We start from the raw sequence: 51979 nt of genomic DNA, 5'->3' as shown, positions 1-51979 counted from the left end.
GGCATCTTGCCGCGGCCTTCCGCCAGGAACCAGATGCCGTTCAGTGAGCGCACCTCCTCGATCCAGTCCTCGCCATCGGTCATCTCTTCGGCGGAGACCTGCCAGCGACCGACGAGTTTTTGCAGAAAGGCGTGCTCGGCACGCGGCTGCGGCATGGTCATGTCCATGATCTCTCCTCCCGGTAACGTTTGTCAGGGTTTAGTGGCAGCAGCTCGCCACCTTCGGCTGGTCCTCGTATTCGTCGTGACGTTTGACGAAGTTCATCGTCGAATCCTCGTTGCGGCCCTTGGGCGCAATGTCGAGGATCATCATGGTCGCCAGCATCTCCTCGCCGCCGCGGGCGTAAGAGGAATAGGTGTGGAAGATCTGTCCGGTCTCGTCCTTGAAGAAGGCGGATTGGCCGGGCAGCTCGTCATGCGCCTGGGCGGTGGGCGTGTCGCGGAAATTGTAAAAGACGGAGCCGGAGGCAAGCTCGTCCTTTGTGAACGAGACGCCGAAATCGAAGTTGAACCGGCTGTTGAAGGACGACACCCAGGGGAACCGCCAGCCCATGCGGCGTTTGTAGGCGGCAATTTTGTCGAGCGGGGCGCGCGACACGCAGACGAGCGTCACGTCGTGATGGTTGAGATGCGGCAGCGTCCCGTCCAGATGATCGGCAAGGAAGGAGCAGCCGGAACAGCCGGCCTCCCAGTCTGGCCCGAACATGAAATGGTAGACGATCAGCTGGCTGCGCCCGTCGAACAGATCGGACAGCGACTGTTCCCCATCGGGCGTCTGGAAGCGGTAATCCTCCTCCACCTTCACCCAGGGAAGGGCGAGCCTTTCGCGGTTGATCGCGTCGCGCAGCCGCGTCATCTCTTTTTCACGCAGAAGAAGCGCCTCGCGGGCAGCAAGCCATTCCTCGCGGGAAACCACCGCATGGTTCGTCGCATCATGCGTCATCACATCCTCCCAGATGTCCTCGTTCCTCTTGACAGAAACGTTGATATCAACCTATATAAGTCATGTCAAACGAAAATCTGATTCCCTTTTCAACCACCATTCATGTGCGCGACACCTGTCTCTGCCTTCACGTGCAGCGCGCCGCCCGGGCGCTTGCCCGAAAGTTTGACCAGGCGCTGAAGCCGCTCGGGCTGACGAACGGCCAGTTTTCCCTGCTGATGTCCCTGAACCGCCCGCAGCCGGCGCCGATGGGCTCGGTCGCGGCCCTCCTCGACATGGACCGCACGACGCTGACAGCGGCGCTGAAACCCCTGCAGCGGCGCGGCCTCCTGGAGGTGGTGCCCGATCCAAAGGATGCCCGAAGCCGCCTGCTGACGCTGACGCAGGAGGGCCGCATGCTTTTGACCCGCGCCCTGCCGATCTGGACCGAGACCCACGCCGCGGTGGACGCGCTGCTCGGCGAAGGCGGCCCGAACCGCCTCAGGGCGGATCTCTCGATGATCCGGTAGGGCCCTTCAGTCGAAGCCCGTCGGGTGCCCGGTTCTTCTGGCCTGTTGGCGATTTGCCGCCGCTGGTCGAAGGTCGCAAATGCAAGAAAGGGCCGCCTGCGCGACCCTTCCCGACAGTCATATTCCGGATGCCCTCAGGCGACCGAAACCGGCACTTCCGTGGAGGTGCGCATGGCGTGGCTGTAGGGGCACACGATGTGGGCCTTGGCGACCAGGTCTTCCGCGGTGGCGCGGTCGAGGCCCGGAATGTCGACGACGAGCGAAACCTCGATGCCGAAACCGGTGCCGTCTTCACGCGGGCCGATGCCGACGGTTGCGGTGACCTTGGCGTCTTCCGGGATCTTCACCTTCGCCTTGCCGGCAACATTCTTCAGCGCGCCGAGGAAGCAGGCGGAATAACCGGCGGCAAACAGCTGCTCGGGATTGGTGCCGGTGGCGCCGTCGCCGCCGAGTTCCTTCGGAACAGTCAGAACGACGTCCAGCACGCCGTTTTCGGAATGGGCGCGGCCTGCGCGGCCGCCGGTGGCAGAAGCCTTGGTGGTGTAGAGAATGGCCATGCATCGTCTCCTTCGGTTGAACCGTCTTGCGGTCGGGGGCGGCCCGTCGGGCCGCGAAATTGATTTATGTTGCGCAATTTGATTGCGTGCAATATATCTATGCGCATTGCAGTCCGGCGTCAAGCCTGCGACAATGGAAAAAGTTAGGGCGGTCTCCGCCAAAGTCAGGACCCCGTGATGACAAAGACGATGAAAGAGACGAAAACCGAAGATGAAACCATCCGTCTGAACGAGATGTTGTGTTTTGCGCTCTATGGCGCGGCGCATGCGTTTTCGCGCGCCTACAAACCGCTTCTGGAGCCGCTTGGGCTCACCTATCCGCAATATCTGGTCATGATCAGCCTGTGGGAAAAGGATGGCCAGCCGGTCAAGGGGCTGGGTGAGGCGCTGGGGCTCGATTCCGGCACGCTCTCGCCGCTCCTGAAGCGTCTCGAACAGGCGGGCCTCGTCTCCCGCACACGCGACAGGCAGGACGAACGCCAGGTCAACATCACGCTGACGGAGAAGGGCAGGGCGCTGCAGGGCGACGCCGCCGCGATCATGCCGGCCATTGCGCAAGCAACCGGCTGCGGCCTGGACGAGGTGGTGGCCTTGCGCGACCGGCTCAAATCCCTGCAGCAGAATTTGACCGAAGCGGGCGACCGGATGGTGGCCGAGCGACGCTGACGCACGCGGCGCAACGGTGCCAGCACGCCGCCGGCTCTGCGCCAGACCCCTGGAGAGCCTTGGCCGCGTCGTGATCTCATCTCGTTTCTGAGCTCTGCCGTAAGCCCTCCAACCGGCCTTGTACCGAGCCTTGTCAGCGCCGCACTTTCGCGGTAACCGGCCGGCACCTGTCGATCCATCCCGCCCCCGGGGTCATTCTCCGCCCGCCTTTCCGGAGCCGTCCATGCTGCGCAAACTCTACACCTGGACCCTGGCGCTTGCCGCCCGCAAGGCCGCCGCCTGGTGGCTCGCCGTCATTGCCTTCGTGGAAAGCTCCTTCTTCCTGGTGCCGGCGGATGTGTTGTTCATCCCCATGGTGCTCGCCCGGCCGAAGCGCGCCTATCTCTACGCGACGATTGCGACGATCGCCTCGGTCCTCGGCGGCTTTATGGGTTGGACGATCGGCCATTACGCCTTCGAGGCGATCGCCAAACCGGTGCTGACCTTTTACGGCAAGCTTGATACTTTCGAGAGCCTCGCCTCCGCGGTCGACTGGAAGACGATGCTGCTTTTGCTCGTCACCTCCGGTCTTGCGCATCTGCCGCCGATCAAGGTGGTGACCATCCTCTCCGGTGTCGCGAATTTCAATCTCGGCCTCTTCATCGTCTCGGCCATCGTCGCCCGCGGCGCGCGTTTCTTCGCGCTCGCCTGGCTCATAAATACCTTTGGCGAAGACATGCGCCATTTCATCGAAAAGCGCCTGAAGCTGATTTCGGCGCTGGCCGCCGCCGCCCTCATCGGGGTCTACGCGGTCTATATGCTGAAGCATTGAAAGAGCACTTGACGCTGAAGCGTAGTCTCGATGTGGGGCAGGGGGCCCTGCGGGTTTCCCCTTCTCCCCGTCAAAACGGGGAGAAGGTGGCGGCAGCCGGATGAGGGGCAATCATCTAAACTCCAACCCTGCCGCTCAATCCCAGTGCGGCGGGCGCAGATGCGCCGGATCGACGATGCGGCCATCCGGTTTTGCCAGCGCGTGGATCGCCTGCATCTCGTCTGCCGAAAGCTCGAAATCGAAGATGTCGAAGTTTTCCTTGAGGCGGCTTTCGGTCGCGGTTTTTGAGAGCGCGATCACGCCCTCCTGGCTCACGGCCCAGCGCAGCACCACCTGGGCGGCCGTCTTGCCGTGTTTGGCGCCGATATCCTTCAGAACCGGATCGTTCGGCACCTTGCCGTCCGCCATCAGGTAATAGGCGGTCAGCGAAATGCCGAGCGCGCGGGCGGCATCAAGCAGTTTCGACTGGTCGAGATAAGGATGATATTCCACCTGGTTGGTGGCAATCTTTGCCTCGGAAAGCTCTGCTGCCTCTCGCATCATCTGAATGTTGAAGTTGGAAATGCCGATATGGCGCACCTTGCCGGCGGCTTTCACTGCGTTCAGGCTGCCCATGCGTTCGGCAAGCGGCACGTCGCTTTGCGGCCAGTGCAGCAGAAGCAGGTCGACATAATCCGTCTTCAGCTTCTTCAGGCTCTCGTCCACCGATGCGAGGAATGCATCGTTTGCAAACTTGTCGACCCAGACCTTGGTGGTGAGGAAAATCTCGCCGCGGGCCACGCCCGAGCGGGCAATCGCCTCGCCGACCTCTGCTTCGTTGCCATAGATCTGCGCGGTGTCGATGTGGCGGAAGCCAAGTTCGATCGCCTTCGGCAGAACACGCAGCACATCCTCTCCCGGCATGCGGAAGGTGCCGAAACCGAGGGCCGGAATGTTGGCGCCATTGGCGTTGACGTTATGCATGGTTTCTCCTTGGATTGGTCTTTTCGGGTTGGATCGGTCGGATGGGATAGCGGGCGGCGCGTGGCCGCCCGTCAAAAGGGGACCCGTTCTACATGGGTCCCGGAAGGTTCAGTTCAAGCACGGCTTTCGCAGGCGTTCGAGGCTTCTTCGATGCTGCGCCGGTCGAGAAATCCGCTGAAGATCGTCAGGCCCAGTGCTGCGGCCACAAGCGCGGCGCCGAAGAGCGGCGTGGAGCCCAGTCCGAGCGGCGTATCCACCACCAGCCCGCCGATAAAGGCACCGCCGGCAATGCCGAGATTAAACGCCGCAATGTTGAGCGCCGAAGCCACGTCCACCGCGCCCGGACGCACCTGTTTCGCCAGTTGCACCACGTAAAGCTGCAGACCCGGCACATTGGCAAAGGACAGGAAACCGAGGGCTGCCAGCGTCACGAGGGCAGCGACCGGGTAAGGGGCGGTGAAGGCAAACAGTGCCAGAACCAGCGCCTGCAGCAGAAAAAGAACGGTCAGTGCCTTCACCGGATCGCGGTCCGCGACGCGCCCGCCGAGAAGATTGCCGACGGCGATTGCAAGTCCGTAGAGCACCAGCACCAGGCTGACGCTGCCTTCGGAAAAGCCGGTGATCTGCTGTAGCATCGGGGCAAGATAGGTAAAGGTCACGAAGGTGCCGCCATAACCGAAGGCGGTCATGGCAAAGACCAGCAGCAGCCGGCCGCTCGACAGCACCCGCAGCTGTTCCATCAGCCCGGCGGGTTCCGCCTTCGAAAGCCTGGAGGGCAGCAGTGCCAGGATCGAAAGGAAGGCGATGACGCCGAGGCCGGAGACCGCGAGGAAGGTCGCGCGCCAGCCAAACGTCTGGCCGATCAGCGTGCCGAGCGGAACGCCGGTGACGATGGCGACCGTCAGCCCCATGAACATCAGCGCAATCGCCGAGGCGCGCCGGTTTTCCGGCACCAGATCGGCGGCAATCGTTGCGCCGACGGAAAAGAATACCCCGTGCGCAAAGGCGGAGAGCACGCGGCCGATGAGCAGAATGCCATAACTCGGGGCAAGCGCCGCGGTCATGTTGCCGAGGATAAAAAGCGCCATCAGGCCGAGCAGCAGCGGTTTGCGCTGCAGCCTGCCGGTGAGCGCCGTCAGCACCGGGGCGCCGAAAGTGACGCCGAGCGCATAGATGGAGACGATCAGCCCGGCCAGCGGCAGCGAGATGGCAAGATCGTTTGCCACCGTCGGCAAAAGGCCGACAATGACGAATTCGGTGGTGCCGATCGCATAGGCCGCGATCGTCAGGGCATAAAGAGCAAGAGGCATGGCATCACTCCGCAGATGGAAAAGGGTGACCGGGAGATAGACCTGCCGCACCTTGTGAACTAGACTGCCAGAAAGAACATCACTTGTGACATGAAGGAACAGATGGCGCGCTCCGACATCAACCGCTCCGGGGAGATGGAAGTGTTCGTTGCGGTGGTGGAGACCGGCGGTTTTTCCGCGGCGGCCCGAAGGCTCTCGATGACGCCGTCCGCCGTCAGCAAGCTGGTGACGCGGCTGGAAAAGCGGCTCGATGCGCGCCTTGTCAGCCGCTCGACCCGCACGCTTCGCCTGACACCGGAGGGCCGTGATTTCTTCGAGCGCGCCACCGCAATTCTCGCCAGCATCGAGGATGCGGAACGGGCGGCGGGTGCCGCGGTCAAGGCGGTCGGGCGTATCCGCTTGAACACCAGTTCCGTCTATTGCACCCATGTGCTGAACCCGCTTTTGCCGGAGTTTCTGGCGCTTTATCCGGGCGTGACACTCGATATCGCCCAGACCGACCAGGTGATCGATCTCCTGGCCGATCATACGGATGTCGCCGTGCGCGCCGGCCCACTGAAAAGCTCCAGCCTGATCGCCCGCACGCTCGGCGAAACCCGCATGGTGGTGGCGGCAAGCCCCGCCTATCTGCAACGCTGCGGCACGCCGCATACACCGCAGGATCTGTCGCGCCATAATCTGATTTCGTTTTCCTATAGCCGCAGCATCCGCGAATGGCCGTTTCGTCAGGGCGGCGAGGTTTTGTCGGTCGTGCCGTCGGGTGCGGTGCAGGTGAATGATGGGGAGGGCATGCGCCAGCTGGCGTTGGCCGGCGTCGGCATCGTGCGTATGGGGGAATTTGCGCTGGCGTCGGATCTTGCCGCCGGTCGCCTTGTTCCCCTGCTGGAGGACATGAACCCACATGACCGCGAGCCGTTTTACGCCGTCTATGTCGGGCAGGGCGGACCGCTCCCGTCCCGCGTCCGCGCACTTCTGGATTTTCTTGCCGAGCGGGGCCGGGTGGATCGCGAGGGGAAATCTTATCCTCCCGCCACCACCGTATAGACGAGATAAACCGCACTCAGCGACACCAGCCCGGCGATCACCGTCAGCAAGCCGTCGCGGGCCATCAGCGACAGGCCGAACAGCGCGATCGCTGCCATCGGCGCGGTGCTGGCAAAGGGAATGAGTTCAAGCGGTGGCACGCTGCAGCAGAGAAGGATGGTGAGCGCCGCTGCCACCTGCACCCAGGGCGCCTTGGTGAGCCAGGTCAGCCGCGGTTTCAGGAAACGGTCGATGAAACGTGCCACCGGCATCATCTTGTCCATCGCGCTTTTCAGCGTCTTGCCGTCGATCTGGCGTTTCTCGACGAATTGCGGCAGCCACAGATGTTTGCGGCCAATCAGGATCTGCACGGCAAACAGGCTGATGATCACCGCAAGCGCCGTCGGCAGGCCGGGAATGCCGCCGATCGGGCTCATTTCGATCACCGCCGGCACCAGCAGGAAGGGGCCGAAGGAGCGTTCGCCGATCGCTTCGCGAATATCATGCACACTGACCTGGCTCTGGCGATCACCGAGATCGTCGATCGTCGATAACAGCCCGGACAGCGCCTCGGTCGAGCCGTTGCCGCCATCGTTTGTCGCCTGCGCCTTGTCCCGCCGCGTATCCTGTCCCTGATGCACACTCATGCCCTGTTCCTTCGTTCGTCAGCCCTGATGTGCGGCAAACAGGCGCCGACCAAACCGGTTGCGCAGGAATTGCGAGGTCCGGTAACGGATGCCGGCCGGCCGTTCCGGATCGACAAGGTCAGATTCCGCCACCAGTTCGTCGTCCAGCCCCATCTCCCGTTCGCCGATGGCCCTGAGGCCGCGACCGTCCGCCCGGCCCAGCCTGTCGATCGTCCCGATCAGCGATCCGCCGCTCACCGCCATCGCCTCCGTAACCGCCTCGACCGAGGTGCCGAGATGTTCGGCGATCAGATCGTCGCGCCTGGCCCGGATCGCCGCTCGAAGCTCGGTGTCCTCGTCGGAGACCTCCAGAATGACGTCGCTTTCCGTGTCGTAGCCCATCGAGCGGTTGTTGAGATTGGCCGAACCGAGCTTCAGGATACGGTCGTCGACGATCATGATCTTGGCATGCACATAGATCGCGGTGCCGGCGTCATTGACCGGATAGACGATGCGAAAGCGGCCATGCGGATCGGCCTCCTGCATCCGTTTGATCATCCGGGCGCGGGCGGTATCCATCGTCTTTTCCTCCAGCCAGCCGCTGGCGGATTTCGGATTGACGATGACGATCTCCGGCCCCTCCGGTTCGGCAAGCCGCCTGGCCATGGCGTCGGCCAGCCGGCGATTGGCGAAATACTGGCTCTCGATGTAGAGGCTGCGCCTTGCGCTTGCGATCATCGCCAGCGTTGCGGTTTCGATCTCCACCACCTCGCGCCGGTCTTCGTATTTCGGTGAGGTGCGGGCAATGCCGATGCGCACATTGCGAAATTCGGGTTGAAGCGCCTCCGGCCAGGGATCGGCAGCAGAGCCGGACGTGTCGATCGGATCGATACGTTCGCCGGTCGCCATTTCCCAGCGGTCGCGCGCAAGTTCGCCGAGCGCCCGGGCAGCCGGCCCCGAGGCGCAGGTGGTGGCATCGTGCCAGGGCGGTTCGGGTTTGCCGAACGGCGACAAACGGTTCGGATTGTCCTCCAGGTGTTCGCGGGTATCCCAGCGGCCAACCGTCATGTCGATCCCGCCGCAGAAGGCCACCGCGTCATCGATGACGAGCAGTTTCATGTGATGCGCGGCGAGGGGCGGATGCGCCCGGTCGAGTTTCAGATGGATCTGCCGCGACACCATCCAGCGCAGCATATGGAAGGGCGTCTCGCCCCGGGTGATGGAGGATAAAAGCCCGTAATCCCATTTGAGGATGCGGATCTGCAGTGCTTCGTTCTGCCGGGCGAGATCTTCGAGAAACCGGCCAAGCTTGTCGGGCCTGTCTCCCTTCGGCTGGTCCGGCGTCAGGCGGATGCGCGTATCGAAATCCCAGCCGATCAGCATGATCGAGTGTTGTGCCTTCAGCATCGCTTCGCGGGCCAGGCGGAAAAAACCGCCGGCATCGACGATGACGGAAAAACGGTCCGCTTCGGCGATCCGCCAGCAGCTTTCGCCTTCGGCCAGAATGGAGGTGGTCATGTCGCTCCGCTCGTTCGCTTGGTCTCAGAGATCAGTGCCAAGACGCGAGGCCGGCGCGATTTGTTCCCTCATCTCGGCCAAAAGGCGGCGGGATCGAATTTGCGCCGCATAAACCGGCTATCGTCTTTGGTGTGAATGAGGAGAGATTGTTATGCGTAGACCCTGGTGCCTGCTGTGGCTGGCGATCCTCGTTGCCATCGTGCTGGCCATTCCGCTGATCGACCGGTCGAGCGACACGCCGCGCATCCCGCACCCGAACCAGGGGCAGGAAAGCCCGCTTCTGCCGGTGCCGGCCACACCCGACCAGACCCGCCCTTGAACCGGGCCGGTGCGTTTGAATGGTCTGACGGATCACATTTTCTGATGGGATAATGCAGGATGGTGGTGCATGCGGAACGGCCATTTCAGCGCAGGGGCCTTCTTGCGCAATTTTCTGTCGAACCTTTTGGACAGGGAAAAAAATTCTTGACCTTCCCCGGAGAGGCGCCTTCACTTCGGTGAAATTCGTTTTCCGAGGAGTAGAAAATGCCTGTCGATACCACGCCCCGCAGCACCACCTGGACATTCGTCGACGGGGATTGGGTCACCGGCAACCCGCCGCTCATCGGCCCCACCTCGCATGCCATGTGGCTGGGTTCGACCGTGTTTGACGGCGCCCGCTGGTTCGACGGCATCTCGCCGGATCTTGATCTGCATTGCCAGCGCGTCAACCGCTCCGCCACCAATATGGGCATGAAGGCCACGATGGCAGCCGAGGAGATCGAGACGCTCGCTCTGGAGGGTGTCAAGAAATTCGACGGTAAGACGGCGATCTACATCAAGCCGATGTACTGGGCCGAACACGGCATGCCGGGCTCCGTCGTCGCGGCCGATCCGGACTCGACGCGGTTTGCGCTCTGCCTGTTCGAGGCGCCGATGCACACCGCTCAGCCGTCCTCCATCACCGTCTCGCCCTTCCGCCGGCCGAACCCGGAAGTGGCCATGACCAATGCCAAGACCGGCAGCCTCTACCCGAACAGCGGCCGCGCCATCATCGAGGCCCGCGGACGCGGTTTCGACAACGCGCTGATGCGCGACATGAACGGCAATGTGGCGGAAACCGCCTCCTCCAACATTTTCCTCGCCAAGGACGGTGTGGTGATGACGCCGGTGCCGAACGGCACCTTCCTCGCCGGCATCACCCGTTCGCGCGTCATCAACCTCCTGCGGAGCGCCGGTATCGAGGTGCGGGAATGCACGCTGACGGTGGAGGATTTCAAGGGTGCCGACGAGATCTTCACCTCGGGCAACTATTCCAAGATCGTGCCGATCAACCGGCTGGACGACCAGGAATTCCAGGAAGGCCCGCTCGCCCGCAAGGCGCTGCAGCTCTACATGGACTGGGCCCGCGCAACCGTGAAGGCGGCGGCGTAAAGGTCGGCGAAGAGGCGACGATCGCTCTCGGACCCGCGTAAGGGACACCCCCCCTCTGGTTGCCGCCATCTCCCCCACAAGAGGGGAGACCGCAGGCGGCACCCGCTTTGGCTTCAACCGGCTTCGGCGGGTCGGCTGGGTTAAGCCCTCTCCCTTGTGGGGAGGGGTCTTTTTTATACGCAACGGTCCGGCCGCCAGCTCATAGAGGGGGTAGAAGCCTCGCCCCGCACTATCGCTTCTGCTCTTATCGCCCTCCCCAAACACCGTTCTACCGTCCCGGCGTGACCTTCACCTGATCGGCGGACAGTTCCGAGCCAAGCTCGACCGTCTTTTTCTGTTTGTCGTAGACGCAGATCAGCGAGATGGTCTGTTTGGCGCCCTTCGCCGTGCCGGTGACCAGCGCCAGACCGAAACGTTCGCTGCCATACGGATCGACCACCGCCTTCGCCTTGTCGATCTGGCCGGCAGCGGCCTTCACGCAGGCGCTCGAGACGGCCTTGCCGAACTCCGCCCAGGCATCGTCGGAAGAGGCGTGCACCGTGGGTGCGGTCAGGACGAGAAGGGAAAGGGCAATAACAGGGGCGCGCACGGGAAAACTCCTTCAAAAGCAGGTAAAGCGGGTCGATGTCATTCCGCGGCGGCAAGTCCGACGATCAGCCGCTGCCCCATGGCCGACAGCGCCTCCGTGAGGCTGGACATCTTGCTGCGGTGATCGGGATCAAGCAGCCGCCGCACCTCCTTCTCGTCCTTGCCGAGGCGACGGGCAAGCTCCGATTGGCTGATGCCGGCTGTGCGAAAGGTATCGATGACAGCGATTTTTGCCGCGACGTCCGGATCGGGGGTGACCAGCCTTCCGGCGACCGTTGCAACCGGCAGCGGCCGGTCGAGTTGCAGATAGGTGAGCAGGGCAACACCAAGAGCATCCGCTGCCATGGCCCGCGCTTCGCTGAGGCTATCGCCTTCGGTGATGGCTTCCGGAACATCCGCAAAGCTCACCATATAACCCTCCGATTGTTGCTTCGGTTCGAACTGGGCGGCATAGGCATAGGTCTTCATCTCGTCACCTCCAAGCGATAGGGCCTGTCACTCGAGACCCAGCGCCTTTCTGATCTTGGTCGCCGTCTTCGGATCGATTTCACGGCTCGGTATCGTCGTGAAGCGGTCACCGACAAAGACTGTTGCGTGGCTGCCCTTGCCCTTCGCCTTGTTGATCCGAAACGAGAGCCCGCGCGCTCTTGCCGCTTGTCTCAGCTCCCCGATAAAGCGATCTCGCTTGTCCATGGAACGGCTCCGGCCCACATTCGGGCATTTTTGTCCGAAGTTCAAGATCGGCTGTCAGCAAGCGTTCGCCCTTAATCCAAACAAGCCTTGCACGCGGTTGTCGGAAAATCAATCTAGGATTGAATTCAATCGATGTTTGCCGCCTTGGAGCGGTGATGTCGCCGGGCTGCTGCCGGTCATCGACAGGCTTGCATGCAATGGCTCGACGCCTTCGAATTTTCCCCCGTCGCCCGTTGCCTCTTCCGGCGTTCAAACCTATGTTCCGGCTCAACATCACTTCAGGTGTTTCGCCGAAAAGGAGTAAGATCATGGCCTTCGAACTTCCCGCACTCCCTTATGCTTACGACGCGCTCGCCCCGTTCATGTCGGCAGAGACGCTGGAATTCCACCACGACAAGCACCACAAGGCCTATGTCGACAACGGCAACAAGCTGGCTGCCGAAGCCGGTATGGCCGATCTGTCGCTGGAAGAGGTCGTGAAGAAGTCCTACGGCACCAATGCCGGCCTCTTCAACAATGCCGGCCAGCACTACAACCACATCCACTTCTGGAACTGGATGAAGAAGGATGGTGGCGGCACCAAGCTTCCTGGCAAGCTGCAGGCAGCCATTGACAGCGATCTCGGCGGTTATGACAAGTTCAAGGCCGATTTCGTCGCCGCCGGCACCACGCAGTTCGGCTCCGGCTGGGCCTGGCTTTCGGTGAAGGACGGCAAGCTCGTCATCTCGAAAACCCCGAACGGCGAAAACCCGCTGGTGCACGGCGCATCCCCGATCCTCGGCGTCGATGTCTGGGAACATTCCTACTACATCGACTACCGCAACGCCCGTCCGAAGTACCTCGAAGCCTTCGTCGACAGCCTGATCAACTGGGACTACGTCCTGGAAATGTACGAAGCCGCCACGAAGTAAGCGGATCGGCAATTCGATATCTAAGAACGCCCGGCTGGCCTCAACCCGCCGGGCGTTTTTATGTCTGGGCCGTGGCCGCGTTTTGCCAGCCGTCCGTCCAGATCTGCCGCAGCCTATCGCCTTCGCCGCGAAAATGGGCACCGGTTTCCGCGCAGCGTGTCACGCGGTCAGCCCGGAAATTGCGGATGGCCTGGCGCAATTCGCACCACGCCACGATGGTCGCGGCCTGCGAATAATAGATCAGCGCAACCGGCCGGATGACCCGCTCGCTCTCGCGTCCCTGTTCGTCGCGATAGCCGATGGCGAGTTTTTCCTCCTCGCGGATCGCCTGCCGCACCGTCGAAAGCGCGATGCTGTCCGGTTGGCGCATGGACCCGCCCCAGGCGTGCAGGGCGCGTGCCGCGAGCGGCTGCCGCAGGGGCGGCGGAACCGCATTGGCGATCTTGTCGCTGAGGCGGCTGGCCGCCGCCGTCAACTGCGGATCGCCGATGCGCTCGAGCAGAGCCAGCGCCAGCACAATCGCCTCCGTTTCCTCGATCGAGAACATCAGCGGTGGCAGGTGGAATCCGGGCCGCAGGAGATAACCGATGCCGCGCTCGCCATCGATCGGCACGCGCATGGCCTGCAGCGCGGCAATATCCCGGTAGATCGAGCGCACCGTCACCTCCAGCTTTTCGGCGATCTCGGCCGCCGTCACCGGTTTGCGGGCAAGACGCAGGATCTGGATGATCTCGAAGAGCCGTGACGCCTTGCGCATGAAACCTCCTCGCAACTGACACAACCCTGTCAGTTGCCTTTCCGTATACCACGCGCCAAGCGCTTGAAACATTGGGCAGCATGGGGCTGCGGCGCATGGCAAACGGGACTGCAACTGACATGACCTACACCGACAATCTATGGCTTTTTTTCCTGCTCGTCTCCGGCATCATCATCGTGCCGGGCATGGATATGATCTTCGTGCTGGCGAGTTCGCTCTCCGGCGGGCGCAAGGCCGGCCTGTCTGCCACCTTCGGCATCATGGCCGGCGGCGCGGTGCACACGCTCTATGCGGCGGTCGGGGTTGGCATGATCCTGCATCTGGCGCCCTCGCTCCTGACGGGACTGCTCGTCCTCGGGGCGCTTTATGTCGCCTATATCGGCTGGCAGCTCCTCAACAGTTCGATTGCCGTCGGGTCCCCCGAGGCGCTCGATCGGCGCGGGGCGTGGGTGCGCTTTCGCCAGGGCGCGCTGACAAGTCTGATGAATCCGAAGGCCTATCTTTTCATGCTGGCCGTCTACCCGCAGTTCCTGCATCCGCACTTCGGGCCGTTGTGGCGGCAGGCGCTCGTGCTGCTGCTGTTGATCTGGGTGACCCAGCTCGTCGTTTATGGCGGACTGGCCGTGCTGGCGGCCCGTGGCCGCGATGCGCTCGTCAACAATCCGTCTGCCATCCGCTTTGTCGGTCGCGCCTCCGGGGCTCTGCTGCTCCTGGTGTCGGCCCTCACGCTCTGGCGGGGGCTTGCCGGCGGTTGACCGCCGCCCGTCGGTCCACACGCCTGTCACAGCCGTGTCACGCATCCGCCGTAAGTGCGCCTTCATGACCCAGGAACCGCTTCTCCGCTTCGGCGTCATCGCCGATCCCCAATATGCCGATCTTGAGCCCAATCCGGTGCTGAACCGGCATTTCCGCCAAAGTCTGGCGAAGCTGTCGGAAGCAATTGCCACCTTCGAGGGGGAGGATCTCTCCTTCGTCATGACGCTCGGCGATCTCATCGACCGTGGCTGGCAGAATTTTGACCCGGCGCTCTCCATCTATCGCCGCTCGCGCCACGAATGCCTGTTCCTGCCCGGCAATCACGATTTCCTGGTGGAGCCGGAAAAACTCGCCTCGGTGCATGCGACGCTCGGCATGCCGGCGCCGTATTACAGTTTTACCCGCGCCGGCATCCGGTTCGTTGTCATCGATGGCTGTGAGGACAGCCTGTTTGCCACCGCCGCCGACCCTGACCGCCATGCGAAGGCGCGGGCGCGGCTGGATGGGCTGAAGGCTGCAGGCGCGGACAATGCGATGGACTGGAATGCCGGGATTTCCGAACAGCAGTTCGCCTGGATCGCCGGCCAGCTGGAAACGGCACGGGCGCGTGGCCAGAAGGTCATCGTCATGGGGCATTACCCGCTTTATCCGGCAACCGATCACTGCCTGTGGAATGCCGAGGCGCTGGCCGATCTTCTGGCGGCCTCGCCGCAGGTCGTCGCTTATCTTTGCGGCCATGATCACCGTGGCGGCCTTGCCCGTGCCGGCACCTGCTGGTTCGTCAACTTCAAGGGCATGGTCGACACGCCGAGCGAAAACGCCTTCGCGCTGGTCGATCTTTACCCGGACCGGCTGAAGATCGAGGGGTTCGGTCGCGAGGAAAGCCGCACGCTGTCGTTCGGCTGACATCCTGAGCGTCCCGTCCCGGCACAATCACATCTGTGTGTGTGACCGGAAAACGTCATGTTTTTCCGCACCCTAGCATGTAGTCTTGGCGCGTCGTACGGCGTGCCGGGAGGGTCCGGCACCGACATCCGGGAACTGACAATCAGGGGAGTTGTTTCATGAAATTCAAAATGCTGACGGCAGGCGTGATGGCGCTCTGTCTTGGGGCGGGCGCCGTTTTTGCAGCCGGTGAGCCGCAGGTGGTCCGTCAGGAACTGATGAAGAAGATCGGTGGCTCCATGGGCGCGCTTGGCGCGATTGCCAAGGGCCAGAAGCCGTATGACGCAGCAGCCGTGAAGACGGCGCTCTCGACGATTGCCGAATCGGCTGCGGATTTCCCCAACCATTTCCCGGCCGGGTCCGAAACCGGCATGGACAGCGAAGCAGCCCCCGCCATCTGGCAGAACATGGATGACTTCAAGGCCAAGGCCATGAAGCTTTCCTCTGATGCCAAGACCGTGCTTGCCTCCATGCCGGCCGATCAGGCAGGCGTTGGCCAGGCCATGCAGACGCTCGGCGCCGAATGCGGCACCTGCCACCAGAGCTATCGTCTGAAACGCTGATCCTTGTGGTGAAACGCCCGCCGTCCGGCCGTTTGCCGGGCGGCGGCTTTCGTCCGTACCGCCATGTCGTGATCGAAGGGGAAGGCCATGGCCTCGATCGTCGCCAAATTCGTGCTTGCCGGTTTGGCGGCCGCTGTTGTCGGAGCAGGGGTCGCTTATGCGCTGACGAAACCCGATCCGCATCCGGAAGCCTATTGGGCAGATCTCGGCGCGCCCGATCTCGCCCGTGGCGAAATCCTGTTCTGGGCTGGCGGCTGTGCCAGCTGCCATGCGGCCAAAGGGGCGGAAGGCGACGCGCTGAAATTGATGTCCGGCGGTCGAGACCTGCCGACTGCCTTCGGCACCTTCCACGTCCCCAACATCTCGCCCGATCCGAAGGCCGGCATCGGTGCCTGGACGGTCGCGCAGTTCGGCAATGCCATGACCCGTGGTGTGGGGCCGGATGGCGAGCATCTTTATCCCTCCTTTCCGTACGGCTCTTATGCCCGCATGACGAAGGCGGATATCAACGATCTCTTCGGTTACCTGAAAAGCCTGCCGGCCAGCAGCAATGTCGCGCCGGCGCACGAGCTGAACTTCCCCTTCAACATGCGGCTTGCCGTCGGCGGCTGGAAACTTCTCTATTTCTCCGATGCGCCGCGGGTGGACCTCGCCAATGCCTCCGAGGCCGTCAAGCGCGGCCAGTATCTGGTGGAAGGTCCCGGCCATTGCGGCGAATGCCACACGCCGCGCAACGTGCTGGGCGGTTTTCAGACCGGCCAGTGGCTGGCGGGCGGCCCGAACCCGGAAGGCGAGGGGCGCATTCCCGACATCACCCCCGGCTCCTCCTCGATCGGCAGCTGGAGCGAGGAGGAGATCGTCGCCTATCTCGAAACCGGCTTCACGCCCGATTTCGACAGTGTCGGCGGTTCCATGGTCGAGGTGCAGAAAAACATGACGCACCTGCCGAAGGAAGATCTCGCCGCGATTGCCGCCTACCTGAAGGCCATTCCGGCGCGGTAAAGGACGCAAAAGGGGCGCTGCATTGGGGGTTACAGACGCTCGCCAAGGGATGGAAAGCGCAAGCTACTTTCCGTCATCCTCGGGTCAAGCCCGAGGATGACGGCATGGTAAGCATCCCTCGGCAGGCCAATGACCCATGGCAGGCTTCCCTTGACAGTCCCCCATAACCCTGCGCACAAGAATAACGTGCACCGGTTTCCGGCGGTGAAGGCTGCCGGGATGAAAAGGGAACACGATAGGGCGGGTTGACCCGCCTCATTCGTGGCTGCCCCCGCAACTGTGAGCGGCGAGTTTTCTGATCACTCTGGCCACTGGGAAACCGGGAAGGCTGATCGGGAGACGAAGACCCGCGAGCCAGGAGACCTGCCGGCGCACCTGTCGCAACATCGATGCAACGAGGGGTATTTGCATGTCGATCCAGTCTCAGGCCGTCAAAACCACGGCCACATCCTCCGCACTGCTGCAGGCCGTGTTTGCCGCCTGCCTTGGCCTGTTCATCGTCGGTTTTGTCGGCTTTTCCCATGCGGAAGCCGTGCACAATGCCGCGCATGACACGCGCCACGCCAACGCGTTCCCCTGCCACTAAGCCAGGGGTTCAAAACATGTTCAGATCGATTGTCTTCTCCGCGGTCGTCGCGGGGATCGTGAGTGGTATTGCCGTTTCTGTGATGCAGATGGCCGGCACCACGCCGCTCATCATCGCCGCCGAGGCCTATGAAACGGCAGCACCCGCCGCCGAACCGGCCCCCGCTCCACATGCCCATGCACCGGGGACCGCGCCCCATGACCATGGGCATGATCACGCCGCCCCTGTCGCCACCAGTGCCCATTCCCATGATGCGGGCCACGACCACGGCGAGGGCTGGGCACCCGCCGATGGGTTTGAGCGCACCGCCTATACCATGGCTGCCAATGTGCTGACCGCGATCGGTTATGCGCTGGTGCTGACGGCGGCCCTTTCGATTGCCCGCCAGACGGGCGCGACAGGCGAAGGCGGCTGGCGCATGGGGCTTGCCTTCGGGCTGGCCGGTTTTGCTTCCGTGATGCTGGCACCCATGGTGGGCCTTCCGCCGGAACTGCCGGGTTCGCCCGCCGCCGAACTCGGCGCCCGCCAGACCTGGTGGATCGCGACCGCGCTTGCCACTGCCGCCGGCATCGCGCTTCTCGCCTTCCGCCGCGAGCCCTGGGCTGCCGTCCTCGCGGTCCTGCTGATCGCCGCCCCGCATGTCATCGGCACACCGCTGCCGCCGGAGGGCGAACATCCGCTGGCGCCGCTGGCCTTGGAGCGCCAGTTCATCGTCGCCGCCACCGTCACGAGTTTCCTGTTCTGGGCGCTCGTGGGAAGTTTGAGCGGCGCGCTGCTGCAGCGGTTCGAGAAGGATGCGGCACCGGCCCGCTGACGGCCGGAGAAACCACACAGGACGGAGTGCAGGCATGACCGGGCAAAAAGCCCAGCCGGGGGACGAGCCGAGTGCGGGTTCCTCTGCCGAGTGGCGGGAGGATCTCGACGCCCTGCAGTTTCCCGTGCCCGGTCATGACGCGCATTGCCTTGTCCACCGGCTGGCCTTCCGTGCCCTTGTCGGGATCCTGATGGGCGGCTCCGCCGCCCACGACACCGCCCATCTGGCTGCCCACTCGGCTGCCCATCTGGCCACCCACCTGGCCACCCACGAGGCCCTTCACGACCCCTCCGATGCAACGCCGCAAAGCCGCCCCGCGACGCCGGACCGGACCGCCTGCCTGACGCTTTTCGCCCAAACCACCGTCGCCTTCCACGCCGCCGCGCGGGCGAAGATTCTCCGCCAGGCGATCCCGGCGGGGAAAACCCTGCACCTCAACAGCCGCGATATCCGCCGCGCGCTGGAGGGAGAGGCGGGCGGCACAGCGGGCAGGGCCTGCCGCGTGCTGGGCGGCTGAGGGAAAAGCCATCCTCTCGTCCGGACACGCAAAGGGCCTGCGCAGACCGAAGACGACTGCGTCAACATGGCCGGTGTTTTCGCCCGCCCCCCTGAGGTAGGGCTCGAACCCACAAACGCACGTCACCCTCAATGACAGGATCATTCAAAATGTGGGATTGGTTCCCGATCGTCTTTTTCCCCCTCAAGCTCATCGTGCTCGGCACCGGCATGTTTTTTGCCATCAAGTGGCACCACGATCAGGCGAAGAAGAAGTAGGGGGAGGGGTAGCCGTCTGAGGGAGGTGCAGGAGGTATCGCGCGGCCTAAGGTGCTTGCAAAAAATGCTAGCAAGGCTATAATTTCCTCATGAACAACAGGCAGCGACGGATTTTGCTGGCGGTGTTTTCAGAGCCGGTGCCAGGTTCGATTGCCTGGGCCGATATTGAAAGCCTGTTGCTTGCAGTTGGTTGCCGGCGGATCGAGGGCGCGGGCTCTCGGGTCAAGTTCGAAAAGGATGGCGTGCTGGCCGCCTTTCATCGCCCGCATCCGGAAAAGGAAGCCAAGCGCTATCAGGTCCGGGACGCGCGGCGTTTCCTCCTGCAGATTGGAGTAAAGCCATGAACGCCATGACCTATAAAGGATATGCTGCGCGTATCGAATTCGATGGGGAAGACGAGATTTTTGTTGGCCGTATCGCGGGAATTCCGGATGTCATCGGTTTCCACGCCGATACCGTGAACGGCTTGAAGGAAGCATTCCACGAAGCGGTGGACGACTATCTCGACACCTGCGAAAAACTCGGCCGTTCGCCTCACAAGCCTTATTCCGGCAAGGTCATGTTCCGCATCGACCCGGATGTCCACGCCCGCGCCGCCAAGGCCGCCGAACTGTCCGGCAAAAGCCTCAACGAATGGGCCGGCGAGGTTTTGGCGAAGGCTGCGGAGAGGTAGCGGTGAAAAGAAAAACGATGCCTTGGGACAGGCCTTCGGGCAGCTTTTTTCGGAACCGACAAGGCGATCGTGCGGACGTTCCGATCTTCACTGCACTCGGACGTGCCTTGTCAGCTTGGGAAGGAGTCAACGCTGCGGTGAATAGCCTTGCCCACGCTTTGCACCGACATTTACCCGAATTTGAGGCTAAAAAGGCCATAGATCAATTCGAAAAGCTGCTGAAGACCCACGACCGAGCGGCATTCTTGCGGAATGCAGGTGAGGATTTCTTGACCGGCGACTTCCGCGGACAGCACTCCGCAGTTGCCAAATTTAAGAAGGATCTTCGCAAGGAGACAGCGGCCTATGCCGAATGGGCGGCCAGACGAAATGAACTCGCCCACGGCTATGTTACCGAAGCCCGCTGTCCCGACTATGATGACCCGGACCAGCCCCTAATCACCGTTTATGCATTGCTCCCTTCGCATGCACGTGTCGACCGCTGGTTTAATGCAGAGCCGGAATGGAACTATCTCGCTGTTGAAATCGAGCGCTTTGCACAGGGGTTTCAGGACCTAGACAATCGACTGGAGCGCTTGGCTGCAAACGCTGGAGAGCTTCAACTTGGTCGCTCACTCCAAAATGTGATCGATTCCGACTGCTGATCTTGTCGGATGTGACGACTGGCACGGAAGCGGCCCATTCCCAACCACCCCCCTACCGAACCCCCCCGCCAAAGCCCGCCATCTCCGCCTCGGCCTCCTCCGTCCACAAACCCAGCGCCTTCAGAATTTCCACTGTAAACGTGAAGGGGGAGGTGCCGGGGGCGGTGATGACGCCCTGGTCGGAGACGGCCTGGGGCTGGTCGCGGTAGAGCGCCTCGCCCTGATAGGCGGGGCTGGCCTTGTGGGCGAAAAGCGCATTGCCGGTATGGGCGACCATGTCGAGGAGGCCGGTGGCCGCCAGCGCGCTTGATGCGGCGCAGATGCCGGCGACGATTTTCTTTTCGGCGCGGAAGGCTGAGATCAGGGGCGCAAGGTCGGGCGCCGTGCCTTTTTCCCAGCTCATGCCCCCCGGAATGACCAGCGCGTCGAAATTTTCGGGCGCCAGATCGCCATAAGCGCTGTCGGGGGTCACATGCAGCCCGCCCATCGAGGTGACGGGCGCGCCGTCCGGTGAGGCGGTGACGATGTCGGCGCCGAGAAAACTGCGGGCAACGGCCGTCAAAAGGCCGATCTCCCAATCGGCATAATCGGGGGTGAGCGCAATCGCGATCCGGGCCATGGGAATGTTCTCCTTGGGGGCCGGTTCAGGCGAGCGGCTGCAGGAAACGCATGCCGGTCACCGGGCGCGGAATGAAATCCATCTGTTCGTAGAAACGGTGCGCGGCAAAATTGCCGGTGGCAGCCGAGACCGAGAGGAAATCGCAGCCTTGCGCGCGGGCGCAGTCACGGGCGCGGTTGACGAGATGCTGGCCGATGCCATGGCCGCGATGGCCGTCGCGCACGAAAAGATGGTGCAGGTCCATGCCGCGTTTGCCTTCCTGGGCGCGGTAGAGCGGCACGAGAATGGCGTAGCCCATCAGCCCGTCGCCGCCATCGGCCACCAGCGCCTGGATCCAGGGCATCGGGCCGAACAGGTCGCGTTCCAGCGCCTCCGGCGTCATCGCAGACGCATCGCCGTGATGGGCGGCCAGCTGGGCGATCATTTCGTTGAGTTCCGGCAGGTCGCGCGGTTTCGCCACGCGGATATTCACCACGGCCGGACGCATCAGGGAGATTTCGGTATCTTCGGGCATTGCGGCATCCTTTTTCTGGTTCTGTGCCGTCAGGTGCCTCTTCAAACAACAAAGCCGCCTGACGGCGGCTTGTTGACATTGTGATCTGTCGAGCCGCCCGTTACCGGTAGGCCCAAAAATACATGGCAGCGATGGGTGCGTGTACGATCATCATGGCGGCATGCATGCGCCGGATTGGCCGGAGAGTCAAGAGGCGTGTGACGCGGCGCGGCGATGATGGTAGGATGACGACATGGACAAGAGAAACACTATCGCCGATGCGAATGAACGGATTGTGCCTGAGGATTTTCCGCAGCTTCGCCTGCTTCTCTGGAGCCGAGACCCGAAGCGTGCCATCTCCGCGGCTGAGGCGTTTGCGCTTTACGAGCGCAACTGGCGCTTCATCGACAAGGCGCGTCTGACGCAGCAGGAGGCTCGGCTCATCGAGGCTTTGACGAATGCCCATGGCGGCGGTCGGCTGTTGAGCTGATCGTGCGGTCATCACGGCGGGGCAGGAGAGGGCGAGTGAAGGAATTTCAGCGAGAGGAACACCGGATCATCGCCAGACTCCTGCGTTCTCTGGATGCCGGGCGTCTTGAGGCGTGCCGGTGCTTCTTTGGCGGTGGCACAGCGATTGTTCTCACTCATGGTGAGTATCGCCGCTCGCTGGATGTTGATTTCCTTTGCTCGGATCGCGAGGGTTATCGAACCTTACGGAACCTGGTGGCGACATCCGAAGCGGCGCGACTTTTCCCCCGTGACGTCCGACTTGTGCGCGACGTCGTCGCCGATACCTATGGTGTGCGAGCGCTTCTGGAGTATCAAGGGTTGCTGTTGAAACTCGAGTTCATCCGGGAGGGGCGGGTCGAGGTTGCGGGAACAAGACATCCGGATCTCGGCGTTCCGATCCTTAGCCTGTCCGATATGGTCACGGAGAAACTGCTGGCGAACGCAGACCGTTGCTACGATCGCGCCGTTGCCTATCGGGATGCCATCGATCTCGGTCATCTTGTCCGCCAGCATGGGAGGTTTCCGCTGGGAGCCGTTGAGAAAGCCGAGGCCGCTTATGGTGACGATATTGGCCGCAAGATGGTGGGCATCCTTGGCCATCTGCAACAAGGACCGGAACTTGATCATGCCATCACCGTGCTCGACATGGATCGCTCTGTGACGCTGGCTGCCCTCGCCGCGCTGAGGCGGGAGGTTGAAAAGCTATGGTCCTGACGTGAAACCGGATCAATCCACCGGATTGCCCTGTCGGTCGGTGAGCCGTTTTTCAAAATTCACCTTGGTCAGCAGCAGATCCTTCTGGGTGAAATGCACCACCTCGTCCGGCGAGCGGGTGCCGACGACGAGATAGGTGACATCCTGGTCCGTCCGGTTTTCGAGACAATGCCCAAGTGCCACGCCCGCCTTGAACGTGGCCGCATCGCCGGGCCGCATGTCGCTTGCCGTCTCGCCTTCCAGAAGCGTCACCGTGCCCGCGAGCACATAGACGAACTCGTCCTCCCGCTCGTGCCAGTGCTGGTGCGAGGAACGTGCGCCCGGCTTCAGCGTCTCCACGAAGGCGCCGAACTGGGTCAGGCCGCCGGCATCGCTCAACAGCCGCGCCGTATAGGGGCCAAGTTCCGCATTGCGGCCTTCACCGGTCCATTCCTCCAGCGGCGCCTCGTTGTGTCGAATGATGGGCATGGGGTTGCCTGATCTTTCACGTTACGGTCTCGCCGCGTTCCGGAGCGAACGCGATCGTTCCGGGGTTGCGGCGGCTCTCTGTCGCCAACGAGTGTAGGACGGAGACGGAAAATCTGCTAGTCTTGCCAAGCCGCTGAAGGTTTTCTGGAGGCCATCATGGTCAAGACACAGAGGATCGCCATCGATCTGTCGCCGGAAGCGCTCGAGGCGATGCGTGCGCGTGTGGAAAGCGGCGAATACGCCGACGAGGGCGCCGTCGTGGAAGCAGCGGTGCGGCTGCTGGAGGGGGAAGACGTCTCGCGTCGGTTGGAACACCTGCGCCAGCGCGTCCATCAGTCTGTGACGGACGGCAAGGACCCCCTCTCAGCGGACGAGGTGGAGCGCCGCATGACGGCCTTCATGCAGCAGGTCAAGTCCGCCCGATGATCCAGAGGTTGCCGGTTACCTTCCGTATGGAAGCTCTCGCTGACCTGCAAACCATCTACCTGATCGTATTTGAACGGAGCGAGAACGAGGCGGTTGCCGGCGGTTTCGTTCAACGCATCATAGCGCGCTGCCGCAGGATCGGCGATGCGCCGACGAGGGCGCCGTCGCGATGACCTGTTTCCGGGCTTGCGCACGGTGCCGTTCGAGGGGCGCGCGGTGATCGCTTACCTGGCTCGGGAGCATCGCGTCGAAATCACGAATAACTATGGCGGGGAGGATTACGAGGCGCTCTATCGGAGATCTCCGGCGAAGCCCTAACCCTGTCAATGTTCGTGTTCGCACAAACCATGGTCCGACAGTGCGCGGATCACGTAACAATCCTCCACCGTATGCCCACCGCAATGGGAGACGATGCGTTCCAGCTCTGCCTCCAGCCGCTTCAGCTGGTCGATCTTCTGGCGCACCTCGGCCAGATGGGCGCTCGCGATGCGGTCGGCGCCATCGCACGGGGCCTGCGGGTGGTGGCTGAGTGCAATCAGCTCGCGGATGCGGTCGATCTCGAAACCGAGGTCGCGGGCGTGGCGGATGAAGGTCAGCCGCTCCACGTCGCCCCGGCTGTAGCGCCGCTGGTTGCCGTCGGACCGTTCGGAGGGAGAAATCAGCCCCATCTCTTCGTAATAACGAATGGTCGGCACCTTCACGCCGGTGCGTTTGGAAACCTCGCCGATCGAGAACATCGCGAAAAAACCTCTTGAACCTCTAGTCACTGGAGGGATTATCTGTGGTGTCACCATGAATTTGCAAGCGATAAGGTGACATCATGAGCGCGGGCTGCTGCGACCACAACGCGACCTTCGAGGGGCTTTCGCCCGCATACAAACGCCGCCTCTGGGCGGTTATCCTCATCAATGCGGCAATGTTTGCCGTGGAAATGACGGCGGGCCGTCTGGCAGGCTCCCAGGCGCTGCAGGCGGATGCGCTGGATTTTTTTGCCGATGCGGTCACCTACGGCATTTCGCTGGCCGTCATCGGCGCCTCCCTGAAGGTGCGCACGCTCGCGGCGGCGGCCAAAGGTGTCAGCCTGTTCCTGATGGGGCTCTTCGTCTTCGGCTCCACCGTCTACCGCGTTTTCGTGGCCGGTGTGCCGGAAGCGCCGATCATGGGCGTCATCGGTGTCCTGGCGCTTGCCGCCAATCTGTTGAGCGTGCTGCTGCTGATCAATTACAAGGATGGTGATGCGAATGTCCGCTCGGTCTGGCTCTGCTCGCGCAATGATGCGATCGGCAATGTCATCGTCATGATCGCCGCCCTCGGCGTCTGGGGCACGGCCACGGCCTGGCCGGATCTTGCCGTCGCGGCCGTCATGGCCGGGCTTTTCCTCACCTCATCCGTCCAGATCCTGAAACAGTCCTGGGCGGAATGGCAGGCCGGCGGCACAATCGATCCGGACCACGATCCGCATGATCACGGCAAGACGGCAGAAAACGCCACCTGCTGCACGCATGATCACGGTCCTCATGACCATGATCACCCCCATGGCCATCATGGCCATGCCCGATAAGGGTCAGGGTAGGGCGCGGCCTCAACCTCAGGCCGCGCTCGTGTCGTTTGCGGTGGCGGCAAGGTCGGTGCCGTCCATGCCCTGCAGTTCCTTGGTCGCCGCCTCGATCTGTTCGCGGATCTCGTCCTCGATCTTGGCGCGCTGATCGGCATCCATCGCCTTCAGGTCGTCTTCCGTCAGGTCGTTGTCGTCGAGATACTGCTGACGGATACGTTCGGCGAGCGTCATGCCGGACAGGCTGAGGAACTCCTCCTCCGTCGTGGTTTCGGTCGAAACCTCGTCCGTCTCATAAGCAAAGGACTGGCTGTTGATGCTGTCCTGATCCTCCTCCTCGTCCGAACTGCTGCTGGACATCAGGTCCCACAGCTGGCCGGAGAGTTTCAGCGAGGCATCGCTGCTGGTGGAGGCCTCGTCGGAGGCGGTGCTGACGCTTCCGCGCGAACTGCTGCTGCTGCCGGAGGAATTGCTGTCCTCCATCAGGTCCAGAACGCTTGTCGTCGCGCTGCCGGTCTTGCTGTTTCTGTAGAGGGAAGAGATGGAATAAACGCTGGTGCTGCTTGTGATCGTCGTCATCAGACTCACGGGCTCCGGTGGTGATGAGGAAGGATTCCAGCGGAAACCTGCGTGAACCTGTCCATAAGAGAACGCTTGCGTACCAGAAAATATGCCTCTATAGGATAGGGTACCCTCCTATGGTATAAGGCTGAGACATGGCGCACACGGTTCGGGACAGGGACAAATTGCTGACGCGGGTGCGTCGCCTGAAAGGGCAGATGGAGGCGGTCGAGCGTGCGCTTGTGGCGGAAAAACCCTGCGGCGAGGTGCTTCAGCTTCTGGCCTCCATCCGTGGCGCGCTCTCCGGGCTGACGGGGGAGGTGATGCAGGGCCACCTGCACGAACACGTCGTGCATGCGGCAAGCGAGGCGGAGCGGGAGGCGGCCGCCGAAGAACTCGCCGAAGTCCTGCGGACCTATATCCGCTGACGACAACGGAACACAAAAACAGCACGGAGGAACACCATGGCACGCCCTGATCAGACCGGCCACGATCATCACGACAGCGAACCGCATCCCCATGGCCATACGCACCCTGATGGCGGGCATACGCATGTCTTCCTCGGTGAAAACCACCGGCGCAACGAACGTAAGGTCTGGCTCGTCATCGCCCTGACGGCGGCCACCATGGCGGCGGAAATCATTGCCGGCACGGTTTACGGCTCGATGGCGCTTCTTGCCGATGGCTGGCACATGTCCACCCATGCGGGTGCCATGCTGGTCGCTGCCGGCGCCTATTGGTATGCCAGACGCGAGGCGCACAATGCACGCTTCACCTTCGGCACCGGCAAGCTTGGGGATCTGGCCGGTTTTGCCAGCGCCATCGCGCTGGCGCTGATTGCGCTGCTGATTGCGGTCGAAAGCCTGCTGCGACTTTTCTCGCCCGGAGAGATCGCCTTCGACCAGGCCATCCTGGTGGCCGGACTCGGGCTTGTCGTCAATCTCGTCAGCGCCTGGCTGCTCCAGGATACGCCACATCACCATCATGAGGGCCACCACGGCCATCGCCATGGCGCTGGGCATCACCACCATCATGATGACGAGGCACATGATCATCATCACGGGGCAGAAGAACACCACGGTCATCATGCCCATGGTCACCATCACCACGGCCATCATGCCGGGGCCGACAACAATCTGCGTGCCGCCTATCTGCATGTGCTGGCCGATGCGCTGACCTCGGTCCTCGCCATCGTTGCTTTGCTTCTGGGGCGCAGTTACGGCCTCGTCTGGCTCGATCCGGTGATGGGTATTGTCGGCGGCCTGGTGATTGCCCGCTGGTCCTTCGGCCTCATCCGCGATACCTCGCGCGTGCTTCTGGATGCCGTGCCGGGGGAAGGGCAACTCGCCCGGTCAATCCGCATGCGGCTCGAAGGCGAGGGGGAGAGGATTACCGACCTGCATGTCTGGCAGGTGGGGCCCGGCCATCACGCGGCGATCGTCTCGCTGGTGACGCAGACGCCGCAGGCGCCTCAGGTGTACAAGGAAAAAATCGCCGACCTCAAAGGTCTGTCTCATGTGACCATGGAGGTCACGCCGGCCTGACGCGACGGCGCGTCAGGGGCTGTCAGAATTCGGAATAGATATCCTCGACCTGCGCAATCGCGGAGGAGGTCGGGGTTTCGTTCACCTCCTGGCGGTCGCCTTCGACGGCCCAGAGGGCATTGGCAAGCGAGGAGGACAGAAGCGTGCTGCTGCCGGTAATGGCGCCGTCGCTGAAACGGCGTGTTTCGGTCGCAGCCGGGGCATTCTCTTCGACCTTGCGGTCCAGGATGTATGGCTTTGCGGGGTAACCGTAGCCACTCAGTCGGCTCTCAATCTGCATGGCGCTGGCTCGTGATTCTGAAGGTGTTAATCCTTCATTAACCATTGAAGCTTGCGCGAGGCTTGCCGCTTTGCGGTTTCATCGGTTTTTGGGCGTTGACAGCGCGGCCGTTATCGCGGTTGCGGCTGCTTCGCCTCCTGATCCGCGACGCGGATTGCGACGGGACCGGCTGCAGTAGGCCGGCAAATGATTAACACTCTCTTTCAGCCGTGATGCGGAAAGAGCGCGGCGTGAACCGTGGCCAGCCGGTCGCGGTCCTCGTCGAAGGAGAGGGCGGCCTGTGCGCGGGCAAGCGCCGAGCGCGCCATGCGCTCGCACACCGCCCGGTCCGCAGCCCCGGCAGCCGCAATCGCCGAAAGGGATTTCTGCAGGCGGATCGCCACCTCGACCTGGCCCGCGCCATCGCGCGAGATCGGCATGAAGGCGGCATCGATCAGGTCCTCTTCCGCAAGCGGCGCCAGATAGACGCGTCCGTGGTGCATCGGCGCCGGGTCACGCGCCGGCGCCTGGGCCAGAAGCCGGGTCAGGGTCGCCAGCACGTCGATCGCAGTACCCGGATCGTTGATGCCGGGCGACAGCGCCTTCGACCCGATCTCCGACAGCGTGATCAGCCCGAAACGCGGGTCCTGGTCGAAGGAACGCCGGTCGCCGATCGAAAACGTGGCCCGGAGGCTCGCAACCGCATCCGGCGGCAAGGTCTTGCCGTGGTCCTTCAGCACCAGATGCGCGATGGGATGTGAGGGGTCGCACTGGCTGCCGGGCCGCCGGGTCACGTAGATCTCGGCATCGAGTTCCTCGGCAAGGCGGTTGATCGAGGCCATATCCAGGTGCTGCACATACCCCACCTTGTCATGCAGGATATCGATCGCACCGGCCGGCGGCGCGGCCCAGGCGCGTGCGCCAAGGCTCGGGTCCTTACGGTGCGCGGCAAGCGCCTGGCTCGCCGCATCCTCCACCCGCGAGATCGTTTCGCTGACCCGCCCGAGACCGGCCAGATGGTCGATCCAGCGCAGAAGCGTGACGACGATCAGCGCCACCATCAAAAGCGTGGCGAGAAACAGAAGAAAGCGCCCGCGCTCGCCATAAAGCTCGGTGTTGAGCGCAATGAGCCCGATCAGCGAAAACAGGAAGGCGCCGAGAAAGGTGGACAGCGCCCGCTGCGCCGTGCGGTCCTCCAGCAGCAGGCTGGTGGCGCGCGGTGTCGCGCTGTTGGCGGCCGCGCTGGTGGCCGAAACCAGCGTGGTGAGCGAAAATGTCGTCACCGCCAGCATGCTCGACGCGATGATGGTGAGGATCGAATCGACCGATTTCGCGCCGAAGGTGCGCGGCAGGTCTTCCGGCAGATAGGGAGCAAGCCAGATGGCGGCAAGTGCCGTTGCCACGCCGAACAGGCAGTAGAGGGTCGCCGTAAACCACAACCGGCGCGTCATCCGCTTGAGGAACCAGACCTGTCTGGAAAACATCGCGCCCCCCGGGTAGAAAGCGGGCGCAAGACGAGGCCGGCCCGACTGTTTCGACTGGTTTGACGGCCGTCAACGGACAACCGGCGCCTTGGCAACGCCTGGAACCCCGGAAGGTTTCGCCGCAAGGACGCCGAAGCCCGTCAGCCGGGCCCCGGCAGACCGACGCTCACATCTTCCCCGCCACCTTGATGGCAAAGGCATATTCGAAGGCGATTTCTTCCAGCCGCTGGAAACGCCCGGACTTGCCGCCATGGCCGGCGGCCATATTGGTCTTCAGGAGATAAGGCCCTGCCTCGGGTGCCGTGTCGCGCAGCTTCGCGATCCACTTGGTCGGCTCCCAATAGGTAACGCGTGGATCGGTGAGGCCGGAGATGGCGAGAATCGGCGGATAGGGCTTGTTGCTCACATTGTCATAGGGCGAATAAGCGGCGATCCAGCGATATTCCTCTTCCGACTCGAGCGGATTGCCCCATTCCGGCCATTCCGGCGGGGTCAGCGGCAGCGTGTCGTCCAGCATGGTGTTCAAGACGTCGACAAAGGGGACGGCGGCGATGATGCCGGCGAATTTCTCCGGCGCCATGTTGGCGATCGCCCCCATCAGCATGCCGCCGGCGGACCCGCCCTCGGCAATGATGTTGTCGTAAGAGGTGAAATCTTCTTTCACCAGATGGTCGGCAGCGGCGATGAAATCCTTGAAGGTGTTCGGCTTGCTTTCCATCTTGCCGTCTTCGTACCAGGCAAAACCCTTGTCCTTGCCGCCGCGGATATGGGCAATCGCATAGACGAAACCGCGGTCGGCCAGCGACAGCGTGTTGGTTGAAAACGAGGCGGGGATCGTCACGCCATAGGCGCCGTAACCGTACAGCAGGCAGGGGGCGGAGCCGTCGAGCTTGGTGTCCTTCCGGTAGAGCAGCGACACCGGCACCAGTTCGCCGTCATGCGACGGCGCCATCACCCGGCGCGTCACATAGTCGTCCGGGTTGTGGCCGGAGGGCACTTCCTGCGTCTTCAACAGCACCCGTTCGCGGGTTGCCATGTTGTAGTCGAAGAGCTGGCTCGGTGTCGTCATGGAGGAGTAGGAGAAGCGGATGACGTCGGTATCGTATTCCGCAGCCCCCTGCAGGCCGAGCGAATAGGCCTCTTCGGCAAAGGCAATCGCATGTTGCTCGCCGCTTGCGCGGTCCATGATGACGATGCGCGGCAGGCCCTCGCGGCGTTCCAGCCAGATCAGATGGCGGGCATAGGCGGCATGCGAGAGAATGAGGCGGCCGGGCTCGTGCGGCACGACGTCGACCCAGTTTTCCTTGCCCGGCGCGTCAAAGGGCGCCGCCATGATCTTGAAATCCTTAGCACCGCCGTCATTGGTCAGGATGTAGAAGATGTCGCCGCCTTCGGTCATGGAATATTCCACGCCCTCTTCGCGCTCCGCCACCAGCAGGGGCTCGGCGGTCAGATCCTTGGTCGAGAGAATACGGTATTCCGAGGTCTCGTGATCGTGGATGTCGATATAGATCACATCATCCAGCAGCGAGCCGCCAACGCCCATGAAGAAGCCGGGATCCTTCTCCTCGTAGACGAGCCGGTCCGCCGATTGCGGCTGTCCGAGGACGTGATGGAAGACCTTGGACGGCCGGTGGTTCTCGTCCTGCAGCGTGTAGAAAAAGCTCTTGCCGTCCGGCGCCCAGACCCCGCCGCCGGCGGTATTGTCGATCACGTCGGGCAAATCCTCGCCGGTTTCAAGATTGCGCACGCGAAGGGTGAAATATTCCGACCCCTTGTCGTCATAACCCCAGATACCGTGGCTGTGGTCGCTGCAATGGTCGATGCCGGCAAGCCGGAAATAATCCTTGCCCTCGGCTTCCTTGTCGCCGTCAAGCAGGACCTGTTTGTCGCCACCATCGCGCGGGGTGCGGAAATAATGCGCCTGCTCGCCGCCGGTGACGAACAGCGTGCCATAGGCAAAAGCCCCGTCCTTCATCGGAACGGAGCTGTCATCCTCCTTGATGCGGCCCTTCATTTCGGCAAACAGCGCCTTCTGCAGGTCGGCGGTGTCGCCAAGGGCGGCTTCCATATAGGCGTTTTCCGCCTCCAGATGCGCACGGATCTCCGGATCGAGGATCGACGGGTCCTTGAACATTGCCTGCCAGTTGTCGGCGCGCAGCCAGGCGTAATCGTCGGTGCGGGTGATCCCGTGGCGGGTGTCGCTGAAGGCGATTTTCTTGGCTTCGGGCGGGGTAGGGAGGTTCTGGAAGACGGCTTTGGTTTGGGCCAAGGGAGAACTCCGGCATCAGGGGAAGGAGTGCCAGAGATAGGCCGGGGCGCGCGCGAGAACAAGCCCGGTAAAGTGCCGCGGAACGACGTTACTTGCGCAGATCGCGTTTGCCGTCGCGCTCGTTCTGCCAATAAACGAAAGCGGCAACGCCCAGAAGGCCAACAACGGGTACAGTCAGGACGATGATATCATTGAGTGTCACGGCTCAGGTCTCCAAGCATGCGTGTCGCTATCAAATGTAGGGCCGTTCCAAGGAAAAAGCAAACCACAGGCGACAGGGAAGCGCTCAGGACGTCAGTGCCGGCATTGATGTCGCCGACCATGATGCGGGTGAGGGGCGTGAAGACGCCGATGAGGATAACCCCGATGCCGATCCCGTTCAGGAAGGTCGCGCGCAGCTTGATCTGTTCCTTGCGTGCATCCGACAGCGGCGGAGGAGGTGCTGTGGGTGTTTTGCTGCTCTCGCCGATCGTCATGGCGCGTTCCCCATCCGCATGCCTTCCCCCGAGCCGTGATCACATTTCACCCTATTCCCGCATCGGTAGGTGGTCAATTTGATACACCTCCCCTAGTTTCCGCCCCGTCCGAGTCACATTGGATGGAAATGACATGACCCTGAGATCTTCGACCGCCGCCGTCGGCTTCGCGCTGATGACTGCCTTTCCCGCCCACGCGCTTGACAGCAGCATTGTTGAACAGCTCGACCGCCTGACGCCCGAGGAGCGGCGCGAGCAGCGCTGTGACATCGAGGCCATGAGCCGTATCTCGAAGAACGAGAAGGATTTCCGGCCCGACAAGGTGATTGCCTATACCTTTGCCGATACGGTGGAGGCCGGTGATTTCTTCAAGGCGCCGGGCGCGGTCTTCCGCAGCAAGGGCGAATGGTACCGGCTGAAATACAAATGCAAGACGGCCGAAGACGGCCTGACGATCCAGTCCTTCGACTACAAGGTCGGCGCCAAGGTGCCGCGCGACGAATGGTCGGAATATTACCTCTACGAATAGAAGGGGTATGCCTCAGCCCGGCAGCTGGGGCATCGTCCGCCGCTCGGGGAACAGCTCCTGGGCGATCGTCATGACGATCAGCGACAAGGGCAGCGCCAGCATGGCGCCGACCGCTCCCCACATCCAGGTCCAGAACAGGATGGCGATGAAGACGAGGAAGGGGTTGATTTCCCACTGCCGCCCCATCACCGCCGGAAACAGCAGGTTCTCCATCACCAGGTGCACGAGGAAAAACACGATTGCCGGCAGAAGCGCCAGGATGAGCGCGTCATGGGTCAGGATGCCGGCCACCGCGACGGAAAAGGTCATCAGCGTGATGCCGAGGAAGGGAATGAAGCTGGAGAGGAAGGCAAAGACGCCCCACAGCACCGGCATCGGCAGCCCGCCGAGATAGGCGATCAGCGTCATGATCACGCCGAGCCCGGCATACATCAGGCTGGCGGTGGCAAAATAATAACCCAGCACCTCCTCGATCGCATTCATGATGCGGATCGACAGCAGGCGCTGGCGCCGGCTCGGAAAGGCCATGATCAACGTGCGCCGCAGCCGCAGCCGACCGTAGAGGAAGAGCAGCAGGCCCGCAAAGAAGATCAACCCCTGCACGACCGCAGGCGTCAGGCTGCCGGAAAGGACGCTCAGCACATTGCCGCTGTTTTCCACGAGCTTTTCCATGGTCATCGGCGCCGCCTCGAAGGTCGAGGGGCTGATGTTCAGCCAGTGATGGCGTTCGAGAAACGGCGTCACCTTGCCGATGATCTGTTCCAGCACGCGCGGCCCGTCGCTGACGAGCATCGCCACCGGTTCGGCGAGCGCGTTGATCAGCAGGAAGACGGCGAGCATGACGAGCGAGGACAGGATGATGGCGATGCCGAAGCGCGGAATGCCGATCTCGCCCATCCGGTCGGCCACCATGCCGAGGATCATGCCGACGACAAGCGCCAGCGTCAGCGGTTTCAGGATCAGTCCCAACTGTTCGACGATCGCCATGCTGACGATGAGGAACAGCCCGATGACCGCCCAGGCCTTGGCCAGTTCCAGCGCCTCCCGGCCAAGCGGCATGAACTCGGTGGCGTCACCATAGACGGCCACCTCGTCCTGCCGCGCCGCCTCGTGTTCCATGGTGCGGCGTTTGCTGCGCAGGGTGCGGGCATTGGTCGATGACATGGGTGGGTGTTCTCCTGATCGACGCCATCAACGTGTCAGAAGACAGAGGGTTCCAAGCCTCGCAATCGGGCCTCAGCTGGTCAGCGTCAGGCCGATGCCCCAGGGGTCGCGCAGCGACCAGCCGTCGGAGGTGCGGGTGGTCTTGATCTCCTGTCGCTCGAGGCCGGCAAGCGCTGTCTGGAGTTCGCTTTCGGCGTTGAACTTCAGCCGGTAATCGGAAAGCCCGGTCATGCCGATGCGACGGGCCTCCGCCCCGCGGCTGTTCCAGATATTGGCCGCCACGTGATGATGGTAACCGCCGGTGGCAAAAAAGCTTGCGCCCGGATAGCGCGCCATCACCTTCAGCCCCAGCACGTCGCGGAAAAAGGCGTCCGCCTGCGGAATGTCGCCCACCTGCAGGTGGATGTGGCCGAGCGCGGTGCCGTCTGCCATGCCGGAAAACCGCGTTTTCGGCGCGCTGTCATAAAGCGCCTGCAGGTCCAGCCGTTCGGTTGCCATCTCCACGGTCCCGTCATCGTGATAGGTCCATTCCGAAGGCTGCCGATCACGGTAGATCTCGATGCCGTTGTCCTCCGGATCGGAGAGGTAGATCGCCTCGCTGACCAGATGGTCGGAAGCGCCGTCGAGCCTGACACCGGCATGGGCGGCATGCGCCAGCCAGGCGGCGAGCGCCGGCCGGTCCGGCACCAGGAAGGCGTTGTGGAACAGGCCGGCTGCGCTGCGCGGCGCCCGCGCTGCCATGGCGCTGGTCGACAAGGTCAGCAGCGGCACCCCGGCAACGCCCATCAGCACCCCGCTCGGTGTCCGCTCGAGGACCGACAGCCCGATGATGTCGCGATAAAAATCCGCCACCCGCGCGAGATCCTGCACCACCAGATGCGCGCTCTCCACATGCGCGGGGCGGGTGAGCGCAAATGCCGGGGAGGGAAGCTTGTCTGTCTCTGCCATGATGGAAGCTTTCGGTGAACGCGGAACCTGTCCCCGCATATACGCGCGCTCGTGCGTTCAACACAGATTCGGAATTGGCGAAACAATGTTCATGAAAAATGAACAACCGCGCGTACTCGGTTTGACTTCCCTCAAGGCACTGCCACCGGGACGGGTGAAGACTGTCTTCATCCGCATCTTGGGAGACAGATCATGTACAAGTGCATCACCGTTGCCGTCGACATTGCCCAGCTGGAAAAGGGAGAGCGCCTGCTCGCCAAGGCCGCCACCCTTCTCGATGCGGGCGGCCGGCTCGTCATCGTTAATGTCGTTGAGGAAGTGCCGGGTTATCTCACCATCGACATTCCGATGGATCTGATGGGCCAGGCCCGCGCCGATGCCAGCGCCAAGCTGACCGCCCTGCGCGACAAGCTCGGCCTTGATTCGACGATCGAGATCCGCCAGGGCGGCCCGGCGCACGAGATCCTTGCCGCCGCCGAGGCCAACAAGGCCGATCTCATCATGCTCGCGTCGCATGTGCCGGATTTCTCCAACTATTTCATCGGCGCCACCGCCGACCGCATCGTGCGCCACGCCAAATGCTCGGTCCTTGTTGACCGTTAAAGGAGAAGACCATGGACGTGACCATCGATCCCGGTCCCTACAGGGCGATCCTGGAAGCCAGACGTGCGGAACTCACCTTGCGGCTCACGCGCATCGAGACCGATCTCGACCAGCCGCGCAATGCCGATGACGACGACCGCGCCATCGAACGCAACAATGACGAGGTTCTGGAGGGGCTTGGCGGTGCCGGGCAGAAGGAACTGGTGGCCATCGAGGCGGCGCTGGAGCGGATCGCCCACGGCACCTACGGCCTCTGCGGCAAATGCGGGGAGCCGATCGCAAGAGAAAGGCTTGATGCCGTGCCGCACGCGGCGCTCTGTGCCGCGTGCGCGGCGGATCTGTAAATCGCGGACGTACCCCGCGGTTTGACAATCCCTGCCGGTTCGTCCGTCCGCACAGGGCCGGACGAACCGGCAGGGAACGATCCTTAAACGATCACAATGCAATGTGATGAGGGAAATGGCGGCCTGCCGGTTGCGTCCCCGTCCTCCAGCCGTCATTCTAGGGGCTGACGACGAAGTTCTTGCATTGAGTGATCTCGCATGACCGACCTGTTCCGCTTCGGCCGGACCTATGATTTTCACGAGATCGTCGCCGACGGCGTCATCCACGGCGTCGGCATCGTGCTGGCTCTGATCGGCGTGACCGCGCTCATCTTTTATGCCACCATCTGGTCGAGCCATGGCGAACTCGCCGCCGCCTGGGTGTATGGCATCGGCCTGGTACTCTGTCTTGCCACCTCGTTCACCTACAACATCTGGCCGCAGTCGAAGACGAAGTGGATTCTGCGTCGCTTCGACCATTCGGCGATCTATGTCTTGATCGCGGCGACCTACACGCCCTTCCTGCAGCGCGGCGCCTCCGATCCGATGATCCTCTCGATGCTGGTCTTCGTCTGGGCCATGGCGGTGATCGGCATCACGCTGAAATGCCTCTTTCCCGGCCGATACGACCGGCTCGCGATCCTGCTCTATCTCGGCATGGGCTGGAGCGGCGTCGTGGTGGTGCCGCATCTTTCCGAACTCCTGCCCGCGATCACCCTCTGGCTGATCGTCATCGGCGGCGTCATCTATTCGCTCGGCGTCATCTTCCACGTCTGGGAACGCCTGCGCTTCCAGAACGCCATCTGGCACGGCTTCGTCATTGCCGCGGCCGCCGTGCATTATTCGGCGGTGATGACCTGTTTCAGCCTGTCGGGTGGCGGTGTCTGACGCTTGAGCTGAGCTAACTCGACGGGCAGCGTCCCTCGAATGGCAGAGGCGGTCGTGCCATCCCCACACAAATCCGGGAACACTCCCCCGTCCTTTCGGTTGGTCACACACCACCCATCGGAAAGGAAAAACCCATGTCGAAGCTTGCGGGCGAATTTGTCGAGGCGTTGAAGCGGCTGGAAAAGACCGGCGAGGTCGGGGCGATCCTAAACCTCTTCCGCGAGGATGCGGATGTCTCCAATCCGATCCTGTCGGGCGAGGGGAAGGGGAGCGATGAGCCGGATCGGTTCTGGCGCGATTACCGCGGCAGTTTCGATGAGATCGCCTCGGATTTCCGTACGGTCGCCAGCGAAAACGGCACCGCCTTCCTCGAATGGGAAAGCCGCGGCACGATCGGCGGCAAGCCGTTTCGGTATGCCGGTGTTTCGGTGCTGGAGGAGGAAGAGGGTAAGATCGTTGCCTTCCGCACCTATTTCGATCCGCGCCAGCTGCCCGCCGCACAGAAGACGAAGGACGGGCGCAGCGAACTCGACCGGGCGCAGGAGGAACTGGCCGAACAGCGCGCGCAAGGCGGTTACGCCTGAGGGCAGGCCGGCAACAAGATGGTGCGGCCCAGGCCTCCTGGCGGCACCATCACACGCTTCACAAAAACTTCCTTATCGGGTGAGGAACTGCGGGCCCTTCCGGAAGTTCGCTCCCGCGGAACCGCAACGACCGGCAGAAAACCGCCATGCCCGCAAACCGTGCCTCGCCAAAACCACGCCGCAGATCCGAGACCGGCAGTCCGCCTGCCAGTGATCTCCTGAACCAGAGCCGCCTTCCGCCCTGGATCGTCAAGGCCCTGAAGGCCAACCGTATCCGTCGTCTCAGCCAGCTCGCCGGACTGTCCGATCGCGATCTGCTGCAGCTCGATGGCATCGGCCAGCGATCGCTGGAACTGATCCGCGCCGAAATCGCCCGCGGGCGGGGCGGTGGTCCTGCCGCGGAGGGCGAGGGAACCGGTCTGCCGGCACCTTGACCCTCTCCCGAAGGCCGATGAAGGGCCGCATCCTTGGCGAAATGCCGCTTTACCGGCGGCAAGGCCGTCTGCTATGGGAGACGAAAGTCAACTATAGTGGAACGCCCCATGGCCGCCGACCTGACGATCCGCGATGCCGCGCCCGCCGATCTTCCCGAAATCCTCGCCATCTATAATGATGCGGTGGCCAACACCACGGCGATCTGGAACGAGACGCTGGTCGATCTCGACAACCGCAAGGCCTGGCATCAGGCCCGCCTGGAGCGTGGTTTTCCGGTGCTGGTGGCAGAACGTGACGGTAAGATCGCCGGTTACGCCTCCTATGGTGACTGGCGCGCCTTTGAGGGTTTTCGCCACACGGTGGAACATTCGATCTATGTCGAGAAGGACCATCGCGGTGGCGGAATCGGCAGGGCACTGATGCAGGCACTGATCGAACGCGCCCGAGAGGGCGACGTCCACGTCATGGTCGCCTGCATCGAATCCGGCAATGCCGGCTCCGTTCGCCTGCACCAGAGCCTCGGCTTTCGCGAGGTTGGCCGCTTTTCCGAAGTCGGCATCAAGTTCGGCCGCTGGCTCGATCTCACCTGCATGGAACTGCGCGTCTAGCTGAGGCGAGATCGGATCCGGGCACGGTGTTAGTTGCGGCGTGCGACATAACCCGACGGAAGCTGGTCCGGCGGGCAGACGATCACGGTGTCGTTGTCGGCGCCGCAATTTTCCAGATAGGTGATGTCGGCGAATTCGTCGATGACCAGCTTCGGATAGGTCGGCCCGGCATCCCGGAAAGCCTTCATCCGGTCCAGGTGGTCGTTCTGGAAGCAGACGGTCTTGCCGGGATCTTCTGCAATCCAGGCCGGGAAGAAGATGACCCCGTGCAGCCTGCGCTCGGCGAGATTGACGGCCACGCTGACCGTGGTGCCGGTCGGCTCGTCCCAGGAGATCTTGAAGACATTCTCGGCCAGGCGCACGATATGGGCAAGCTGGTCGCGCACCCAGCGGCCGCCCACAATGCCGGCGTGAATGCGATAGTCGATCGTGCGCGCATTCTTCACATACATTTCGTACTGCCAGCCGTTTTCATAGGTGTAGATGAAATGCTGCCCCACCAGGGCGGTCAGTTCTTCCGGCTTCGTGGATTCGAAAAGATCGGACATCTGTCATTCCTCATGCGTTGATGATCATTGAGAATAAAGGCAAATTTCCTCTGTTCCAGTTTCGAATTCGGTCCGTTATCATCGGAAAATCCGATTGATCATCCCCGGGATCCTCGCCCATGTCGCTGCTGCCGCGTTCCACGCTCGAACAATGGGGTGTCCTGCGCACCATCGTGGCGGAGGGAAGTTTTGCCGCGGCGGCGGAAAGGCTGAACCGCAGCCAGTCCTCCGTCAGTTATGCCGTGGCACGGCTGCAGGAGGCGGTGGGCGTCGATCTTCTCATCCTGCAGGGACGGCGCGCCGCGTTGACGGAGCCCGGCGCTCGGCTGCTGGCGGAGGTGACGCCGCTGCTCGATGACCTGATGCGGGTGGAACGGCGCGGCCGCCAGATCGCCCGTGGCGGCGCGATCACCGTGCGCCTGCTGGTGGACCGGCTGTTTTCGCGCGCGCGGCTGTTTTCCGTGCTGCGGGATTTCGCCTCCACCTGCCCGGATGCCGAGGTGCAACTGGTGGAAACCGTGCGCCTGACGGTGACCGATGCCGATCCCGACAGTTATGATGTCGCGGTGCTGACGGTCGAGGCCGGCAGCCGCGATGTGGACATCATCGCGCATGTGGAACTGATCGCTGTTGCCCATGCCGATCACCCGCTTCACGCGTCACCGACGACCATCCGCCACAGCGCGCTTGCGCGGTATGCCTGCGTCGAGGTGCGCGGGCTGGAGGTGGAGGATCGCGCCCAGCGGCTGCCGGGGCGGCTGTGGCGCATGAGCACGGTCGAATCCGCCATTGATGCGGTGCGCAGCGGCCTGTGTTTCGGCTGGTTGCCGGCGGATGCGATCCGGGCCGATCTGGAGGAAGGCACCCTGCGTGCGCTGCCTCTGGCGCTCGGCCGCGTTCGCCCTGTGCTGCTCGGTCTCTGTGTCGCGCGCGAGGACCTGTCCGATGATCATCCCGCCGCCATCCTGCGGCGCCTCTTGCAGGATGGCCGGATTGCGCCCCCGGGCGCCGCGGAAGGCTGATCTGCCGGGCCCGGCGGGGATGCAAGGGGGCGGGGCGGCATGCCATCAGGCGATGCGGCGGCTCGGCAAGGTCATGGCGATGACGCCGATCATCACGAAGGCAAGTCCGATCCAGGCGGTCAGCGACAGCCGCTCGCCGAGAAAGATCGCGCCGATCGCCACGCCGATCGGAACGCGCAGATAGGCCTGCGAGGTGGTCGCCACAGAGCCCAGCGTCTGGACCAGGCGGAAATAGATGACAAAGGCAAGTGAGGTGGAAAAGACCGAAAGCGCCACGAGCGCCGCGAGCGATGGCAGCGAGGGGCTGAGCGTCCAGGGGTGATCGAGCACAAGGCTTGCGGGAAACAGCAGCACCGCGCCGCAGACGAGCGAACCGGCCGCCGGCATCATCGGATCGAGGCCCTTGAAATTCTTGCCGTAGATCGCCGCGCAGGCATAACAGACGGTCGCCGCCACCACGGCAAGCTGTGCCACCACATCACGCCCCAAGCCGTCCAGCGCGCCGACACCGATGATCAGGCTCGCCCCGGTCAACCCGGCCGCGACCCCCATCAGTTTACGGCTGGAGACGGCCTCATGCCGCGTAACGAGCGCCGTGATGAGGAAGGTCACGACCGGTGTCAGCGAATTGAGAATGACGGCAAGCCCCGCATCGACGCTCTGTTCGGCCCAGGCGATCAGCGTGAAGGGCACCGCACTGTTGAGGCAGGCCTGCACCAGGAAGCGGCCCCAGACAGCTTTGTCAGAGGGCATGCGAAGCCCCCTCAGCCGCAGGATCGCGAGAAGCAGCGCGCCGGCGAGGAAGGTGCGCGCGGCAATCAGTGTGACCGGCGGGATCGTCTCGATGCCGACCTTGATGAAGGTATAGGCCGATCCCCAGCAGGTGGCGAGAAGCAAAAGGAGAAGAAGTTCGCGGGCAAGGCTTGTCTGGACGGGCATCGGCATGTCGGTTCCTGTGGATTTCACCTGGAACCTATCCTCTTCCCGAAAGCGATGCTTCGATCTCGACCGAACTGTGACGTCCTTGCGGCTTGTCGTGACCTCTCCCCGTTTTGAGGTGAGGGTTATTGCATATGGGAAAACCCCCTCTGGCCTGCCGGCCATCTCCCCCACAAGGTGGGAGATGACTTGCGGCGCCGCCATGCCCTGATCAAGGCGATGAGGCCGCGGCAGGTTAAGCCCCTCCCCCTTGTGGGGAGGGGTTGGGGAGGGGTCTTGTTTCAAATTAACAGGGCCCTGGTTCAGATGGCGAGAAGCAGGATGCAGCAGCGCCCCGCCTCATCCCGACACACGAAGACCGGAAAGCCTCACACCGGCTCGAACACCATCGCATAACCGTTGATGCAATAGCGCAACCCCGTCGGTTTCGGGCCGTCGGGGAAGACATGGCCGAGATGGCCGTCGCAGGTGGCGCAGCGGATTTCCGTGCGCACCATGCCATGCGAGGTATCGCGCAGTTCCACGACCGCATCCTCGCGCAGTGGCGCGAAATAGCTCGGCCAGTTCCGCTGAAGCCGCTTTCCGGCGGTATGCGGCGCGTATCGGCAACGGATTCTGCCCTATCTTTAGAAGGTTTTACAAATTTTAGTTGTAATTTTTTAGGTTGTACACTATTGCTATTGTCATAAATTAAGATTGTGCGTAATATACGCAATAACACTTCAGCAGACATTTTTGGGTTGATGAGCAAGGTCCAAGGGGGGATGACATGCTGATGCTTCCGGCCGTGAGTGAGGGTGCGCACTTAAACCGAATACCGGTCCTGTACTGGAACCATGTTGGGCTGGAGATGAACCGCGCTGTCCACAGTCTGGACGGCCCGCAAACCGGTCCGACCATGAGTTCGCGGGCGCTCGGTCTCCTGCATCTTGCCATGCATGATGCCTATTTCGCAGCTTTGGGGCAGGCTTCGCCCTACCAGACATATCTGACGGCACTGCCGGCTCAGGCCAATCCGAACTGGGCAACGGCAGACGCCGAGCTTGCCATGGCGGGCGCTGCAACCAAGGTCCTGGATGCGCTCTATACCCGCAAAGCAAATGCAATCCCGGATGCAACACATGAGACGCTCGTCGTGATGATGCGGAACCTGATCAGCTCCTATCCTGGCGAGATCAATACGCTGCATCCGGCCTACGCGTTCGGCGAGATCATTGGCGTGACGATCATGGTCAAACTCGGTGTGAAGCCAGGAGAGCCGGGTGCCGATGCCGGCTACTATCGGCCAAGCACCGGACGCTACAAGTTCAGGGAAGATCCGGTCCATCCTGTTCGCCGGGTTGCGCTGGATCCGGAGCATCCCGAACGCGGCAGCAAGCCGGTCCGGGCCTATCATGGCCCTCACTATGGTGACGTGCAGGCCTTCGCCGTTCATTTTCCGCAGGATCATGCGCTGGCACCGCCACCGCTGGGGGGGCCGCTTTACAACAATGCCTTACGCGAAGTCGTCGCGTTGGGTGGTGCGCCGGGATCTGCGAGGCTGACACGCAGCCCGGACCAGACGGTTGCCGCCTATTTCTGGGCCTATGACGGCGCAAACCTGATCGGCACGCCGCCGAGGCTCTACAATCAGATCGTCCGCAAGCTCTATGAGGCTGAGGTGACAGGCAATCTGACTCATGGCCAGCTGATCCGGCTCTTTGCTCTCATCAACGTTGCCATGGCGGATGCAGGAAAATTTGCCTGGAAGGAAAAATACAAATGGGAACTCTGGCGACCACAGACCGGTGTCCGCGAGCACGATAGCGGCAGTGGACCGGGGGCCGCCAACGGCACGATCTCGATCGATCCGGATGCGGATCCGTTCTGGACCGCACTCGGCGCGCCGGATACCAACACCAATCGCCAGGCATTCAAGCCACCGTTCCCCGCCTATCCCTCAGGCCATGCCACGTTCGGCGCTGCCTGCTTCCAGATGGTCCGTTTGTTTCTGGGACAGGCCGGCGAAGAGAAAGACGGGCAGGGCATCGACGGGTTGGCCTTCGAGTTCGTCTCCGAGGAGTTGAACGGTGTCAGCCGTGATCTGGACGGCCCCTACGATCCCGCGACGCCGCTGAGCGACCAGCCGGGCACCATCCGCACGCGCATCGTCCGCAGATTCGCATCCTTGTGGGATGCGATCTTCGAAAACGGCATCAGCCGTGTCTATCTTGGGGTGCACTGGAATTTCGATTCATTCGATCCCGCCGATGCGCCTCAAGAAGGGCCCCGTTATGGTCGCCCCGCAACCTTTAGATATTCCAATGTCTGGCCGAAGAGGCAGGCGCTGCCCGTTGGTGGCATCCCCCTCGGTCTCGGTATCGCCAACGATATCTGGCAGAACGGCTTGCGGGAGCCGCCACCCGTCCAGAACATCGCCGTTCACCCGTTCCAGCAGGTCGCGCTCAATATGGCCATTACCCCTGTACGCTGACTGCTTTGCCCCGTCTCCCCTCGGGTGCAGACGGGGCCGATCAGGGTGCGCGCACAGCGCTGGATTACCCCCCTTCCGCGATCCCCTCACACCGGCTCGAACACCATCGCATAACCGTTGATGCAATAGCGTAGCCCCGTCGGTTTCGGGCCGTCGGGGAAGACGTGGCCGAGATGCCCGTCGCAGGTGGCGCAGCGGATTTCCGTGCGCACCATGCCATGCGAGGTATCACGCAGTTCCACGACCGCATCCTCGCTGAGCGGCGCGAAATAGCTCGGCCAGCCGCAGCCGGAATCGAATTTCGTGTCCGAGAGGAAAAGCGGCGTATCGCAGCCGGCGCAGCGGTAGAGCCCGGCCTGCTTATTGTCCCAGTAGGGGCCGGTAAACGCCCGCTCGGTCCCGGCCTGCCGCAGGATGCGGTATTGCTCCGGCGTCAACTGTTCGCGCCATTCCTGATCACTTTTGTTCACCTTCTTTGTGACAGTGTCCGACATCGCTTGCTCCTTTCAATCCCTCCCTAGATAGGGAGGGCGACCGGTCGGAAAAAGGTCGAATCCATGTCGATTTCCGCGCCGGCCACGTTGAGCCCATGGTTTTCATGCCGTAAACAAGGCTCGCCTGTGACAGATTGACGAAAGGGAGACGTTCAGCATGGCCGACAGCGCAGCCGGAAGGCGAGGGAGATCGAGATGACCTTGTTGTGTCTTTTCCTGCCCTTCATCGCCGCTGCCTTTGCTCCGCTGGCAACCCGGCACCTGCAGCACAATGCCGCCTGGCTGCTGGCTTTGGCGCCGGCCTTCTCCTTCGTTTATTTCGCCGGTTCCCTGCCGGAAATTGCCGCCGGCGAAGTGGTGACGGGCGGTTATGCCTGGGTGCCGAGCCTCAACCTCTCCTTTTCCTGGTTCATCGATGGCCTGTCGCTGACCTTTGCGCTGCTGATCACCGGTATCGGTACGCTGATCGTGCTTTATGCCGGCGGTTATATGAAGGGCCATCCGCAGCAGGGGCGGTTTTTCTCCTTCATCCTGCTGTTCATGGGCGCGATGCTGGGGCTCGTCCTGTCCGACAGCTTCCTCATGCTGTTCGTCTATTGGGAACTCACCTCGATCACCTCCTTCCTGCTGATCGGTTTTGACCATCAGCGGGAGGCCGCGCGCCGTTCGGCGCTGCAGGCACTCGTCATCACCGGCGGCGGCGGGCTGTTCCTGCTCGCCGGCCTGATCTTCCTGTGGAACATCACCGGTGTGACCCAGCTCTCGCTTCTGGTGCATATGGGCGATGCGCTGCGCGCCAGCCCCTTCTACCTCGCCACGCTGCTTCTGGTGCTGGGCGGCTGCTTCACCAAATCGGCACAGTTTCCCTTCCATGCCTGGCTGCCGAATGCCATGGAGGCGCCGACGCCGGTGTCCGCCTATCTGCATTCCGCCACCATGGTGAAGGCCGGCGTCTACCTCCTGATGCGCCTCAACCCGGCACTTGGGCAAACCGCGGCCTGGGAAATCCTGCTTCCCTTCTTCGGCGGCATCACGCTGATTGTCGGCACGTTTTTGTCGCTGCGCCAGACGGATCTGAAGCTGATGCTGGCCTATACCACCATGGCCTCGCTCGGCCTGCTGGTGATGCTGACCGGCTTCGACAGCGAACATTCGGTCGCCGCCGCGGTGCTCTATCTTGTCGCCCATTCGCTGTTTAAGGGCGCGCTCTTCATGGTCGCCGGCATCATCGATCACGAGGCCGGTACGCGTGACGCAACCAAACTCGGCGGGCTGGCCAAAGCCATGCCGATCACCTTTGCCGCAGCGCTTCTCGCCGCGCTCTCGATGGGTGGCCTGCCGCTCTTCTTCGGTTTTCTTGCCAAGGAAGAGATCTATTATGCGCTGGCGGCGGGTGACCTGCGCTCGATCCTCTTTACCCTGGTTGCGATCATCGGCAACGGGCTGATGTTTGCGATCGCCTTTGCCGTCGGCCTGAAACCCTTCATCGGCAAGGCCGTCAAGACGCCGAAACATGCGCATGAGGGACCGGTGCTGCTCTGGCTCGGCCCGGCCGTGCTGGCGCTTCTTGGTCTTACGGGCGGCATCCTCTCCGGCGTTGCGCATCGCTTCATCTCCACGCCCATGGCAACCGCCGTGAAGGGTGTGCCGACGGAGGTGACCATCTCCACCATCCCGCATCTTGGGATTGCGCTGGCGCTCTCCGTCGTCACGGTCGCCTTCGGTGTTGTGGTCTATCTCTTGATCGACCGGGCCCGCGCGCTGATGGTGCGGGTGCTGGATGCCATCGGACCGGGGCCGGACAAGGCCTTTGATGCCATCCTGGCCGGTCTGGTGCGCCTGTCGGTCTGCGTCACCCGCATCACCCAGCCGGGTCGCATGGAGGTCTATGTCACCGCCACCTTCATCATCCTCGCCGCGACGCTGCTGGTGCCGCCGATCCTGTACGGCGAACTGCCGGCCATGCCTGCGATGCCGTCGGACGTCCTGATGCATGAATGGGCGTTTTTCGGTCTTGCGCTGATCGGCATCCTGGCGGTGCTGACGGCGAAGAACCGGCTGACGGCGATTGCAGCCCTTGGAATCCAGGGTTTTGCGGTGGCCGTGATCTTCCTGCTGTTCGGCGCACCGGATCTGTCGTTCACCCAGTTCATGGTGGAAACGCTCTCGGTCGTCATCCTTGCGCTCGTCATGACCCGCCTCAGGCTTGCCCCGTCCGACCACCGGCCGATGGGCCAGATGCTGCTCGATGGGGCGATTGCGATTGCCTGCGGCACCGGTTTTGCGCTGATGCTGATGAAATCGACGCAAAATGCTTTCAACAACAGCCTGACTGACTTCTTCAACGCCTATTCCAAGGTGATCGCGCACGGCGCCAATGTGGTGAACGTCATCATCGTTGATTTCCGCGGCACGGATACGCTGGGCGAGATCGCGGTGGTGATGATCACCGGCCTTGCCATTCTGGCGCTCATCCGCATCCGCGCCGGCGGCCCCCTGAAGCCGGCGGACAACGATCCCGACAGGACCGGAGGACATGCCCGATGAACACGCTGATCTTCCGCACCGTTGCGCCTTTCTTGACCGCGCTGATGATCCTCTTTTCGGTCTTTGTGCTGCTGCGCGGCCATAACGAACCGGGTGGCGGGTTTATCGGCGGGCTGATTGCGGCCTCCGCCTTTGCCATCTACGGCATCGCTTATGGGGTTGCCGCGGTCCGTCGGGCCATCATCGTGCACCCCATGTCGATTGCCGGTGCCGGCCTGCTGCTCGCCGTCGTCTCCGGCCTCGTCTCGGTCTTCGCCGGGGTGCCCTTCATGACGGGGCTCTGGATCTATCCCAGCCTGTTCGGTGTCGAGGTGCCGCTTGCCACCGTCATGTCCTTTGACGTGGGCGTCTATCTGGTCGTGGTCGGCGCCATCACCTCGATTGCGCTGGCGCTTGAAGAAAGGGAGGAGGACTGATGGAGTTTGTTCTGGCCTGCCTGGTCGGCGCCTTTTTCGCCGCCGCGATCTATCTCCTCCTGTCGCGCCACACGGTGCGCATGTTGCTCGGCATCGCCATCCTCGGCAATGCGGTGAACCTTCTGATCTTCACCGGCGGCCGGCTGACGCGCGAAGTGCCGCCGATCATCGGCAGCGGTCTCGACACGCTGACGGCGGGGGCTGCCAACCCGCTGCCGCAGGCGCTGATCCTCACCGCCATCGTGATTTCCTTCTCCTTCTTCGCTTTCCTGCTGGTGCTGACCTACCGCGCCTTCCAGGAACTCGGCACCGACGATACCGACGAGATGCGTCTGGCCGAACCGAAGAATGACCCCCTGCCGCCTGCCGGCTATTGAGACGAGACAAGATGGCCGCAGTCACTTCCACTCCCGTTGATCTCTCCGCCGCCTTCGTCATGGCGCCGACCGTGCTCGGCGACTGGCTGGTCATCCTGCCGCCCGCGCTGATGATCACCGCCGGCGCGCTGCTGATGATGGTGCGCCACCGCATGCACCTGCATGTGCGGATCGCCATTCCGGCGCTGCTGCTGCTTGTGCTGGTCGATGCGGCACTGCTGTTTAAGGTCGCCACCCAAGGCCCCGTCACCATGATGATGGGCCGCTGGCTGCCGCCCTTCGGCATCGCCTTTACGGTCGATCTGTTCGGCGCGCTGATGAACCTCGTTGCCGGCACCGTGGCGTTTGCCGCCGGCATTGCCGCGCTGAAGGACATCAATGACAGCGGCCGCCGCTACGGCTTCTTCCCCTTTCTGATGCTGTTGATGGCCGGTGTGTCCGGTGCCTTCCTGACGGGCGACATCTTCAACCTCTATGTCTGGTTCGAAGTGCTGCTGATCTCCTCTTTCGGCCTCTTGATCCTCGGCTCGGAGCGCGAGCAGATCGACGGCGCGATGAAATATGCCGTGCTGAACCTCATCGGCACGACGCTGTTCCTCATCTCGGTCGGTTATCTTTATGCGATCTTCGGCACGCTCAACATGGCCGACATCGCGCTGAAGGCGCGCGAGATCGAAGGGGCGCCGCTGATGACGTTGTCGGCGCTGTTCATTCTTGCCTTTTCCATGAAGGCGGCGGCGTTTCCGGTGAATTTCTGGCTGCCGGCCTCCTATCACACGCCGCGCATCACCGTTTCGGCGCTGTTCGGCGGACTGCTCACCAAGGTCGGCATCTATGCGCTGATGCGGGTGATGGTGATGCTGTTTCCGTTGCAGCGGGAAGAACTCAGCCTCGTCATCGGCCTGCTGGCGGCGCTCACGCTGATCATCGCGGCACTCGGTATGCTGGCGCAGGACGACATGCGTCGTATGGCCGGTTATGCGGTCATTGTCGGCATCGGCAACATGCTGGCCGGCATTGCGGTCGGCACGGTCGCCGGCATCAGCGGCGCGCTGCTGTATGCGCTGCATTCGATCCTCGCCATGACGGCACTTTATCTCGTCATCGGCCGGGCCGCCGCACTCACCGGCACCTTCAGCCTGACGGCGGCAGGCGGCATCTATCGTGTGGCACCGGGTTTTGCCTTCGCCTCGCTGGCGTTGTTCCTCGCGGTTGCCGGCCTGCCGCCGTTTTCCGGCCTCTGGCCAAAGATCATGCTGGTCAAGGCGTCGCTCGATATCGGCGCGTGGTGGCTGGCGGGCACGATCCTGCTCTCCGGTTTCCTCACCACGGTGGCACTCGGCCGCATCTTCCTGTTGGCCTATTGGCGTCCGCAAACCAAGGCAGAGGGGAGGGGAGAGGCCGGTGAAACCCTGGCCCAGGATCGGCAGACGCTCTGGCCGCTCTACGGCCTGATCGCCATCATCACCCTGTTCGGCCTTCTGCCCGAAGGGCCGCTTGGCCTGTCGCAGCTTGCCGCCGAGGGGCTGTTGCAGCCGGTCTCCTACATCCAGTCGGTGTTCCCCGCAGGAGGTGCGCAATGACCGCCTTTACCATGAACGTGCTGTTTGCCGTCATCTGGGTGGCGGTCAGCGGCAGCGCCACCTTCCTGAACTTCCTGTTCGGGTTTCTCGTCTCGGCATTTGCAATCGGCCTGATCCGCGAACAGGCGCAAGGCGTGAGTTATCTCGGGCGCATCGGCCGTATCCTGTCCTTGACCGTGCTGTTCTTCAAGGAACTGGCGCTGTCGGCCTGGAAGGTCGCGGTCCTCGTCACCCGCCCGAAACTCGACGTGAAGCCCGGCATCTTCGCCTTTCCGTTGACGGTCGACCGCGATTTCGAGATCACGCTTCTGGCCAACCTCATCACGCTCACACCCGGCACGCTATCGGTCGATGTGTCGGAGGACCGCACACTCCTCTACGTGCACGCGATCGACTGTTCGGATGTCGAAGGGACCAAACGCGACATCGCCGAAGGGTTCGAACGCAAGATCATGGAGGCTTTCCGCTGATGACCGCTCAAGCTCTGCTCGATGGCGCCATCTGGCTGGCGCTCGCCCTTCTCGGCCTTTCGTTTTTCGCCACCGCCTATCGGGTGATCACCGGCCCGACGCTGGCCGACCGGGTCGTCGGCCTGGACATGCTGGTCGGCATCGCCATCGGTTTCATCGCCGTCATCGCGGTGAAGACCGGCTTTACCCTCTATATCGATGTCGCCATTGCGCTCGGCCTCGTCGGTTTCCTCGCAACGGTGGCTTTTGCCCGTTTCATCCTGTCGCGCAAGACGGCGGATGAACAGGGGGCTCTTGAGCCGAATCAGGGCGCCGAGCGTGGCGTGCAGCCGGCAACGACCGGAAAGGGAGAATAAACGCGATGGTCCTGACGGTACTGACGGCAGCACTTCTTGTGGGCGGAGCGCTCTTTGCGCTGATCGCCTCGATCGGTCTCCTGCGCCTGCCGGATGTTTTTACGCGTATGCATGCAGCGTCCAAGGCCGGCACAGTCGGATCGGGATTGCTGCTTTTGGCGGCCGGTCTTCACGCCGGAGATCTTGCGATTTTCTTCCGCGCACTCGCTGGTTTTCTCTTTTTTATCCTGACCGCTCCCATTTCGGCACACCTTTTGGCCAAAACGGCACACCAGGTAGGGTATCGTTTACATCGTTCGACGATTATTGACGAATTGCGTCGCGACAGGCCTCTTGAATAACGCGGTTTGTGGCACAAATACTTCCGCTGCCTCGCAAACATGGCTTGTGTCGAAATCAACTAGCGTTTCGTGTCAAGAGAACCATCGACTAGGGGTGCGCAAATTGTATTTTGACTTTCTGCCGAAGGATGTTAATCGCAACAGAGTAGAACGCTGATACTGGTCGCTCTTGGTGATCTCTCCTCATTCCTGCCGAAAAGCTTCATATAAGCGGATTGGAATTATTGAAGAGAATCGCAGGATTGGCGAGTTTCAACCGGTCGCAGTGGTGGTGTCCCGCACGGATCTAGGGGTGGATACGTGTTTCTGTCAGAAAACGGGACACTACCAGTGATAGCCGGCGCGTTCTGCACGGGACATGTCTGGTTGACTGTCCACGAACGCAACAGGAGATAAGAAATGACCGAACCCGTCGCCGGCAAGGCGCCTGACCTTTTGGTGGAATTGACCGCCGATATCGTCGCCGCCTATGTCAGCAACCATGTCGTGCCCGTGAGCGATCTGTCGAACCTGATCGCCGACGTGCACAGCGCCCTCAGCAACACGACTTCGCCCGCGCCTGCACCGACCGCGGTCGAAAAGCCGAAGCCCCCGGTACCGATCCGTAAGTCGATCGAAGACGACTACCTGATCTGCCTCGAAGACGGCATGAAATTTAAGTCGCTCAAGCGCCACCTGATGACGCACTACAACATGACGCCGGAAGAATATCGCGAGAAGTGGGGCCTGCCAGCCGACTATCCGATGGTTGCTCCGGCCTATGCCCAGGCCCGTTCGCGCCTCGCCAAGGAAATGGGTCTTGGCCAGCGTCGCAAGCGCGGCGCAAAGTAAGCGCCCGCAAGCGGATTTGCAGCAGACCTGCTCAATCGCAGATCGCCGGAAGGGACAGCCCTTCCGGCGATCTGCGTTTGTGGCACCCGTTACGGGGGATTGAGAGGAGAAAATAATCCTATTTCAGTTGGGGAGAATTGGCGAAAGTGTCGAAAAAACAAAGATCGCACTGGTTCGCTGGGTGCTTCCCTTATCCCCGCCCATCATTTAGGTTGTATGAATTAATTCCTATTTTGGGAGTTGTTCATGACTTACGATCTTCATCCGTCCGCCGACCCTTCCTGCGTATCCCAGCCCATCCAGCCCCGTCCGTCGCGGATTTTCGCCGCGCCGTCGCATCTGCCGATGAAGGAGGTTTGCCGCCTGGTGCGCCAGGTGGTCGGCGAAATCATCAGCCTCACCGGCGACCGCACCCAGACACGGCGTGACCGGCGTCGCATGCTCTGCCATGTCCGCCAGATCGCCATGTATGTCTGCCACGTCTCGCTCAGCATTCCGCTCACCGAAATCGGCCAGGCCTTCGGGCGCGACCGCACCACCGTCGGCCATGCCTGCCACGTGGTGGAGGACCGTCGCGACGATGCGGCATTCGACGATTTCATCACCGGCATCGAACGCATCGTCAGCGTCATCTTTGCCCGCGGCGAGGAGGTGGGCCATGACTGATGCCGTCGCCCTGAAGAGCCATCCGCGCGTTGCATCCGGCGCGTTTGCCGCAAAGGATCTGCCGCCGGCGGCGCGGCGCGTGTTGCTGCAGCTGCTGCGCTGGGCGCTGAAGGGACCGTGCCGCATCGAGGCGCGCGACGGCGGGATCGCGCTTTGCCAGTCCGACCGTCACCTGCCGATGACGGAACAGGTCGTCTCTTATGCCGTCTCCGCCGGCCTCGTGCTGCGGAAGGGAGACGGCCTCTTGGCCCGTCCGGAAGCGGCCGCCTGTTTGCGCCGCGCCCTGCAGGAGGAGAAGGAGGAACCGTTTGCCGAACAGCATCGCGAAATTGCCGAGGAGCGAACGGTGGTCGATGGGACGTACCAGACGGTGCGGCGCAATCTGGCCGAATCGCCGCTTTCTCTTCTTGCCCGGCTGAAGGAACGTTCAGGTGCCGCCTTTCTGCCCGAGGAAGCGGTGCAGGCCGGCGAGCGCCTGGCCGCCGATTTTGAGCGGGGCCACCTGCAGCCGAAGGTGACGGCAAGCTGGGAGCCGCGCATTGCCGCCCGCACGCCGGGCGAACGTGGTGGGCTGGCCGATCTGAGCGACAGCGCAATCGCCGCCCGCCTCCGGGTCAATGCCGCGCTCGATGCCATGGGGCCGGAGCTTTCAGGCGTTGCGCTTGATGTCTGCTGTTTCGGCAAGGGGCTCGAGCGGGTCGAACGGGAACGCTGCTGGCCGGCCCGTTCCGCCAAGCTGATGTTGCGCACCGCACTCCTGGCGTTGGCCCGCCATTACGCGCCACCGTCGAAAAACGCCCGACGCCGGCATGCCTGGGGTGCCGAGGGCTTTCGCCCCGAACTCTGACGAGGATCTTGGCTCAGGCGGCGGCCACCGCCGCGGCCTCGTCGCGGATGCGTTTCACCATCGAGCGCAGGCCGTTGGCGCGCTGCGAGGAGAGGTTTTCGACAAGCCCGATCTTGTCGAAGATGCCGATCAGGTCGGTCCTGGCGATTTCCGAGGCATGTTTGCCGGAACAGGCGGCGAGCACGATCGCCACCAGCCCACGCACGATATGTGCATCGGAATCCCCTTCGAAGGTCATCACCGGATCGGCGCCCTCGCCACGATGCGACACAAGCCACACCTGGCTCGCGCAGCCGTTCACCTTGTTCTCCGCCGTGCGATCCTCGTCCGGCAGATCCGGCAGCGCCTTGCCGAGTTCGATCACGTAACGATAACGGTCCTCCCAGTCGTCCAGGAAGGCAAAGTCGTCGATGATCTGATCGATGCTGGTCATGGCTGCTCCTTGGTATCCGCCCCTCATATAAACCAAATCGCGGCGAACGGTAGGTGGGCAGGGCCGGTCGTGTCGACGCATCGTGCGATCGATCGGAACCACCGGTCGGGGAGGGCGGTGTGGATACGA

68 protein-coding genes, 1 pseudogene and 1 riboswitch (1 of these 70 cut by a window edge) are annotated in these 51979 nt (G+C 62.6%); of the genes and pseudogenes, 42 read left to right on the top strand and 27 right to left on the bottom strand.

Going from position 1 to position 51979, the window contains the following annotated elements; translation table 11 throughout:
* Positions 1 to 161, bottom strand: partial view of a DUF1579 domain-containing protein gene (locus OU993_RS02085; RefSeq protein WP_268157463.1) — the start only. Its footprint begins 307 nt before the window's first position; 161 of the gene's 468 nt are visible here — the first part of the coding sequence; its start codon is at positions 159 to 161; its stop codon lies off the left edge, out of view.
* 37 nt (positions 162 to 198) lie between these two features.
* A complete protein-coding gene (locus OU993_RS02080; RefSeq protein ID WP_268154511.1) occupies positions 199 to 942 on the bottom strand; it encodes a DUF899 domain-containing protein in 744 nt (247 codons plus the stop codon).
* A gap of 62 nt (positions 943 to 1004) precedes the next feature.
* On the opposite strand from OU993_RS02080, the gene OU993_RS02075 reads away from it, so the two are divergent.
* Entirely contained in the window at positions 1005 to 1451 is a 447-nt protein-coding gene (locus tag OU993_RS02075; RefSeq protein ID WP_268154509.1) for a MarR family winged helix-turn-helix transcriptional regulator, read from the top strand.
* A 134-nt stretch (positions 1452 to 1585) separates the two neighbouring features.
* Here OU993_RS02075 and OU993_RS02070 read toward each other — a convergent pair whose 3' ends face one another.
* Entirely contained in the window at positions 1586 to 2008 is a 423-nt protein-coding gene (locus OU993_RS02070) for an organic hydroperoxide resistance protein (protein ID WP_268154507.1), read from the bottom strand.
* A 177-nt stretch (positions 2009 to 2185) separates the two neighbouring features.
* On the opposite strand from OU993_RS02070, the gene OU993_RS02065 reads away from it, so the two are divergent.
* Together OU993_RS02065 and OU993_RS02060 are read left to right on the top strand one after the other, a co-directional pair.
* Positions 2186 to 2674 (top strand): MarR family winged helix-turn-helix transcriptional regulator, encoded by a 489-nt coding sequence (locus tag OU993_RS02065; protein ID WP_268154505.1) that lies wholly within the window; start codon positions 2186 to 2188, stop codon positions 2672 to 2674.
* A 223-nt stretch (positions 2675 to 2897) separates the two neighbouring features.
* Positions 2898 to 3485, top strand: coding sequence for a YqaA family protein (locus OU993_RS02060; RefSeq protein ID WP_268154503.1), 588 nt, complete (start codon positions 2898 to 2900; stop codon positions 3483 to 3485).
* Between the two features lie 135 nt (positions 3486 to 3620).
* Here OU993_RS02060 and OU993_RS02055 read toward each other — a convergent pair whose 3' ends face one another.
* Together OU993_RS02055 and OU993_RS02050 are read right to left on the bottom strand one after the other, a co-directional pair.
* Entirely contained in the window at positions 3621 to 4448 is an 828-nt protein-coding gene (locus OU993_RS02055; RefSeq protein ID WP_268154501.1) for an aldo/keto reductase, read from the bottom strand.
* A gap of 113 nt (positions 4449 to 4561) precedes the next feature.
* Positions 4562 to 5758 (bottom strand): MFS transporter, encoded by a 1197-nt coding sequence (locus OU993_RS02050; RefSeq protein ID WP_268154499.1) that lies wholly within the window; start codon positions 5756 to 5758, stop codon positions 4562 to 4564.
* Between the two features lie 102 nt (positions 5759 to 5860).
* On the opposite strand from OU993_RS02050, the gene OU993_RS02045 reads away from it, so the two are divergent.
* The gene (locus tag OU993_RS02045; protein ID WP_268157462.1) at positions 5861 to 6802 is read left to right on the top strand and encodes a LysR family transcriptional regulator; all 942 of its coding nucleotides are present in this window, start codon (positions 5861 to 5863) and stop codon (positions 6800 to 6802) included.
* On the opposite strand, the gene OU993_RS02040 is transcribed toward OU993_RS02045, so the two are convergent.
* Together OU993_RS02040 and OU993_RS02035 are read right to left on the bottom strand one after the other, a co-directional pair.
* Positions 6778 to 7428 carry an exopolysaccharide biosynthesis protein gene (locus OU993_RS02040; RefSeq protein ID WP_268154497.1) on the bottom strand — a complete coding sequence of 217 codons (651 nt, stop codon included), beginning with the start codon at positions 7426 to 7428 and terminating at the stop codon, positions 6778 to 6780. The genes OU993_RS02045 and OU993_RS02040 overlap by 25 nt on opposite strands.
* A gap of 18 nt (positions 7429 to 7446) precedes the next feature.
* A complete protein-coding gene (locus tag OU993_RS02035) occupies positions 7447 to 8925 on the bottom strand; it encodes a phospholipase D-like domain-containing protein (RefSeq protein WP_268154495.1) in 1479 nt (492 codons plus the stop codon).
* Between the two features lie 151 nt (positions 8926 to 9076).
* Between OU993_RS02035 and OU993_RS02030 the strand changes: the two genes are divergently transcribed.
* Together OU993_RS02030 and OU993_RS02025 are read left to right on the top strand one after the other, a co-directional pair.
* Complete coding sequence (locus tag OU993_RS02030; protein ID WP_268154493.1) at positions 9077 to 9244, top strand: hypothetical protein; 168 nt, start codon at positions 9077 to 9079, stop codon at positions 9242 to 9244.
* A gap of 206 nt (positions 9245 to 9450) precedes the next feature.
* The gene (locus tag OU993_RS02025) at positions 9451 to 10338 is read left to right on the top strand and encodes a branched-chain amino acid aminotransferase (RefSeq protein WP_268154491.1); all 888 of its coding nucleotides are present in this window, start codon (positions 9451 to 9453) and stop codon (positions 10336 to 10338) included.
* A 268-nt stretch (positions 10339 to 10606) separates the two neighbouring features.
* Here the strand turns inward: OU993_RS02025 and OU993_RS02020 are convergent, their stop codons facing one another.
* Genes OU993_RS02020 through OU993_RS02010 form a run of 3 tightly spaced genes read right to left on the bottom strand, consistent with a single transcriptional unit; the run spans position 10607 to position 11619 of the window.
* On the bottom strand, positions 10607 to 10927 hold the full coding sequence (locus tag OU993_RS02020; protein WP_268154489.1) for a hypothetical protein: 321 nt from the start codon (positions 10925 to 10927) through the stop codon (positions 10607 to 10609).
* Between the two features lie 38 nt (positions 10928 to 10965).
* A complete protein-coding gene (locus OU993_RS02015; RefSeq protein WP_268154486.1) occupies positions 10966 to 11394 on the bottom strand; it encodes a type II toxin-antitoxin system HicB family antitoxin in 429 nt (142 codons plus the stop codon).
* A 27-nt stretch (positions 11395 to 11421) separates the two neighbouring features.
* Positions 11422 to 11619: a hypothetical protein gene (locus tag OU993_RS02010; protein WP_268154484.1), complete on the bottom strand. Its 198-nt coding sequence runs from the start codon at positions 11617 to 11619 to the stop codon at positions 11422 to 11424.
* Between the two features lie 308 nt (positions 11620 to 11927).
* On the opposite strand from OU993_RS02010, the gene OU993_RS02005 reads away from it, so the two are divergent.
* Positions 11928 to 12530: a superoxide dismutase gene (locus OU993_RS02005; protein ID WP_215564367.1), complete on the top strand. Its 603-nt coding sequence runs from the start codon at positions 11928 to 11930 to the stop codon at positions 12528 to 12530.
* A 58-nt stretch (positions 12531 to 12588) separates the two neighbouring features.
* Here the strand turns inward: OU993_RS02005 and OU993_RS02000 are convergent, their stop codons facing one another.
* Positions 12589 to 13287, bottom strand: coding sequence for a helix-turn-helix transcriptional regulator (locus OU993_RS02000; RefSeq protein WP_268154481.1), 699 nt, complete (start codon positions 13285 to 13287; stop codon positions 12589 to 12591).
* Between the two features lie 119 nt (positions 13288 to 13406).
* Here OU993_RS02000 and OU993_RS01995 point away from each other — a divergent pair, with 119 nt between their 5' ends.
* The 10 genes from OU993_RS01995 to OU993_RS01950 all read left to right on the top strand — a co-directional run bounded on the left by OU993_RS01995 (position 13407) and on the right by OU993_RS01950 (position 20044).
* Complete coding sequence (locus OU993_RS01995) at positions 13407 to 14042, top strand: LysE family translocator (protein ID WP_268154479.1); 636 nt, start codon at positions 13407 to 13409, stop codon at positions 14040 to 14042.
* Between the two features lie 64 nt (positions 14043 to 14106).
* Positions 14107 to 14949: a metallophosphoesterase gene (locus tag OU993_RS01990; protein WP_268154477.1), complete on the top strand. Its 843-nt coding sequence runs from the start codon at positions 14107 to 14109 to the stop codon at positions 14947 to 14949.
* Between the two features lie 158 nt (positions 14950 to 15107).
* Entirely contained in the window at positions 15108 to 15551 is a 444-nt protein-coding gene (locus OU993_RS01985; RefSeq protein WP_268154475.1) for a c-type cytochrome, read from the top strand.
* A gap of 87 nt (positions 15552 to 15638) precedes the next feature.
* Positions 15639 to 16553 carry a c-type cytochrome gene (locus tag OU993_RS01980; protein ID WP_268154473.1) on the top strand — a complete coding sequence of 305 codons (915 nt, stop codon included), beginning with the start codon at positions 15639 to 15641 and terminating at the stop codon, positions 16551 to 16553.
* A gap of 175 nt (positions 16554 to 16728) precedes the next feature.
* Positions 16729 to 16938, top strand: a riboswitch (cobalamin riboswitch).
* A 24-nt stretch (positions 16939 to 16962) separates the two neighbouring features.
* A complete protein-coding gene (locus OU993_RS01975) occupies positions 16963 to 17139 on the top strand; it encodes a CbtB domain-containing protein (RefSeq protein ID WP_165214460.1) in 177 nt (58 codons plus the stop codon).
* Between the two features lie 16 nt (positions 17140 to 17155).
* Entirely contained in the window at positions 17156 to 17953 is a 798-nt protein-coding gene (locus OU993_RS01970) for a CbtA family protein (protein WP_268154469.1), read from the top strand.
* A gap of 34 nt (positions 17954 to 17987) precedes the next feature.
* Positions 17988 to 18470, top strand: a complete 483-nt coding sequence (locus OU993_RS01965; protein ID WP_268157709.1) for a hypothetical protein — start codon at positions 17988 to 17990, stop codon at positions 18468 to 18470.
* Between the two features lie 346 nt (positions 18471 to 18816).
* On the top strand, positions 18817 to 19071 hold the full coding sequence (locus OU993_RS01960) for a type II toxin-antitoxin system HicA family toxin (RefSeq protein WP_268154467.1): 255 nt from the start codon (positions 18817 to 18819) through the stop codon (positions 19069 to 19071).
* A complete protein-coding gene (locus tag OU993_RS01955; RefSeq protein WP_268154465.1) occupies positions 19068 to 19400 on the top strand; it encodes a type II toxin-antitoxin system HicB family antitoxin in 333 nt (110 codons plus the stop codon). Before OU993_RS01960 ends, OU993_RS01955 begins: the two co-directional genes overlap by 4 nt.
* Before the next feature lie 2 nt (positions 19401 to 19402).
* Positions 19403 to 20044 (top strand): hypothetical protein, encoded by a 642-nt coding sequence (locus OU993_RS01950; RefSeq protein ID WP_268154463.1) that lies wholly within the window; start codon positions 19403 to 19405, stop codon positions 20042 to 20044.
* A gap of 52 nt (positions 20045 to 20096) precedes the next feature.
* On the opposite strand, the gene OU993_RS01945 is transcribed toward OU993_RS01950, so the two are convergent.
* Positions 20097 to 20663 carry a type 1 glutamine amidotransferase family protein gene (locus tag OU993_RS01945; protein WP_268154461.1) on the bottom strand — a complete coding sequence of 189 codons (567 nt, stop codon included), beginning with the start codon at positions 20661 to 20663 and terminating at the stop codon, positions 20097 to 20099.
* A gap of 25 nt (positions 20664 to 20688) precedes the next feature.
* Positions 20689 to 21177, bottom strand: coding sequence for a GNAT family N-acetyltransferase (locus OU993_RS01940; protein WP_268154459.1), 489 nt, complete (start codon positions 21175 to 21177; stop codon positions 20689 to 20691).
* A 232-nt stretch (positions 21178 to 21409) separates the two neighbouring features.
* Between OU993_RS01940 and OU993_RS01935 the strand changes: the two genes are divergently transcribed.
* Together OU993_RS01935 and OU993_RS01930 are read left to right on the top strand one after the other, a co-directional pair.
* The gene (locus tag OU993_RS01935) at positions 21410 to 21646 is read left to right on the top strand and encodes a hypothetical protein (RefSeq protein ID WP_268154457.1); all 237 of its coding nucleotides are present in this window, start codon (positions 21410 to 21412) and stop codon (positions 21644 to 21646) included.
* A gap of 35 nt (positions 21647 to 21681) precedes the next feature.
* A complete protein-coding gene (locus tag OU993_RS01930; RefSeq protein ID WP_268154455.1) occupies positions 21682 to 22380 on the top strand; it encodes a nucleotidyl transferase AbiEii/AbiGii toxin family protein in 699 nt (232 codons plus the stop codon).
* Between the two features lie 12 nt (positions 22381 to 22392).
* Here OU993_RS01930 and OU993_RS01925 read toward each other — a convergent pair whose 3' ends face one another.
* Complete coding sequence (locus OU993_RS01925; protein WP_268154453.1) at positions 22393 to 22848, bottom strand: cupin domain-containing protein; 456 nt, start codon at positions 22846 to 22848, stop codon at positions 22393 to 22395.
* Between the two features lie 156 nt (positions 22849 to 23004).
* On the opposite strand from OU993_RS01925, the gene OU993_RS01920 reads away from it, so the two are divergent.
* Positions 23005 to 23274, top strand: a complete 270-nt coding sequence (locus tag OU993_RS01920) for a ribbon-helix-helix domain-containing protein (protein WP_268154452.1) — start codon at positions 23005 to 23007, stop codon at positions 23272 to 23274.
* A gap of 323 nt (positions 23275 to 23597) precedes the next feature.
* Here OU993_RS01920 and OU993_RS01910 read toward each other — a convergent pair whose 3' ends face one another.
* Positions 23598 to 24011 carry a MerR family transcriptional regulator gene (locus OU993_RS01910; protein WP_268154451.1) on the bottom strand — a complete coding sequence of 138 codons (414 nt, stop codon included), beginning with the start codon at positions 24009 to 24011 and terminating at the stop codon, positions 23598 to 23600.
* An 83-nt stretch (positions 24012 to 24094) separates the two neighbouring features.
* Here OU993_RS01910 and OU993_RS01905 point away from each other — a divergent pair, with 83 nt between their 5' ends.
* A complete protein-coding gene (locus OU993_RS01905; RefSeq protein ID WP_268154449.1) occupies positions 24095 to 24835 on the top strand; it encodes a cation transporter in 741 nt (246 codons plus the stop codon).
* A 27-nt stretch (positions 24836 to 24862) separates the two neighbouring features.
* On the opposite strand, the gene OU993_RS01900 is transcribed toward OU993_RS01905, so the two are convergent.
* On the bottom strand, positions 24863 to 25408 hold the full coding sequence (locus OU993_RS01900; protein WP_268154447.1) for a hypothetical protein: 546 nt from the start codon (positions 25406 to 25408) through the stop codon (positions 24863 to 24865).
* Positions 25409 to 25545: 137 nt separating this feature from the next.
* Here OU993_RS01900 and dmeR point away from each other — a divergent pair, with 137 nt between their 5' ends.
* Together dmeR and dmeF are read left to right on the top strand one after the other, a co-directional pair.
* Complete coding sequence (dmeR, locus tag OU993_RS01895; RefSeq protein WP_268154445.1) at positions 25546 to 25818, top strand: Ni(II)/Co(II)-sensing transcriptional repressor DmeR; 273 nt, start codon at positions 25546 to 25548, stop codon at positions 25816 to 25818.
* A 36-nt stretch (positions 25819 to 25854) separates the two neighbouring features.
* Positions 25855 to 26934, top strand: a complete 1080-nt coding sequence (dmeF, locus tag OU993_RS01890; RefSeq protein ID WP_268154443.1) for a CDF family Co(II)/Ni(II) efflux transporter DmeF — start codon at positions 25855 to 25857, stop codon at positions 26932 to 26934.
* A gap of 22 nt (positions 26935 to 26956) precedes the next feature.
* Here the strand turns inward: dmeF and OU993_RS01885 are convergent, their stop codons facing one another.
* The 4 genes from OU993_RS01885 to OU993_RS01870 form a co-directional block, all read right to left on the bottom strand.
* The gene (locus tag OU993_RS01885) at positions 26957 to 27214 is read right to left on the bottom strand and encodes a hypothetical protein (RefSeq protein ID WP_268154441.1); all 258 of its coding nucleotides are present in this window, start codon (positions 27212 to 27214) and stop codon (positions 26957 to 26959) included.
* A gap of 203 nt (positions 27215 to 27417) precedes the next feature.
* A complete protein-coding gene (locus tag OU993_RS01880) occupies positions 27418 to 28677 on the bottom strand; it encodes a DUF2254 domain-containing protein (protein WP_268154439.1) in 1260 nt (419 codons plus the stop codon).
* 166 nt (positions 28678 to 28843) lie between these two features.
* Positions 28844 to 30949: a S9 family peptidase gene (locus tag OU993_RS01875; protein WP_268154437.1), complete on the bottom strand. Its 2106-nt coding sequence runs from the start codon at positions 30947 to 30949 to the stop codon at positions 28844 to 28846.
* 188 nt (positions 30950 to 31137) lie between these two features.
* Complete coding sequence (locus OU993_RS01870; protein WP_268154435.1) at positions 31138 to 31425, bottom strand: hypothetical protein; 288 nt, start codon at positions 31423 to 31425, stop codon at positions 31138 to 31140.
* A gap of 133 nt (positions 31426 to 31558) precedes the next feature.
* Here OU993_RS01870 and OU993_RS01865 point away from each other — a divergent pair, with 133 nt between their 5' ends.
* Positions 31559 to 31954, top strand: a complete 396-nt coding sequence (locus OU993_RS01865; protein ID WP_268154432.1) for a DUF930 domain-containing protein — start codon at positions 31559 to 31561, stop codon at positions 31952 to 31954.
* A 12-nt stretch (positions 31955 to 31966) separates the two neighbouring features.
* Here OU993_RS01865 and OU993_RS01860 read toward each other — a convergent pair whose 3' ends face one another.
* On the bottom strand, positions 31967 to 33073 hold the full coding sequence (locus tag OU993_RS01860) for an AI-2E family transporter (protein ID WP_442792919.1): 1107 nt from the start codon (positions 33071 to 33073) through the stop codon (positions 31967 to 31969).
* 117 nt (positions 33074 to 33190) lie between these two features.
* Positions 33191 to 34066, bottom strand: coding sequence for a VOC family protein (locus tag OU993_RS01855; RefSeq protein WP_268154428.1), 876 nt, complete (start codon positions 34064 to 34066; stop codon positions 33191 to 33193).
* A gap of 192 nt (positions 34067 to 34258) precedes the next feature.
* Between OU993_RS01855 and OU993_RS01850 the strand changes: the two genes are divergently transcribed.
* The 6 genes from OU993_RS01850 (at position 34259) to OU993_RS01825 (ending at position 37507) form a co-directional block, all read left to right on the top strand.
* On the top strand, positions 34259 to 34669 hold the full coding sequence (locus OU993_RS01850; RefSeq protein ID WP_268154426.1) for a universal stress protein: 411 nt from the start codon (positions 34259 to 34261) through the stop codon (positions 34667 to 34669).
* Between the two features lie 11 nt (positions 34670 to 34680).
* Entirely contained in the window at positions 34681 to 35013 is a 333-nt protein-coding gene (locus tag OU993_RS01845; protein WP_268154424.1) for a TraR/DksA family transcriptional regulator, read from the top strand.
* 198 nt (positions 35014 to 35211) lie between these two features.
* Positions 35212 to 35880: a PAQR family membrane homeostasis protein TrhA gene (trhA, locus tag OU993_RS01840; RefSeq protein WP_268154422.1), complete on the top strand. Its 669-nt coding sequence runs from the start codon at positions 35212 to 35214 to the stop codon at positions 35878 to 35880.
* A gap of 134 nt (positions 35881 to 36014) precedes the next feature.
* Positions 36015 to 36464 carry a nuclear transport factor 2 family protein gene (locus OU993_RS01835; RefSeq protein ID WP_268154420.1) on the top strand — a complete coding sequence of 150 codons (450 nt, stop codon included), beginning with the start codon at positions 36015 to 36017 and terminating at the stop codon, positions 36462 to 36464.
* 146 nt (positions 36465 to 36610) lie between these two features.
* Entirely contained in the window at positions 36611 to 36898 is a 288-nt protein-coding gene (locus tag OU993_RS01830) for a helix-hairpin-helix domain-containing protein (protein WP_268154418.1), read from the top strand.
* 108 nt (positions 36899 to 37006) lie between these two features.
* Positions 37007 to 37507 (top strand): GNAT family N-acetyltransferase, encoded by a 501-nt coding sequence (locus OU993_RS01825; RefSeq protein ID WP_268154416.1) that lies wholly within the window; start codon positions 37007 to 37009, stop codon positions 37505 to 37507.
* Positions 37508 to 37536: 29 nt separating this feature from the next.
* Here the strand turns inward: OU993_RS01825 and OU993_RS01820 are convergent, their stop codons facing one another.
* A complete protein-coding gene (locus tag OU993_RS01820) occupies positions 37537 to 38055 on the bottom strand; it encodes a phenolic acid decarboxylase (protein WP_326493818.1) in 519 nt (172 codons plus the stop codon).
* Between the two features lie 119 nt (positions 38056 to 38174).
* Between OU993_RS01820 and OU993_RS01815 the strand changes: the two genes are divergently transcribed.
* Positions 38175 to 39077, top strand: a complete 903-nt coding sequence (locus OU993_RS01815) for a LysR family transcriptional regulator (RefSeq protein WP_268154414.1) — start codon at positions 38175 to 38177, stop codon at positions 39075 to 39077.
* A gap of 45 nt (positions 39078 to 39122) precedes the next feature.
* Here the strand turns inward: OU993_RS01815 and OU993_RS01810 are convergent, their stop codons facing one another.
* Positions 39123 to 40016 (bottom strand): DMT family transporter, encoded by an 894-nt coding sequence (locus OU993_RS01810; RefSeq protein ID WP_268157457.1) that lies wholly within the window; start codon positions 40014 to 40016, stop codon positions 39123 to 39125.
* A 368-nt stretch (positions 40017 to 40384) separates the two neighbouring features.
* A pseudogene (locus OU993_RS01805) lies at positions 40385 to 40579 on the bottom strand (peptide-methionine (R)-S-oxide reductase); the annotation flags it as partial.
* Between the two features lie 206 nt (positions 40580 to 40785).
* On the opposite strand from OU993_RS01805, the gene OU993_RS01800 reads away from it, so the two are divergent.
* Positions 40786 to 42489: a vanadium-dependent haloperoxidase gene (locus OU993_RS01800; RefSeq protein ID WP_326493817.1), complete on the top strand. Its 1704-nt coding sequence runs from the start codon at positions 40786 to 40788 to the stop codon at positions 42487 to 42489.
* A gap of 86 nt (positions 42490 to 42575) precedes the next feature.
* Here OU993_RS01800 and msrB read toward each other — a convergent pair whose 3' ends face one another.
* The gene (gene msrB / locus OU993_RS01795; RefSeq protein ID WP_268154412.1) at positions 42576 to 42983 is read right to left on the bottom strand and encodes a peptide-methionine (R)-S-oxide reductase MsrB; all 408 of its coding nucleotides are present in this window, start codon (positions 42981 to 42983) and stop codon (positions 42576 to 42578) included.
* Between the two features lie 195 nt (positions 42984 to 43178).
* Here msrB and OU993_RS01790 point away from each other — a divergent pair, with 195 nt between their 5' ends.
* The 10 genes from OU993_RS01790 to OU993_RS01745 all read left to right on the top strand — a co-directional run bounded on the left by OU993_RS01790 (position 43179) and on the right by OU993_RS01745 (position 51417).
* Entirely contained in the window at positions 43179 to 45530 is a 2352-nt protein-coding gene (locus OU993_RS01790; RefSeq protein ID WP_268154410.1) for a putative monovalent cation/H+ antiporter subunit A, read from the top strand.
* Positions 45527 to 45946, top strand: a complete 420-nt coding sequence (locus tag OU993_RS01785; RefSeq protein WP_268154408.1) for a Na+/H+ antiporter subunit B — start codon at positions 45527 to 45529, stop codon at positions 45944 to 45946. The genes OU993_RS01790 and OU993_RS01785 overlap by 4 nt, the downstream gene beginning before the upstream one ends.
* On the top strand, positions 45946 to 46323 hold the full coding sequence (locus tag OU993_RS01780) for a Na+/H+ antiporter subunit C (RefSeq protein WP_268154406.1): 378 nt from the start codon (positions 45946 to 45948) through the stop codon (positions 46321 to 46323). The genes OU993_RS01785 and OU993_RS01780 overlap by 1 nt, the downstream gene beginning before the upstream one ends.
* An 11-nt stretch (positions 46324 to 46334) precedes the next feature.
* A complete protein-coding gene (locus OU993_RS01775; protein ID WP_268154404.1) occupies positions 46335 to 47906 on the top strand; it encodes a Na+/H+ antiporter subunit D in 1572 nt (523 codons plus the stop codon).
* Positions 47903 to 48376 (top strand): Na+/H+ antiporter subunit E, encoded by a 474-nt coding sequence (locus tag OU993_RS01770; RefSeq protein ID WP_268154402.1) that lies wholly within the window; start codon positions 47903 to 47905, stop codon positions 48374 to 48376. Before OU993_RS01775 ends, OU993_RS01770 begins: the two co-directional genes overlap by 4 nt.
* Positions 48376 to 48732, top strand: coding sequence for a cation:proton antiporter (locus OU993_RS01765; protein ID WP_268154400.1), 357 nt, complete (start codon positions 48376 to 48378; stop codon positions 48730 to 48732). Before OU993_RS01770 ends, OU993_RS01765 begins: the two co-directional genes overlap by 1 nt.
* Positions 48729 to 49073, top strand: a complete 345-nt coding sequence (gene mnhG, locus OU993_RS01760; protein ID WP_442792918.1) for a monovalent cation/H(+) antiporter subunit G — start codon at positions 48729 to 48731, stop codon at positions 49071 to 49073. The genes OU993_RS01765 and mnhG overlap by 4 nt, the downstream gene beginning before the upstream one ends.
* Positions 49074 to 49472: 399 nt before the next feature.
* A complete protein-coding gene (locus OU993_RS01755) occupies positions 49473 to 49904 on the top strand; it encodes a MucR family transcriptional regulator (RefSeq protein ID WP_268154396.1) in 432 nt (143 codons plus the stop codon).
* Positions 49905 to 50150: 246 nt separating this feature from the next.
* Positions 50151 to 50570 carry a helix-turn-helix domain-containing protein gene (locus tag OU993_RS01750; protein WP_268154395.1) on the top strand — a complete coding sequence of 140 codons (420 nt, stop codon included), beginning with the start codon at positions 50151 to 50153 and terminating at the stop codon, positions 50568 to 50570.
* A complete protein-coding gene (locus OU993_RS01745) occupies positions 50563 to 51417 on the top strand; it encodes a DUF6456 domain-containing protein (protein WP_268154393.1) in 855 nt (284 codons plus the stop codon). Before OU993_RS01750 ends, OU993_RS01745 begins: the two co-directional genes overlap by 8 nt.
* A 13-nt stretch (positions 51418 to 51430) precedes the next feature.
* Here OU993_RS01745 and OU993_RS01740 read toward each other — a convergent pair whose 3' ends face one another.
* Positions 51431 to 51850 (bottom strand): SufE family protein, encoded by a 420-nt coding sequence (locus OU993_RS01740; RefSeq protein ID WP_268154391.1) that lies wholly within the window; start codon positions 51848 to 51850, stop codon positions 51431 to 51433.
* Positions 51851 to 51979 lie beyond the last annotated feature (129 nt).

Origin of the sequence: Rhizobium sp. SL86 (assembly GCF_026672545.1) — a bacterium.
GTDB lineage: Bacteria > Pseudomonadota > Alphaproteobacteria > Rhizobiales > Rhizobiaceae > Neorhizobium.
Note: the sequence above shows the minus strand (reverse complement) of the source record. Positions and strands in the feature narration are given on the sequence as shown.

Bases quoted from the DNA above. Each gene is read 5' to 3' on its own strand.
- OU993_RS01800 (WP_326493817.1), top strand. From the start codon at position 40,786: ATGCTGATGCTTCCGGCCGTGAGTGAGGGTGCGCACTTAAACCGAATA.
- OU993_RS02070 (WP_268154507.1), bottom strand. From the start codon at position 2,008: ATGGCCATTCTCTACACCACCAAGGCTTCTGCCACCGGCGGCCGCGCA.
- OU993_RS01815 (WP_268154414.1), top strand. From the start codon at position 38,175: ATGTCGCTGCTGCCGCGTTCCACGCTCGAACAATGGGGTGTCCTGCGC.
- msrB (WP_268154412.1), bottom strand. From the start codon at position 42,983: ATGTCGGACACTGTCACAAAGAAGGTGAACAAAAGTGATCAGGAATGG.
- OU993_RS02060 (WP_268154503.1), top strand. From the start codon at position 2,898: ATGCTGCGCAAACTCTACACCTGGACCCTGGCGCTTGCCGCCCGCAAG.
- OU993_RS02010 (WP_268154484.1), bottom strand. From the start codon at position 11,619: ATGGACAAGCGAGATCGCTTTATCGGGGAGCTGAGACAAGCGGCAAGA.
- OU993_RS02015 (WP_268154486.1), bottom strand. From the start codon at position 11,394: ATGAAGACCTATGCCTATGCCGCCCAGTTCGAACCGAAGCAACAATCG.
- OU993_RS02035 (WP_268154495.1), bottom strand. From the start codon at position 8,925: ATGACCACCTCCATTCTGGCCGAAGGCGAAAGCTGCTGGCGGATCGCC.
- OU993_RS01830 (WP_268154418.1), top strand. From the start codon at position 36,611: ATGCCCGCAAACCGTGCCTCGCCAAAACCACGCCGCAGATCCGAGACC.
- OU993_RS02075 (WP_268154509.1), top strand. From the start codon at position 1,005: ATGTCAAACGAAAATCTGATTCCCTTTTCAACCACCATTCATGTGCGC.
- OU993_RS02065 (WP_268154505.1), top strand. From the start codon at position 2,186: ATGACAAAGACGATGAAAGAGACGAAAACCGAAGATGAAACCATCCGT.
- OU993_RS02080 (WP_268154511.1), bottom strand. From the start codon at position 942: ATGACGCATGATGCGACGAACCATGCGGTGGTTTCCCGCGAGGAATGG.
- OU993_RS01920 (WP_268154452.1), top strand. From the start codon at position 23,005: ATGGTCAAGACACAGAGGATCGCCATCGATCTGTCGCCGGAAGCGCTC.
- OU993_RS01835 (WP_268154420.1), top strand. From the start codon at position 36,015: ATGTCGAAGCTTGCGGGCGAATTTGTCGAGGCGTTGAAGCGGCTGGAA.
- OU993_RS01985 (WP_268154475.1), top strand. From the start codon at position 15,108: ATGAAATTCAAAATGCTGACGGCAGGCGTGATGGCGCTCTGTCTTGGG.
- OU993_RS01755 (WP_268154396.1), top strand. From the start codon at position 49,473: ATGACCGAACCCGTCGCCGGCAAGGCGCCTGACCTTTTGGTGGAATTG.
- OU993_RS01850 (WP_268154426.1), top strand. From the start codon at position 34,259: ATGTACAAGTGCATCACCGTTGCCGTCGACATTGCCCAGCTGGAAAAG.
- OU993_RS01965 (WP_268157709.1), top strand. From the start codon at position 17,988: ATGACCGGGCAAAAAGCCCAGCCGGGGGACGAGCCGAGTGCGGGTTCC.
- OU993_RS01845 (WP_268154424.1), top strand. From the start codon at position 34,681: ATGGACGTGACCATCGATCCCGGTCCCTACAGGGCGATCCTGGAAGCC.
- OU993_RS01810 (WP_268157457.1), bottom strand. From the start codon at position 40,016: ATGCCCGTCCAGACAAGCCTTGCCCGCGAACTTCTTCTCCTTTTGCTT.
- OU993_RS02055 (WP_268154501.1), bottom strand. From the start codon at position 4,448: ATGCATAACGTCAACGCCAATGGCGCCAACATTCCGGCCCTCGGTTTC.
- OU993_RS01780 (WP_268154406.1), top strand. From the start codon at position 45,946: ATGGAGTTTGTTCTGGCCTGCCTGGTCGGCGCCTTTTTCGCCGCCGCG.
- OU993_RS02000 (WP_268154481.1), bottom strand. From the start codon at position 13,287: ATGCGCAAGGCGTCACGGCTCTTCGAGATCATCCAGATCCTGCGTCTT.
- dmeF (WP_268154443.1), top strand. From the start codon at position 25,855: ATGGCACGCCCTGATCAGACCGGCCACGATCATCACGACAGCGAACCG.
- OU993_RS01945 (WP_268154461.1), bottom strand. From the start codon at position 20,663: ATGGCCCGGATCGCGATTGCGCTCACCCCCGATTATGCCGATTGGGAG.
- OU993_RS01880 (WP_268154439.1), bottom strand. From the start codon at position 28,677: ATGTTTTCCAGACAGGTCTGGTTCCTCAAGCGGATGACGCGCCGGTTG.
- OU993_RS01865 (WP_268154432.1), top strand. From the start codon at position 31,559: ATGACCCTGAGATCTTCGACCGCCGCCGTCGGCTTCGCGCTGATGACT.
- OU993_RS01885 (WP_268154441.1), bottom strand. From the start codon at position 27,214: ATGCAGATTGAGAGCCGACTGAGTGGCTACGGTTACCCCGCAAAGCCA.
- OU993_RS01925 (WP_268154453.1), bottom strand. From the start codon at position 22,848: ATGCCCATCATTCGACACAACGAGGCGCCGCTGGAGGAATGGACCGGT.
- OU993_RS01860 (WP_442792919.1), bottom strand. From the start codon at position 33,073: ATGGAACACGAGGCGGCGCGGCAGGACGAGGTGGCCGTCTATGGTGAC.
- OU993_RS01940 (WP_268154459.1), bottom strand. From the start codon at position 21,177: ATGCCCGAAGATACCGAAATCTCCCTGATGCGTCCGGCCGTGGTGAAT.
- OU993_RS01765 (WP_268154400.1), top strand. From the start codon at position 48,376: ATGACCGCTCAAGCTCTGCTCGATGGCGCCATCTGGCTGGCGCTCGCC.
- OU993_RS02050 (WP_268154499.1), bottom strand. From the start codon at position 5,758: ATGCCTCTTGCTCTTTATGCCCTGACGATCGCGGCCTATGCGATCGGC.
- OU993_RS01825 (WP_268154416.1), top strand. From the start codon at position 37,007: ATGGCCGCCGACCTGACGATCCGCGATGCCGCGCCCGCCGATCTTCCC.
- OU993_RS01770 (WP_268154402.1), top strand. From the start codon at position 47,903: ATGACCGCCTTTACCATGAACGTGCTGTTTGCCGTCATCTGGGTGGCG.
- OU993_RS01750 (WP_268154395.1), top strand. From the start codon at position 50,151: ATGACTTACGATCTTCATCCGTCCGCCGACCCTTCCTGCGTATCCCAG.
- trhA (WP_268154422.1), top strand. From the start codon at position 35,212: ATGACCGACCTGTTCCGCTTCGGCCGGACCTATGATTTTCACGAGATC.
- OU993_RS01980 (WP_268154473.1), top strand. From the start codon at position 15,639: ATGGCCTCGATCGTCGCCAAATTCGTGCTTGCCGGTTTGGCGGCCGCT.
- OU993_RS02030 (WP_268154493.1), top strand. From the start codon at position 9,077: ATGCGTAGACCCTGGTGCCTGCTGTGGCTGGCGATCCTCGTTGCCATC.
- OU993_RS02005 (WP_215564367.1), top strand. From the start codon at position 11,928: ATGGCCTTCGAACTTCCCGCACTCCCTTATGCTTACGACGCGCTCGCC.
- OU993_RS01935 (WP_268154457.1), top strand. From the start codon at position 21,410: ATGGACAAGAGAAACACTATCGCCGATGCGAATGAACGGATTGTGCCT.
- OU993_RS01785 (WP_268154408.1), top strand. From the start codon at position 45,527: ATGAACACGCTGATCTTCCGCACCGTTGCGCCTTTCTTGACCGCGCTG.
- OU993_RS01970 (WP_268154469.1), top strand. From the start codon at position 17,156: ATGTTCAGATCGATTGTCTTCTCCGCGGTCGTCGCGGGGATCGTGAGT.
- OU993_RS01960 (WP_268154467.1), top strand. From the start codon at position 18,817: ATGAACAACAGGCAGCGACGGATTTTGCTGGCGGTGTTTTCAGAGCCG.
- dmeR (WP_268154445.1), top strand. From the start codon at position 25,546: ATGGCGCACACGGTTCGGGACAGGGACAAATTGCTGACGCGGGTGCGT.
- OU993_RS01855 (WP_268154428.1), bottom strand. From the start codon at position 34,066: ATGGCAGAGACAGACAAGCTTCCCTCCCCGGCATTTGCGCTCACCCGC.
- OU993_RS01910 (WP_268154451.1), bottom strand. From the start codon at position 24,011: ATGTTCTCGATCGGCGAGGTTTCCAAACGCACCGGCGTGAAGGTGCCG.
- OU993_RS01955 (WP_268154465.1), top strand. From the start codon at position 19,068: ATGAACGCCATGACCTATAAAGGATATGCTGCGCGTATCGAATTCGAT.
- OU993_RS01820 (WP_326493818.1), bottom strand. From the start codon at position 38,055: ATGTCCGATCTTTTCGAATCCACGAAGCCGGAAGAACTGACCGCCCTG.
- OU993_RS01900 (WP_268154447.1), bottom strand. From the start codon at position 25,408: ATGACGACGATCACAAGCAGCACCAGCGTTTATTCCATCTCTTCCCTC.
- OU993_RS02040 (WP_268154497.1), bottom strand. From the start codon at position 7,428: ATGAGTGTGCATCAGGGACAGGATACGCGGCGGGACAAGGCGCAGGCG.
- OU993_RS01975 (WP_165214460.1), top strand. From the start codon at position 16,963: ATGTCGATCCAGTCTCAGGCCGTCAAAACCACGGCCACATCCTCCGCA.
- OU993_RS01775 (WP_268154404.1), top strand. From the start codon at position 46,335: ATGGCCGCAGTCACTTCCACTCCCGTTGATCTCTCCGCCGCCTTCGTC.
- OU993_RS02025 (WP_268154491.1), top strand. From the start codon at position 9,451: ATGCCTGTCGATACCACGCCCCGCAGCACCACCTGGACATTCGTCGAC.
- OU993_RS01995 (WP_268154479.1), top strand. From the start codon at position 13,407: ATGACCTACACCGACAATCTATGGCTTTTTTTCCTGCTCGTCTCCGGC.
- OU993_RS01870 (WP_268154435.1), bottom strand. From the start codon at position 31,425: ATGACGATCGGCGAGAGCAGCAAAACACCCACAGCACCTCCTCCGCCG.
- OU993_RS01790 (WP_268154410.1), top strand. From the start codon at position 43,179: ATGACCTTGTTGTGTCTTTTCCTGCCCTTCATCGCCGCTGCCTTTGCT.
- OU993_RS01740 (WP_268154391.1), bottom strand. From the start codon at position 51,850: ATGACCAGCATCGATCAGATCATCGACGACTTTGCCTTCCTGGACGAC.
- OU993_RS02045 (WP_268157462.1), top strand. From the start codon at position 5,861: ATGGCGCGCTCCGACATCAACCGCTCCGGGGAGATGGAAGTGTTCGTT.
- OU993_RS01990 (WP_268154477.1), top strand. From the start codon at position 14,107: ATGACCCAGGAACCGCTTCTCCGCTTCGGCGTCATCGCCGATCCCCAA.
- OU993_RS01745 (WP_268154393.1), top strand. From the start codon at position 50,563: ATGACTGATGCCGTCGCCCTGAAGAGCCATCCGCGCGTTGCATCCGGC.
- OU993_RS01905 (WP_268154449.1), top strand. From the start codon at position 24,095: ATGAGCGCGGGCTGCTGCGACCACAACGCGACCTTCGAGGGGCTTTCG.